The organism is Peptoniphilus grossensis ph5 (assembly GCF_000311825.1).
Taxonomy (GTDB): domain Bacteria; phylum Bacillota; class Clostridia; order Tissierellales; family Peptoniphilaceae; genus Peptoniphilus_A; species Peptoniphilus_A hominis.
This window is the reverse complement of record NZ_HE978566.1, coordinates 456,075-513,745: the sequence shown is the minus strand read 5'-3', so window position 1 is coordinate 513,745 and position 57,671 is coordinate 456,075. Positions and strand designations below refer to the sequence as shown.

Here is a 57,671-nt window from a genome sequence, read left to right as displayed (position 1 = left end):
AGCCTTTGTTGCAGCACCTTTTACATCTATAAACCCAATGCTTGCTTGTGGTTGGTTTGCAGGTCTTGTAGAAGCAAGCTTAAAAAAACCTACAGTTGAGGATGTAAATAATATTCCTGAAGATATTTTTAGTATAAAAGCTTGGATTCACAATAAATTTTTGAAGGCTCTTTTAGTGGTAATACTGGCAAATATTGGCTCATCAATTGGAACAATAATTGCTGGAAGTAAAATAATACAAAGTTTATTCTAAAGGCAAAAAAATTAAGGTAATGGAAAAATTTATCCATTACCTTTTTTATTTGCCTTAATTTTTCTTGAAGATTCTTTAATAATTCTAACTAAACCTTGAGATAAGACTATGCCTAGGGCAAGTGCAGATGTAGTTAATGTCGTTTTAATGACTTGTTCTCGCATTAAAATATAATTTGATTCGATGAAATAATACATAATGTAATACATTCCTGCTCCTGGTACAAGTGGTACTAGGCAAGGGAGTGTAAATACTGTGGCGGGCTTTTTAAATTTAATAGCAAAAGTTTCAGAAAAAATTCCAATGAGAAAAGATGAAATCAAATATGAAATCATATAGTTCTCACTAAAACTAAATAAATATTCGTAGATTATCCATATAAAACCGCTTAGGGCTGATGTAATGATCCTAACTTTTTTTGGAAGCTTAAAATAAATAGTAAAGCCATAGGTAGCAAAGGCTGATAAGAAAAATTGTGAGAGCATCTTCATATTATAAACCTCATAATTTTTAAACCAACGCCCACGCCAAAGGCAATGGCAAGTGCAATGAAGAAGGCTTTAATCATAGTAATGGCACCTGTTATAAATTCGCCGCTCATTATGTCTCTCACAGAGTTTGTTATGGCAACGCCAGGAACCAAAAGCATTATTACTCCGATGATTATGTTGTCAATGTTTGAGCCAAAACCAAAGTGTACACAGATAATTGCTAGGACTGATGTAATAAAGGCGCAAATAATATTATTTATGAAAAAAGAAAGTTTGAAGTAGCTAAGTTTTTCAAGAACTATGGGGATTAATATGCCAATAAGAAAACTAGCCAAGAAGTCCTTTAAGTCGCCACCAAATAAAAGTGTGAAGAAGGAGGAAGCAATGCCACCAGAAAAATATATTTTCTTTGGATTTTCTTCAGCTGCATCAATTTCAAAAAGTCTTTCATAGCCTTCCTTTATTGAAAGATCTCGTGAGACAAAATCTCTTGAAAAAGAATTTACACAGTCAATTTTATATAAATTTGTATCTGAAATTGTAATTTTTCTAAAATTGTTAAGAGTTTCTCCCTCAAACTCCATTGAAATAAAAATTGCAGAGGGTAGAGCGTAGGCTGAAACATTAGAAATATTAGAGACCGACTTACAAATCCTTTCGATTGTATCTTCTGCCCTATAAGATTCTGCTCCATTTTGAATTAATAAAGCGCCAGTGAATAAGGATAGATTCATTAAATCTTTAGCATCTTTTATATTGTTTAAAACTTTCGCCATTTTATCACCAAGCTAATTATACTATGGAGTTTTTTTATTCTCAATTGTAAATAGTAAATTGAATCTAATAATTTAATTTGTTATAATTACTTAGATAGGGGTGATTATATGGAAATGCCCATAGTTTCAATAATTGGCAGACCAAATGTAGGCAAATCTACTTTATTTAACAAAATAGTAGGAAGAAAAGTTTCTATAACTGAAGATACTCCAGGTGTAACTAGAGATAGAATATATCAACCTGCATCTTGGCTTAATTATAAATTTTTACTTGTGGATACAGGTGGACTTGATCTAAAGGACGAAGACATATTTATGTCTAGCATCAAGGCACAAATCGATATGGCACTAGAAACTTCTGATGTTGTAATATTTTTAGTAGATGGTGCTGAGGGTTTAAATCCAACAGATGTAGAAATTTCACAATTTCTCAGAAAAACCAAAACTAAAGTTGTTTTAGCTGTAAATAAATATGATTCAAAAATAACAAAGGAAAATATTTTTGATTTTTATGAATTAGGTTTAGGAAATCCCATTGGCATAAGTGCTGAACAAGGCACTGGTGTAGGTGACTTGCTTGACGAAGTTGTAAGTGGTTTTACACCAGTAGATGATATAGAAGATGATGATCTTATAAGGGTTACCTTAATAGGTAAACCTAATGTTGGCAAGTCCTCTCTTCTAAATTATTTAACTGGAGAAAACAGGTCTATAGTTACAGATATTCCCGGCACTACAAGAGATTCAATTGACTCTTTAATTAAATACAAGGACAATGAATATGTTTTTGTAGACACTGCTGGACTTAGAAAAAAGAAAAAAATTGTACCAGGTGTTGAGAGATATTCTGTAATAAGAACTCTTACTGCAATAGAAAGATCAAATGTCTGTGTACTTATGATTGATGCGCTAGAAGGTGTAACTGAACAGGATTCTAAAATTGTTGGATATGCTCATGACAATAATAAGGCAATTATTATTGCAGTAAATAAGTGGGATGCTCTTGAAAAAGAGACAAAGACTATGAAAAACTTTGAAAAGGAAATAAGAAATCAGCTTCCTTTTGTCTTATATGCTCCAATAATATTTATATCAGCTAAAACCGGTCAAAGAGTAAATGAATTTTTAGATTTAATTGAAGTGGTAAACAACAATTACAACCACAGAATTCAAACTGGTGTATTAAACGATATTTTAAATAGAGCAGTTCTTATGAACCAACCGCCATCAGATAAGGGCAAGAGAGGAAAGCTCTACTACGGTTCTCAAGTAAGTGTTAGACCACCAAAATTTTTACTTTCTGTTAATGATAAGGAATTATTCCACTTCTCCTATTTGAGATATATTGAAAATCAAATTAGAGAGACCTATTCCTTTGATGGCACTCCAATAATATTGGAGTTGAAAAACAGAGTTAATCCAAGAGCTGACAAAGGACCAAGAAGATGAATTATTTCTTAGTTTTAATTATATCTTATTTGATTGGCACAATTTCTGGTTCCTATATTATAGGAGAATTATTTTTAAATAAAGATATTAGAAAATATGGTTCAGGAAACGCTGGAACAACTAATGCCATGAGAGTTCTTGGCAAAAAAGCTGGTGTTACAACTTTTATTATTGATTTTTTTAAGGGAGTAGCAGTAACTTTTATAATTGGAAAATTTTTCGGGAGAAACCTTATTCCACTGGGAATACTTGGATCTGTAATTGGTCACGATTTCCCCTTCTACATGAATTTTAGAGGTGGAAAGGGAGTTGCTACAACTCTAGGCGCCTTAGCTCTTTTTAATTTTCCCCTTACCTTAATATGTTATATTGTATGGGTGCTTGGAACTCTTCTAACAAAAATAGTTTCTGTTGGTTCAATTTTATTTTTCATTTCAATTATTATTGTCTACACCTTTATGTCAGACCTTACTACTTATAATATTATTTTAATTGATATTATTGCTTTAATTGGAATAATAAGACATAAGGATAACATCAAGAGATTAATAGCCGGAAATGAAAATAAAATAGGAGGTAGGAAATGAATATCACACTATGTGGTGGTGGAAGCTGGGGTACTGCCATTGCTAGGCTTTTATCAAATAAAGGGCATAAGGTAAATTTTTATATTAGAAATAAATCTGTAATTGATGATATAAAGAAAAATAAAGAAAATTCAAAATATCTTCCAGGAGCAAAATTTAAAAATGAAATCAACCTTACTAATGATTTAGATAGTGTTCTTGAAGATATTGATGTTTTTGTTATTGCAGTGCCAACTTCTAGCACTAGAGAAATTTTAGAAAGAATTAAGGGCAAGATTTCAAAGGAGACAATTATTGTCAACTTATCAAAGGGATTTGAACTTGAAACTCTCGATAGAATTTCAGAAATTTCATCAGAAATTTTAAAGGACAATCCCTTTGTAGCTCTTTCTGGACCATCTCACGCTGAAGAAGTAGGAAAGGATATTCCAACAACTCTTGTAGCTTCTTCTCTAGATCCAAGGGCTGCAGTAACTATTCAACACGAATTTTCTACTTCAATTTTTAGAATTTACACAAATCCTGATTTAATCGGGGTTGAAATAGGTGGCGCTTTAAAAAATATTATTGCTCTTGCTGCAGGCATGAATGATGGTCTAGGTTATGGAGACAACTCAAAGGCAGCACTAATGACTCGTGGAATTTATGAAATGAGTAAACTAGGTATTGTCATGGGTGCAAACCCACACACCTTCAATGGACTATCTGGCATTGGTGACTTAATAGTAACTTGCACAAGTATGCACTCTAGAAATAGAAGAGCAGGAATATTAATTGGTCAAGGTAAATCAATGGAAGCAGCCTGCAAGGAAGTTGGTCAAGTAGTTGAGGGAGTTAAGACTGTTAAGTCTGCTTATAAACTTTCTCAACTTAAAAACATAGAAATGCCAATAACAAATGCACTTTACCAAGTTTTATATGAAGGTTACGATCCAAATAAAGCTGTGTATGATTTAATGACTAGAAAAAATAAGGACGAAATAGAGCAAATCTTCTTCGAATAATAACATATTGCAGGAGTTTGTGATATAATTATTTGATGAATAGGTGGTTTTTTGAACAGTTTTTTTAAAAAAAATAAATTTTTCAAGAGAAGGATGCTGGCTCTTTTAATTTTTTTAATTTTAATTGTATTTTTTGCAAAATTAATAAGAGGAAGTAGAGTAAATAATTATAAAACAATTTTTCCAACTTTGACCACTTTTGAAAAGGATATTGACACAAAAATTTACAATCTCTTTGATGAAAAAGCTTATTTTTCAAAAGGAGATGGGATTGTAGTATTTCATGCCAGTGAAGGACAAAAGGTGCCTGTAGGCTATGAAGTTGCAAATTTAAATTTAATGGAAGATGTATCCTCTTTAAAGGATGAACTAAATAAAGTTAAGGCAGCAATAAAGATAAAAAAGGGAATTGAACCCGTAGAAAAAGAAAATTCTTTGAGTTTTACAAAAAATCTTCAAGAACAAATAAAAAACAAAAATTATTCTGGGGTTTATTTTGATATAAATTCATCAGATGAAGCTTCTCAAGAAAACATTAATGAGGCTGAATTAAAGGAATATCTTGAACTATCAGAGGATACTCTTTTGCTTAAGAAAAGGGACTTAGAAGAAAAAATTTCTAAATTCAATTTTTCTTATCTTGCAGAATTTAGTGGTATAGTTACTTATAAAATTGATGGCAATGAGGATTATTTTAAAATTGACAATTTAGACAAGTTTACTTATAAATACTTAAATAAAAACTACAACTTTAAAAGTTTGGAAATGGAAACCAAGGTAAAAAATGGAGATCCGCTTTTTAAAATAGTAAATAATTTAAATTGGAAGGTTGCCTGCACTATTAACAATGTCTCACAAATTTCAAATTATAATATTGGGGATTCTGTTAAAATACAAATTCCAGAAATTGAAGACATTTATGGTATAGTGGAAAAAATAAATAAAGATAATAATCATGCCGTAATTATTGTTAGCCTAGATAGATATTTTGAAAATATGTATTCTAATAGGATACACGATGGCAAAATTATAGTAAATAAAACTAAGGGCTTTGAAATACCAAAGTCAACGCTTATAGAAAGAGATAATCTTACTGGAGTATATATACAGGAAATCAAGGGGCTTGTTAAATTTGTGCCAGTTGAAATAGTAAGTGAGACAAATGATTATGTCTTTATCAACAAGGGAAATAAAGAGTCTGTTATTAGCATTGGCGATAAAAGTTATAAAACTGTAACTGTTAACGACGCCATAGTAATAAATCCAAAAACTGTAGATGAGTCAAGAATCTTAAATTGAGGTGATATTTTGAATTTGGAAGACAATTTAAAAAAACTTTATGAAGATATAGAAATAGCAAAGGATAATTCTAATTTTAAAAGAGATGTCAAACTAATTGCTGTATCAAAGACCCATCCAGTAGAAATGATAAAGGTTTTTAACCAACTTGGTGTCATGGATTTTGGCGAAAATAAGGTTCAAGAACTTGTTTCAAAGATAGAAGATAAAGAAATTGAAGAAAAGTTAAAAAATAATAAAATAAATTTTCATTTGATTGGCAATTTACAGACTAATAAAGTAAAATATATTTATGACAAAGTAGAATTAATTCAATCTCTGGATAGAATAAAATTAGCTAAAGAAATTAATAAGAGAGCAGAAAAAGATGACATCAAAGTAAATTGTCTTGTGCAAATTAACATTGGCAATGAAGCGACTAAATCAGGAATAAAATATGAGGAAACTGAAGATTTTATTTATGAGCTTTTAGATTATAAAAATATTAATATTAAGGGGCTTATGGCTATTGCTCCAAATAGTCCTGATGAAACTTTGCTGAGAAAATTATTTGAGAAGATGAATATAATGTTTGAAAATATTGCATCAAAAAACTATGATGGACTTGAGATGAAATATTTATCAATGGGGATGAGCCATGATTTTAAATTGGCAATCCAAGAAGGATCCAATATGATCAGAGTTGGTTCTAAATTATTTGGAAATAGAAATTATAATTAGGAGGATATTATGGCAGAAAAAACTATGGACAAACTAAAGAAAATCTTTGGCTTTGCAGATGAATATGAATACGAAGATTTTGACGAAGATTTTGAAGATGATGTAAAGGAAGCAGAGGTTGTAGAACCTACTTATGCACCAAAGAACATCACTCATACTAAAGCTAAACCAAGAGTATCAACAAGCAATATGATAATTACAGTTCATGAACCACTTTCTTATGATGAATCACCACTTATAGTTGATGATTTAAGAGATTTCAAGGCTGTAGTTCTTAATTTTGAACAACTTGATGTTGATGTTAAGAGACAAATCTTTGATTTTGTAAGTGGAGCTCTTTATGCACTTGATGGAAAGATGCAAAAAGTTAACAAAGATATTTTTATCTTGGCACCAAACAATGTTGAAATTGATGGATTAAAAGAGCAACTTAAGAACAACGGAATGTTTCCTTGGTAAATTTAAACAGAATAGATTTAATTAATCATATTAATAGGCCTGAGGAAAGGACTACTATAAGGAAAGTTATTGACAAAATGGAATCTGTAATGAAAAGTCATATTACTGAATCAACAGATTTTTTAAATCCTCATGAGATTAATTTGTCTATTTCCATTTTAAATAGGTTTAAAGATGAAATCTCCTATGAAACCCATGGGGGATACAATGACAGTGAATCCTGCATCATTTATATTTATCCTAGTTATAAATGTGAAAATGATGCAGATGATATTGTCTTATTTAAATTTGAATCTAATGAAAAAATTAAACACGGCGATGTACTAGGATCTATTTTAGGCCTAAGTATAGACAGACAAAAAATAGGTGATATTTTAATTGGAGAAAAATTCACTTATTTTTTTGTTAAAAGAGAAATTGCAAACTTTGTAGAAATAAACCTCACAAAAATATCTAAATACAATATTGTCCTCAGTCGTGAAGATAAAATTTCTGATCTCCCAAAAAAGGAATTTGACTACAAAAAAATTGTTGTCTCTTCCTTTAGATTAGATAATTTAATCTCTAAGGTCTTTAATCTATCAAGATCAAAGGTTAAAAAGATGATAGATGGTGAACTTGTAAAAGTTAATTTTGCCAAGGAGACAAGAGCTCACTTTGAGCTTGAGGAAGGTGACTTGGTTTCCCTTAGAAAGTATGGAAGATTTAGAATTTTTGAAGTTGAAGGAAGCACTAAGAGGGGCAATTTTGTAGTTTTAGTGAGATTAAATAAGTAAGGAGATACTATGTTCGTTGCTATTTTTTGCATTATTTTAATAATTATAGATCAGTTTACAAAATATTTGGTGGTTGCAAATATTGCAAATGAAAATCCAATTGTACTAATTGACAACTTTTTGAAACTCTATTACATAGAGAATAGAGGTGCAGCCTTTGGAATTTTACAAGGATTTAGATCTCTATTTACAGTTATAACTGTCCTAGTTTTACTATTTTTAATTGTATTTTTAATTAGAAATTATAATAAGGTTCCCTTTATTTATTTAGTTAGTTTCAGTCTTCTTATTGGTGGGACTATTGGAAACTTCATAGACAGAATTAGACTTCACTATGTTGTTGACTTTATAAGTATGAGGTTCTTTGGCCATGATTTTGCAATTTTTAATTTTGCCGATATGTTTATTGTTCTTGGAACAATTTTAATTTCCATTGGAATAGTTCTTCACGACAATAAAAGGTGATTTATGTACAAAAACATTTTTCTAGTAACTACTCTTGATGTTGATACTAGACTTGATAAATTTTTAGATCAAAAACTTGAAATAAATAGGTCGCAAATAAAAAAACATATTGAAGCTGGAAATATTTTATTAAATGGAAAAATCGTAAAGGCAGGATATAGTTTAAGGGAAGGGGACACCATTACAGTTTCCTTTGACGATGAGGAGAAACTTCTTCCAGAAAATATAGATTTTAATATAATTTATGAGGACGAATATCTTGCTGTAATTTCAAAGCCCCAGGACTTAGTAGTCCATCCAGGTGCAGGAAATAAAAGTGGAACTCTTGTTAATGGTTTACTTTATAAATTTAAAAATCTATCTAACCCAATAGATGAAAATAGACCTGGCATTGTACATAGGCTTGATAAGGATACATCTGGTCTTATGATTATTGCAAAAAAAGACCAGGCTTATTATAAACTGGTAGATATGTTTAAAAATCGAGAAATCGAAAAACATTATTTGGCAATAGTTCATGGTAATATCTATGAGGACTTTGATGTAGATGCACCCATTGGAAGAGATCCCAATAATCGAATTAAAATGAAAGTTGTTGAAGAAAATTCTAAGCATGCCTCTACAAGCTTTCATGTTTTAAAAAACTTTGATAAATTTACTCTCTTAGATGTCAGGCTACATACTGGTAGAACTCACCAGATTAGAGTGCACTTATCCTATGTAAATCATCCCGTTGTTGGCGATGAGACCTACGGCATAAAAAACAAATATAAAATAAATAAACAGCTTTTACACGCTTATAAACTTAAATTTAATCACCCAATTACAGGTGAAGAACTTGAAATTGTTGATGAATTTCCAAAGAGGTTCAATGATTTTATGGCACTTTTTAGCAAGGAGAAATAATTTGAATAAATATGATGTAATAATAGTTGGCTCAGGCGCAAGTGGCGTCTTTGCCTCTTACGAATTTAAAAAGTTAAATTCCAATTTAAAGGTACTGGTAATAGACAAGGGCAATACAATTTATAAAAGGCAGTGTCCAATAAAAACTGGACAAGTTGAAAGCTGTATTGGCTGTAAACCTTGCAATATCATGAATGGTTATGGTGGAGCCGGTACTTTATCTGATGGAAAATATAATATTACAACAAATTTTGGCGGACAAATGCATGACTACCTTGGAAAAGAAGAGTCAATTGAACTAATGGAATATGTTGACTCCGTTCTATGCAAATTTGACGGTGGAAATTCAAAACTTTATGAAACAAGCGCATCAAATTTAAAAACTCTTGCCTTAAAACATGACCTACACTTGCTGGATGCCAAGGTTAGACATTTTGGCACAGATAGAAATGTGAAAATCCTAGAAAAAATTTATGAGTGGACTAAGGATAAAGTGGAAATAATTTTTAACACCACAATAGTTGATGTTGAAAAAAATGAAAATTTTAAACTTACTACTGACAAGGGTGAAACTTTTTACTGTGACAAATTAGTTCTTGCTTCAGGAAGAAGTGGCTCTAAATGGATTTCTGAAATTTGCAAAAAATTTAATATTAATTTATTTTCAAACCAAGTGGATATTGGTGTCAGGGTTGAACTACCTGCAGAGGTATTTAAACATATAACAGATGCAGTCTATGAGTCAAAAATAGTTTATCAAACTAAGGGTTACAACGACCTTGTAAGGACTTTTTGCATGAATCCTTATGGACAAGTAGTAGCTGAAAACACTAACGGCATTATAACTGTAAATGGGCATTCTTATGCTGACCCTAAACTTCAATCTGAGAACACAAACTTTGCTCTTTTAGTTAGCAATACTTTTACAGAACCCTTTAAAGATTCAAACGAATATGGCGAATCAATAGCAAAACTTAGCAATATGCTTGGAGGAGGAGTTCTACTACAAAGATTTGGAGATTTGGTTAAGGGAAGAAGATCTGATAAGAGAAGAATGCTTAAATGCTTTACTGAGCCAACCTTAAAGGCAACTCCAGGTGATTTGTCCCTTGTAATTCCTAAGAGACAACTTGACTCAATTATAGAGATGATTTATGCCTTAGATAAAATTGCACCAGGAACTGCAAATGACGATACACTTTTATATGGAGTTGAAGTTAAATTTTATAATTCAAGAGTTGAAACTGATTCAAATTTTGAAACTTCAGTTGACGGTCTCTTTGTAGTTGGCGATGGTGGAGGTGCCACTCATTCACTTTCACAAGCCTCTGCTTGCGGAGTCTATGTTGCTAGATATTTAAATAGTATTATGTCTTAAGAGTATGCCTATGCATACTCTTTTCTTGATAAATAGGCTGTTTTTCAGTTATAATATAAAGACACGAAATGAGGATGTAAATGGAAAATAAAGAACTAATTAACGATATAAATAACAATGTAAATGAGTACATTAGAGATATAAAAGAAAATATTGATGAAAAGAAAGCCCTAATCATTACTCATGGCTGCCAAATGAATGAGCACGATTCTGAAAAAATAACTTGGCTCCTTGAAAAAATGGGCTACAGCTTTGTAAATGAAGTTGATGATGCTGATTTAATAATTTTAAATACTTGTTCAGTAAGACATTCTGCAGAAGATAAGGTCTACGGTCAACTTGGAAATTTAAAAAATTTAAAGTCTAAGAAAAAAAATATAAAAGTTGCAGTTTGCGGCTGCATGATGCAAAGAGAAGAGTCAAGAAATTATGTTATAGAAAAATTTCCAAATGTGGATATTATTTTTGGAACAAATAATATTTGGAAACTGCCAGAGCTCTTAAAGTCATCCTATGAAGGCAAAAAACTTGCCATTGATATAGAAGAAAATCCACTTAGCATAGATAATACTCTAGGCGCAAATAGACTTTACAATTTTAAGTCCTATGTGAATATTATGTATGGCTGTAACAACTTCTGTTCCTATTGCATAGTTCCGTACACAAGGGGAAGAGAAACGAGCAGAAGACCTCATGATATAATTAGAGAAATTGAGGAGCTTGCAAAAAATGGAACTAAGGAAGTAACTCTCCTTGGTCAAAATGTAAATTCTTATGGAAAAACTTTTGACGATAAATATTCTTTTGCAAATCTTCTTGAAGAAATTAATGACATAAAGGGAATAGAGAGAATTAGGTTTATGACATCACATCCAAAGGATATTTCCGATGAATTAATTTATTCCTTTAAAAATTTAGATAAACTTTGCAATTTCTTACACCTTCCAGTTCAAGCTGGTTCATCAAGAGTTCTTAAGATGATGAACAGAAAATATACAAAAGAAGATTATCTAAGAAAGATAGATAAGGTAAAAAGTGTTAATCCAAACATGGCCCTTTCCACAGACATAATGGTTGGTTTTCCAGGTGAAAGTGAAGAAGATTTTCTTGACACCTTAGATTTAGTTAAAAAAGTTGAGTACGACACAGCCTTTACTTTTATTTATTCCATGAGGGAAAATACTCCTGCTGCAAGAATGGAACAAGTTCCTGATAAAGTTAAACATGAGAGGTTTGAGAGACTTTTAGATATTTTATATCCAATTCAAGAAAAGAAAAACAAAGCTTTTCTTGGAAGAGATGTAGATGTACTTGTTGAAGATTTCTCAAAAAAGGACGATAGTAATGTTAGTGGAAGAACTGATGAATTTAAACTAATAAATTTCAATGGAAATAAAAGCGATATCGGAAAAATTTTAAAAGTTAAGGTAACAGAAGCAAATAGTTTTTCTCTAGTAGGTGAAAGAATTGAATCGTGAAAAATTAACTCCTATGATGCAGCAATATCTTGCTGTAAAGGATGAGAATCCTGATGCAATTTTATTTTTTAGGCTTGGCGATTTCTATGAAATGTTCTTTGACGATGCCCTTCTTGCATCAAGAGAACTTGAAATAACTCTCACAAAAAGGGATGCAGGTCTTGAAGAAAAGGCTCCTATGTGTGGAGTTCCATATCATGTGGCATCAGGATATATTTCAAAATTAATAAATAAGGGCTATAAGGTTGCCATTTGCGACCAAATGGAAGACCCAAAATTTGCCAAGGGCATAGTTAAAAGAGAAGTAACTCAAATTATTACCCCGGGAACCTTTACGGACACTGAATATTTAAAGAGTGACTTGAATAATTACCTTCTTTCAATTTTTATTCACGGTTACTCCTTAAATTTAACCTATTCAGATTATTCAACAGGAGAAATTTATTTTACAGAAAAAACTTTTTTGTCAAAGTCCGAATTGTATAATTTCTTACAAGATGAAATCGACAGAATTAGTCCCAATGAAATTTTATTAAATGATGAAGTTACTTCAAAGTTTAAGGAGAAAATAAAAAGAGATAATATTTTTGTAAATCCTTATCTTTCAGATAATTTAAGGGAAATCAATTTATTTAAAGATCTTGGAGAATATTTTAGCGAAAATTTCAAAGAAAATTTAAAAAATTTCTTGTCATCAAATAATATTTCTGATTACACATCATTAAAAAAAATTTTGCAGTACTTGGTAGTTACTCAAAAAATTAATTTAAAGCACATAAATAATATTAAACTCTATAATAATTTTGATTATTTAATCTTAGACGAAAGCTCAAAGAGAACACTTGAAGTAGTAAAAGGACTTAATACTTTTAGCAAAAAGGGTTCCCTATTAGACGTACTTGACAAGTGCAGCACCTCTATGGGTTCTCGTAAGTTAAAAAAATGGGTGGAAAGTCCATTGGTGAATTTAAATAAAATTTATGAGAGACAAAATTTAATAGAAGCCTTTACGAGAGACTTGCTTCTTCAAGACAAATTAGAAAAAATCTTAAAAGAAGTCTATGACATTGAAAGGCTTGTAGTAAAAATTTCCAATGGAAGTGTAAATCCTCGTGAAGTTTATTCTCTTAAGAATACAATTATAAATTCTAAGAAAATAAAAGAAATTTTAGAAATTTACAAGAATGATTATTTAAATTCTTTGGCAAGAGAATTTATAGATTTAAGTGATATTTTTGAAAAAATAGATGCCCTTTTAATTGAAAATCCTCCTGTGGTAATAGAAGAAAACAGGATAATTAAAGAAGGATATTCTGAGGACTTAGATGAGCTCTTTAAAATAGCCACAGAAGGCAAGAACTGGTTACTGGATTTTGAAAACAAAGAAAGAGAAAGAACTGGTATCAAAAAATTAAAGGTTAAACACAATAAAATTCTTGGATATTTTATTGAAGTTACTAAATCTTTTTTAGATGAAGTTCCAGATGATTACATTAGAAAACAAACCCTAGTTGGCTCAGAAAGATTTTTCTCTGTTGAATTAAAGGACATGGAAGGAAAGCTCCTTGGATCTAAAGAGAGAGCATTGACATTACAAGCTGAAATATATAATGGTTTAAAGGACTATATAGCAGGAGAAATTTATAGGATACAAATTTTAGCAGACAAACTTTCGAATTTAGACTCAATTTTGTCTCTGGCAAAAGTTTCTAATTTAAACAATTATGTAAGACCAGACTTTAACCAAGATGGCTTTATTGAAATAAAAAATGGACGACATCCAATAGTGGAAACTTACCTGAAGGATGAATTTTTCGTTCCAAATGATACTTTTATTGACACTGATAAGCATATGATCCACATAATCACTGGTCCAAATATGGCAGGTAAGTCCACCTATATGAGACAAGTTGCCCTAATAACTATTATGGCTCATATAGGATCCTTTGTGCCTTGTGACAGTGCTAATATTTCACTTGTAGATAGAATATTTACGAGAATTGGTGCAAGCGACAATCTTTCCAAGGGTCAATCTACCTTTATGGTTGAGATGCAAGAAGTTGCCGATATTATTGACAATGCAACGGCAAAATCCTTGCTTATTTTAGATGAAGTGGGCAGGGGAACTAGCACCTTTGATGGACTTGCCATTGCAAATGCTATAATCGAATACATTGCAGAAAATATTAAAGCAAAAACCCTTTTTGCAACCCACTACCACGAACTTGTTCATCTTGAAGAAAAATATGATTCAGTAGAAAATTTAACTATTGCAGTTGATAGGCAAGATGAAGAAATAATTTTCTTAAGAAAAATAATAAAGGGTTTTACAAATAATTCCTATGGCATTGATGTTGCAAAGCTTGCAGGTATCGATGATACTATAATTAATAGAGCTAAAGAAGTATTATATGTAATTGAAAAAGAAAACGAAGATATAAGCATTGACTTAAATAAGGAATATATTAGAGAAGAAAACAACAATCCAGAAATAATGAACTTTATAGATAAGTTAAAGGAAATAAATATTCTCGAAATAAGTCCCATGGAAGCTTTTAATTTGTTAAATGAAATTGTAAATAAATCTAAGGAGTTACAATGATTAGACTTTTAGATGAAGCAACTATTTCAAAAATAGCTGCAGGAGAAATAATTGAAAATTCTGCATCAATAGTGAAGGAATTAGTTGAAAATTCTATTGATGCAGGTGCAGATGACATTCTCGTTGAGATAAGAGGAGATAGTACTGACTATATTAGGGTTTCAGACAATGGCTCTGGCTTTTCTGAAGATGACCTTGAAGTGGCATTTCTTCGCCACTCCACATCAAAGCTAGAGAAAATTGAAGACCTGGAAAAAATAAGGACACTAGGTTTTCGTGGAGAAGCTCTTGCAAGCATTTCAAATATTTCAAAAATCAAACTTATGACAAAGAGGGAAGAGGACCTTGCAGGTAATTCTCTCTTAATTGAAAATGGAAAAATTATAAAGAAAAATAAAGTTGGTATGCCCAAGGGCACGACCTTTGTCATAAGTGATGTCTTTTACAATACCCCAGTTAGAAAAAAATTTTTGCGAAAAGATTTGACTGAGATAAATAATATAATTGACATTGTACAAAAAATTGTCCTAAGTAACAATAATATAAAATTTACTCTTATAAGAGATGGAAAAATTATTTTAAATACAGGAAGCGACAAGGATCCCATTAATAGAATTTTTAGTATTTTAGGTTCAGAAATTGCATCTTCTTTAAATGAAGGATTTTTTGAATCAGAAAATTATAGGATTAGGGGGTTTTTCTCTGACAACAAACTCTTTAGGTCAAATAGAGACAGCCAATATATTTTTGTAAACGGAAGATTTATAAGAAACATTAACATATCAAGGGCAGTGGAAAAAAATTATCACTCTCTAATTCCGCTAAACAGATATCCTGTATTTGTATTGTACCTTGATATTGACCCAAAGCTAATTGATGTAAATATTCATCCAAAGAAAAATGAAATAAAAATTTCCAATGAAAATATTTTAAGAGCTCTTTTGGCTGAAGTTGTGGAAGAAGTAATTTTCCCAAATAGAAGCATTAGAGAAATTGAAATAGAAGATAAAAAGGAAAATGTAAGTGTCTTTGATATTTTTGAAGAAGATGAAACTAATGATAGTGTTGACCAAGAAAAAAATACAAATTTAAAAAGCCTTTGGGATATAGAAAAGGAAACAAGTGAGGATTATTCAGAGAAGACCTTTAATGAAGATTCTGTTTTATATAAAGACAGCTTAAAAGAAGATATAAAAGCAGAGGATGAAAGAATTTTCACTGAAGAACATGAAGATAAAAACTTTTTATTTAACAGCGAAAAAAGTCATATAGATGAAAAACTTTTAAATACAAGAATAGCAGGCGTTCTCTTTAAGACTTATATACTTTTAGAAAATCAAAGAGAGGGCATTACTTTTCTAGTAGATCAACACGCTGCCCACGAAAGAGTAAACTACGAGAAATTTTTGCACATGTATTTAAAGAGTGAGATCACTTCACAAATTTTGCTTAAGCCAGAGATAATTGAACTTAATCAAATGGAATACGACAAAATTTTAAATTATTTGGATCTTTTTACAAAGCTTGGTTTTAAAATTGAGGACTTTGGCGACAAATCTGTAGTTCTTAGAGAAGTGCCAATGATTTTTGGCTTGCCAACCTATGTAAATTTTATTAGGGATATAATTGATTCTCTAGACAAGGAGATTTCATCAAATTATGAGGCTGATTTATATAAAATAATGAAAAAGGCCTGCAAAGCATCAGTCAAGGCTGGAGATGACTTATCAGATATGGAAATCGAGTCACTTATTAGGGACTTAAAAAATTGTGAAAATCCATATACTTGTCCTCATGGCAGACCTACTGTTGTTGAAGTATCAAAACACACCATATCAAAATTATTTTTGAGGGAATAAATGGAAAATTTAATTATAATAACAGGACCAACGGGAATAGGGAAGACTGAACTTTCTCTTGAACTCGCAAAAAAATATAAGGGCGAGATAATTTCCAGTGACTCCATGCAAATTTATAAAAAATTAAATATTGGAACTGCAAAAATTGACTTAAATAAAACAAGTATCCTTCATCATATGGTTGATATAATAGAGCCTTCTGATAATTTTACTGTTGCTGATTTTAAAAATTCTGCAAAAAAAATTATTACTGACATAAATAATAGAGATGGACTTCCTTTTTTAGTTGGAGGAACGGGACTTTACATCAATTCTCTTGTCTATAATTTAGATTTTACTGAAACTGAACCCGATTATGAGTATAGAGATGAACTTAGAGAGATACTAGAGGAAGAGGGAAGCGAATTTTTATACGAAAAACTTCAAGATCAAGATAAGAATATGGCAGAAAAAATCCACAAAAACAACGGTCAGAGAATTATAAGAGCCTTAGAGATTTTAAAAAATGGCAATAAAAAAGGCGACAATTTTCGAGAAGAAAATAATGACTACAATTTAATTTACATCGGCCTTAATATGGATAGGGCTAAACTTTACCAAAAGATTAACCAAAGAGTAGATAAAATGATTGACTTAGGCCTTATAGATGAAGTGAAAAATCTTTTAGACGAAGGACTCGACAAAAACTCACAATCACTTAAGGCTATTGGATACAAAGAAGTGATTTCTTATTTAGATGGCAATATAGATTTTGATGAAATGGTGGACTTAATAAAGAAAAATTCAAGACACTATGCCAAGAGACAGCTTACTTGGTTTAGAAGAGATAAAAGAATTAAGTGGTTCGACAGAGAATCAGACACAATACTTTCTGATATAGAAAATTATATTGACAGTAGATTAGTTTAGGAGAAAAGATGACAATATACGACAAATTATTTAAAGAAGAATATAAAATTGATAAAAAAATAATTGATTTTGTAAATAAAAATGAAGAAAAACTAAAAAATAGATTTCAAGAATTTAGTGACATTGCACAGTATAATCAAGTTAAGATTTTAAAAGCTATGCAGGAAGAAGGTTTAAAATCTACAGATTTTAACTGGACTACAGGCTATGGCTATGGAGATATTGGAAGAGACAAGGTAGAAAGCATTTACACTAGAATTTTTAGGACAGAGGATAGCCTTGTGAGATCAAACATTGTATCAGGAACTCATGCAATAACACTTGCAATTAAATCTGTCTTAAAACCAGGAGATCACTTCTTATCTGTTACTTCTACGCCCTATGATACGTTGCAAAAAGTAATTGGATTAAGGGGAGACAGCCCTGACTCTTTAATAAAAACTGGCTATGAATACTCTGAAGTGCCCCTAATAGAAAATAAAATTGATGTAAAGAGCATCAAAAATTATATTAAAAAAAATACTTCTCTTGTTATTATGCAAAGGTCAACGGGCTATTCAAATCGGAGGGCCTTTACAATTTCTGAACTAAAAAAAGCAATTGATGAAGTGAAGAGGATAAATAAAAATATAAAAATTTTCGTGGACAATTGCTATGGAGAATTTACAGAACTTATTGAACCAAGTGAGCTTGGAATAGACATTATGGCAGGTTCACTTATAAAAAATCCTGGAGGAGGAATTTCCTACACGGGCGGCTATCTAGTAGGCAAGTCTGAACTTGTAGAAAGGGCGGCAAATATACTTACTGCACCAGGAATAGGAAAGGACTGCGGACTAACCTTTGGAATGACAAGACAAATCCTTCAAGGACTTTTTATGTCGCCAAAAATTGTTGAGGATGCAATAAGGGGTGCTATGCTTTTTTCAAAATGTTTTGAAGAATTGGGCTTTAAAACTATTCCATCAAGTGATGACCCAAGAAGCGATATTGTCACAGCAATTGAACTAAAAAAACCTGAAATTTTAGAAACATTTTGCAAATACATTCAATTTTCTTCTCCAGTTGACTCAGAATTCACTCCTATGCCTTGGGACATGCCAGGATATGATGATAAGGTAATAATGGCAGCAGGAGACTTCATAGAGGGCTCATCCATAGAACTTTCAGCAGATGGACCAATGAGAGAGCCTTATTATGTATATTTCCAAGGAGGACTTTCTTACTATCACATTAAATTCGCATTGATACATCTATTAAATGCACTTGATAAGGAAAATTTAGTTACAATACAAAAAGATTAAAATGTCTTATGTAAAAATAATACAAATAGAATCTTACAGACAAAATTACTAAAATTTGAATTCAAAATTAATTTTTTAAAAGAAAAAAATAGGGACGCATATACACATCCCTATAAAAAAATTATTATTTTCTATTTAAATAAAGTTTAAGATAAATACCCTTACTATCTATTAACAGTAAGGGTATTTTTTAGTTCATTTTTCTGTAAAGTCCAACAATTTTTCCCAATATATCGACTTTGTCAAAGTAGAAAGGCTCCATATTATCATTTTCAGGTTGAAGTCTATACCTATCCTTTTCTTTGTAAAAAGTTTTTATAGTTGCTTCATCTTCTATTAAGGCTAAAACTTTTTCTCCATTTCTAGCAGAATTTGTCTTTTCAATAATTACATAGTCTCCGTCATAAATTCCTGCATTAATCATACTTTCTCCCTTAACCTTTAAAATAAAAAGTTCTTTATTTGATACAAAATCAACAGGAAGGGGCATAGTATCTTCAATATTCTGAACAGCTAAAATAGGAGCACCAGCTGTAACTCTGCCAACAATTGGCACATCTACAGTTTTCTTTTTAAGCATTAGTATGTCATCATCTTGAGGAACAATTTCAAGGGCTCTAGTTTTTGAAGCATCTTTTCTAATATAATTTGTAGATTCTAATTTTTCAAGGGCATAGTAAACAGTTGAAGTTGACTTAATATTACAACCAGCACAAATTTCACGAACAGTAGGTGGGTAGGACTTAGATTCAATAAATCTTTTAATAAAAAACAAAATTTCAAGGTCTCTTTGGTTTAAATCTTCGTACATGGGTTTACCTCCTAATTTTTCTACATTAATAATATCATACTTAAACAAGTATTTCAAACGATAGTTTAAATAATTGTATAATTTCCTTGACATAATAGAACCTTAGTTGTAACATATGTTTAGAACTTATATTTGATACACTTGTTTACTACAAGCGTTTAAACTTTATTCGAACAAATTTACATGAGGTGATTTTATGAAGAGAATTATTATTAATAAGCCAAAAGTTTTTTTATTTTTATTTATTATTTTTATGTTTAATTCTGGATTAATCATTAAAAAAGATGAAACTATAAATCTTATGAGAGAGGAAGAAGCTATAATATATGTTTATACTGTAAAAAAGGGTGATACTTTGTGGTCGATTTCAAATAATTATGAATATAAGAATAAGATGAAATTTATTAATGATGTTGAAAAGTTAAATAATATTTCACCCTACGAGATTAAACCAGGTTATAAATTAGCTATACCAATATATGAAAACAAATAGATAAGGTTCATGCACACGCTTTTATTTGACTTATCCTTTTAAAAGATATACAATTATTTTAAGGCTTATGCCTAAAAATGATTGTAAAATTTGAAACATGAAAACTAAATAGGAGGTGTGTATGAATGGATTTTAATACTTTAATTATTGTCGTTATTATCGGTATTATTGGCATGGCTGTTGGCTATGCTATTCGAAAATATATTTCTGAAGGTAAACTCAAAAATGCTGAAGAATTATCAAAAAAGATGATTTACGATGCTGAAAATCAAGCTCAAACTCAAAAGAAAGTTTTACTCGTCGAAGCTAAAGAAGAGATTCAAAAACTAAGATCTGAGCAAGAAAAGGAAGCAAAAATTAGAAGAGCTGAAATCAAAGAAATGGAAGACCGTGTTATCTCTAAGGAAAAGCTTTTAGATAAAAAGTCTGCTCAAGTTGAACATAAGGACGAAAAACTTACTAAGAAATTAGAGGGTCTTAGAGAAAAGGAAGACCAAGTTGACGAACTTATTAAAAAGAGAGAAGAGGAACTTCAAAAAGTTGCTGGTCTTACCAAAGATGAAGGTAAAGAGATTTTGCTCAATGAATTGAAAAAAGAAATTACTAATGAATCAGCACTTATTATTAAAGAAAATGAAAATAGAATTAAAGAAGAATCCGGGAAATATGCAAGAAATGTAATTGCACAAGCTATTCAAAGATGTGCCGCTGACCAAGTTGCAGAATCTACTGTTGCTGTCGTAAATCTTCCAAATGATGAAATGAAGGGAAGAATTATAGGCAGGGAAGGTAGAAATATTAGGGCTATTGAATCAATAACTGGAGTAGATTTAATTATCGACGATACTCCTGAAGCTGTTGTGTTATCCTGCTTTGACCCAATCAGAAGGGAGATTGCAAGAGTTGCTTTAGAAAAACTTGTAAATGACGGCAGAATTCATCCGACTAAGATTGAAGAAACTGTTGAAAAGGCTAAAAATGAAGTTGAAACTATTATTAAGGAATCAGGTGAACAAGCAGCTTATGATGCTGGAGTTCACGGACTTCATCCAGAAATTATTAAATATTTAGGTAGACTTAAATATAGAACTAGTTATGGACAAAATAACCTTAAACATTCAGTTGAAGTTGCTGAAATTGCTGGAATATTAGCTGGAGAAATTGGTGCAGATGTTAAGCTTGCCAAGAGAGGCGGACTACTACATGATTTAGGTAAATCAGTGGATAGAAACCTTGATGCTCCACATGTTGACATTGGAGTGGAAATTGCAAGAAAATATCACGAATCTGAATTTGTAATTAACGCAATCCAATCACATCATGGTGATGTCGAACCAAATTGTGTTGAATCAGTTTTAGTTCAAGCAGCTGATGCTATTTCCGCAGCAAGACCTGGCGCAAGACGCGAAACTGTTGAATCTTATATTCAAAGGCTTGAAAAACTTGAAGAAATTGCCAATGAATTTGATGGTATTGAAAAGTCTTACGCTGTTCAAGCTGGTCGTGAAATTCGTATAATAGTAAAACCTGAAAAAATATCTGAAGCAGAAATTACTATTACTGCTAGAGATATTGTTAAGAGAATAGAGGCTGAACTAGATTTCCCTGGACAAATTAAAGTTAATGTTATAAGAGAAACTAGAGCAGTTGAATACGCTAAATAATTAAGAACCTGACTTGTGTCAGGTTTTTATTTTTGTAGGAGGTGATAGATTGATAAGTTCAAGTTTAGTTGATGATTTTTTAGATTATATGAAGTCAACTAAGGGCTCTTCCGATAACACAATTAAAGAATATTACTACGATTTAAGAGTCTTTGTTAGATTTATAAAAAGAAGAAAAAACTTAGTAGATGATTCCATTGATTTTAATGACATTCCCATTGAAGATATAAGTCCAGAAGTGCTAGAAAGTGTTACTAAACAAGATATATATGCCTATAATGCTTTTTTAGAGAGAGAAAGAAAGATTTCCAATAGATCGAAATTTAGAAAAATTTCATCAGTTAGAAGCTTTTATAATTATTTGTATGCTAAAATTGAGGTAATTAAGAAAAACCCAATTATTGATATAGATATGCCTAAAGTAGAAAAAACTCTCCCTGTATATCTAACTTTGGACCAAAGTTTAAACCTTTTAAAGACAATTGAGAAGGCAAAAATGAAGCCTGTTTATAAAAAAAGGGATTATGCAATTGTAACCTTATTTTTAAACTGTGGCATGAGACTTTCAGAGCTTGCTGGTATAAACATTTCTCATTTACAAGATGACAATACTCTTAAAGTAATAGGCAAGGGCAATAAAGAGAGAACTATCTATCTAAACGAAGCTTCTGTTTATGCTGTTAATGAATATTTAAAGCTTCGTCCTCAAATAAAAAATGACGCCTTATTTTTGTCCATGAGAGAGCAGAGAATGAGTAACAGGTCGATTCAGCACATGATTGAAAAACACATGAAAAACTCTGGACTTGATACAAACAAATATTCTGTCCACAAACTCAGACATACTGCTGCAACACTGCTTTATCAATATGGCAATGCTGACATAAGGTCTTTACAAGAGATATTGGGACACGAATCTGTTAATACTACAGAAATTTACACTCACGTAAACAAAAAGTCCCTTAAAAAAATGGTAGAATCAAATCCTCTTGCCAAAGTAAAAGAAGATGATTAATATTTAAAAACTTATAATAAAGGAGAAATTATGAAGAAATTTAAAAAACTTGCAATTGTTGGAATAATGTCTATGGTATTAAGTACATCTGTTTTTGCAGCTGGAAAATTGCCAAAGGATGCCCTTGATAAAAATGTAAATATTTATATCAACAACAATCTACAAAATATACCAGAAGACATGGGTAGGGCATACCTTGACAAAAACACTAATAGAGTAATGGTGCCTATTAGATATATATCTGAAAATTTAGGCGCTCAAATCAATTTTTATCAAAGAAAGGAAACTAACACTAGTGGAATTTTAATTGGTGCCATAGATGTCCTTGTAGAGCTTGATATTAATTCAACTAAGGCAAAACTAAACTTAGGAGGAGAAGATTCAGTTGTAAACTTAGATTCTCCAGCAATTTTATATGATGGCAGGACTTATGTGCCTATAAGATTTATTTCTGAAACTTTAGGTCTTAATGTTGATTGGAAAGATGATTCAGTTTATATTTCTGGTAAATTTAAAACTAAGGGCAAGAGATATAATTATGAAGAAGATAATAAGGAAGAAGAAATAAAGAAGGACAACAATAGTGATAAATATTTAGATCAATTTAATATTCCAAGAGAAAAAGTTCAGGAAGGAAAAGAATCAAATTCTATTTTCCAATAATTTTTAGTTGATTTATATGATATTTTAAAATAAAAGGCAAAGTTAATTTGTTTAAATCTTTAAAATATCAATTTTCTCTATTAAAATTTTTATTGATATAATAGGGTATTGGAAAATATTTGAATTAAGAGAGACAAAAATAGTCACAAAATAATAATTTTGTGACTATTTTTTATGTTTTCCATTTAAATTAGCTTTAAGTAAGTTATTTTATAAATTGTCACATTCTGGCAATAAATCAATACTTGTTGAACTATTTACATTAAACTTCAAGCAAAAATATTTTTTTACATAACCTTCAACCAAATTTTTTTATTTTGTTCTTCACATATTATTTTTAAATCAATCTTTAATTTATATTGCTCTCATTATTTTTATTTTATTTATCACACACATTGATATTATTTTAAATCGCTTTTAATAATAATCATCAAATAATATTATCCTTATTAAACTAATTAATTACGTTAAATTATTTTAAGCTCAAAAAACTTAATCAATTTAATAATTCTAATTTTTGTAGCAAATTATTTTTTTCTTAAATGATCTTATTTCTATACCACCTATAGAAATTTTTGTTTATGTCTAATTCTATATTGTTAATTGTTTTTAAAATTTTCATTAATTTATAACATACATATGTTCTAAACATATATTTGTATATACATCTAAATCTTTAACTATACTCCATCAATTAAATTCAAAAAAAATGTTATAATTATTTTCAGGTGATAAAATGTCATTAGACGGAACAGTAGTAAAAAACTTAGTTTATGAAATAAATAATCGCGTTATTGATGGAAGAATCGATAAAATTTACCAGAATAACAATGATCTTTTGATAAATATAAGAGCTAAAGGTCAAAGAGAAAGACTCTTTATATCCATTTCTGGAAGCCCTAGAATGTATTTTAGTGATGAAATCTTCGACAGCCCGCAAAATCCTCCAGCATTTTGCATGCTTTTAAGAAAACATCTTGAGAACAATCAGATTCTTGAAGTAAGTCAATATAAAATGGATAGAATTATAAAAATTCTGGTTAAATCTCGCGATGAGCTTGGCGAATATAGCAAGAAAGCTCTTATAATTGAGCTTATGGGCAAACATTCCAATGTAATACTTATTGATGATGATTCAAAAAAAATTATTGACTCATTAAAGAGAATTAATTTTAATTTATCTAGCGTGAGAGAAATTTTGCCAGGTCTTACTTATAATCCAGAAGATATTTCAGAAGGACTCGATCCTTGCCAAGTTGATTCTATAAGTGATTTGATTAAAAATTCAAAGGAAAATTTAAATATAAAATCTTTTTTCCTAAAAAATTTCACTGGCATAAGTTCACAGATGTGTAGCGAAATTGAATATAGGTCTAATATTGACTTTAAACGAAACCTGTCAGCCTTAACTGACTCTGAGATTATTGAGCTTGATAAAATATTTTCTGAAATTTTTAAAATTGTGAGAAAAAATGATTTTAGCCCAATAAAAATTTATAGAGAAGATTTATTTAAAGACTTCTATTCCATTGATTTGGAAAGCTTAAATGATAAGGAAAAAATAAAGGTTGAAAGCATTTCTTCCCTACTTGAAGAGTTCTATAATTATAAATTTTTAAGAGATAGTCTTGGTTCAAAGAGCAAAGATTTAAAAAAACTTGTAAAGAAAAATATAGAAAAACTAAACAGAAAACTTTCAAACCAAGCAAATGAATTAAATGTAGCTTTAAATAGAGAGAAATTTAAAGTTTATGCAGATTTAATATCTTCTAACTTTTATAAAATCGAAAAAGGTGCTGATTCAGTTACTGTTGAAAATTTCTATAATAATATGGACGAAATAAAAATTCCACTAGATTCAACTTTAGATGGACCATCTAATGCTGCTAAATATTATAAAAAGTACTCCAAACTAAAAAATGCGGCAACATTTTTGACTGAACAAATTGAAATTGGCAAATCAGAAATTTCTTATTTAGAATCAATTTTACTTAATATAGACTTTGCTGAAAGGCCAGATGAAATTGATGAAATCTATGAAGAATTGGAAAAAGAAGGATACTTAAAGAAGAAAAAGAAAAATAATAAAAAGAAAAAAGATTCTGATGAAAATTATATTACCATAAAAACTGAAGATGGCTTTGATATTTTTGTTGGCAAAAACAATAGACAAAACGACTACTTGACCCATAAAAAGGCGAAAAAAAATGATCTCTGGTTCCACGTTAAAGACGCACCAGGATCTCATGTAATCCTAAAAAATGACAAGAGAGATTTTACAAATAATTCTCTTTTAACGGCTGCAAAGCTTGCTGCTAAGTACAGCTCCCTTTCAAAGTCGCAAAACATTCCAGTGGACTATACCTTCAAAATGTATGTAAAGAGACATCCTGCAAAAAAGCCAGGGCTTGTTACTTACACAAATTACAAAACAATAAATATAAACATTTAAAAAAGAATAAGGTCGCCCTTATTCTTTTTCTTCGTCTTCATCTATAATATTTAATCTAGTTAAAACTAATTTATAGCCATCAGCTCCGTAATTTAGAGATCTATTAATTCTTGAAATAGTTGCTGTTGAAGCCCCAGTTTCACCTTCAATTTGATGATAAGTTTTATTTTTTACAAGTAATTTAACAACTTGTAATCTTTGAGCTATTGCTTGCAATTCCTTAACTGTGCAAATATCTTCAAAGAATCTATAACATTCCTCTAAATTTTCCAAAAGCAAAATAGCTTCAAATAAACCGTCTACTTCTTTGCTCTTTATTTTTGAGTCGTAAATCATTTTATCCTCCTGACTTTTAAGTAATAAAAAGTATTATATGAACAATTCATATTTTCACTAATATATTAACAATTTTACTTGCTAAAGTCAAGAAAAAATTACTGATTGTATACACTTACCTCGCTTATTCCCCTCTTATTTTTCACTTGGAAAGCTTTGTCACAAATTTGAGAAAGATAAGGATTGTGAGTGACCATAATTATCTGTCTGTCAAATAAGTTTGAGGATTTTTTAAGAAATTCTCCCAAATTAAAAACATAATCGTTGCTTACATGTTTTCCTGGTTCATCTAGTATTAGTGATCCAGATAATTTTGGCTGATTTAGCTGCAAAAAGGCAATGCGAAGGGCAAGGGAAATAATATCAACTACTCCACCACCTCTTGCAATTTCAGGCTTAGTTTTTACACTATAACCTTCAGGGTAATTGCTTTGCACAAAAAATTCAGCTACAGGAACAGACCTTGCTTCAGAAAGTTCAATTAAAAATTCAATATCCGTTTCAAAAATAAATTGTAGACATTTTGTCACAGTATCCTCAATTTGTCTTTTTGATTGTTCCCTAGCAAATTCAGAAGTCTTTTGAAATAAAAGGGAAACTTGTGTGAGAATATCGCTGTAGTCTTCCCTATCCTTTAAAATTTTTTCTGTTTTATCTAATTGTTCTGATAATATTTCTATTTTTCCCTCATCGCTTAAGATTTTGTTATTAAGTTGATTTAATTTTAAATCAAGTTCTTTTAAGTCCAAAAAATCACAACCTAGGCATTAAATTGTTGGCTTCATCAAAAAGTTTGTCAATTTCATTTTTTAAATTAGAAATTTCACTTTCAAGGTCTTCTGGCTTAATGCCAAGCTTTTCAATTTCAACAAGAATTTCTTTTTTTTGTGAGTTTAACTGTTCAAGTCTAGCTTCAGATTTATATTTCATACTTTTTAATCTGTCTAGTTGATCCTTTAAATTTTTTAAATTTTCTTCGTAATTCATTTAATCATTCCTCAAGTGGTACTTAATGTGTTCAATTGACTCGTCATCGATTTTACTGTAACAGAAAGGACAAACCCCCACATCAAGAATCGTCTTTTCATAAGATGCAGTGCAATCCCTTATATTTTCATCTAAATTTTTTAATTCATTATTTGTTTCAAAAATTTTAAGAGATAGGTCCTTAAAATTTTCTTTAATATCCCTTAGTTTTTTTAGATTCTTGGATTTATCGTCAATATTTTTTGAAATAAAATCAATTTTATCATTATTGCCAAAATTTTTTATGTAATTATTACCTAAAGCAAGCTTAGAATCGATATTATTTAAATCAGTTCTGTATCCATAAATTTTTGAATAAAAATCCATTTTACGTTCTAAATTTTCAGAAATCCTTTGAATTTCATCATTATTTTTATAGTTTTTTAAATCTTTCTTAACTTCTGAAAGTTCTTTAATATTTTTCTTGTATTTATCGTATAAACTTTCATAAATAAAGAGTCTATTTTTATTTTCAGTAATTTTTGAAACCCTTAAAGATAAGCCATCTAAAGATTTAAGTTTATTCAAATTATTTTTAATTAAATCAATCTCCCTATCAGTTTTTACGATTTTTTCTAAATAATTTTCAAAATTATTTTTCTTTAAAAGAGAATTTTCCAAATTAGGAATTACTATCTCTAGTTTATTTAAATTTTTAAACTTTTCAACTAAATTAGAAACTTCTTCTAGCTCAATTTTATTTTTATCGATATTTTCTTTTAATTTAAAACATAAATCGAGTCTGTCCTGTAAATCTTTTATTTTATTTCTTATTCTTGTAATTTTTTCGTACTTTTCTTTATAATCTTTTATATAAGAAAATTCATCTAATTGTTCCTTAAGGTCGTCCCTATTTTTTCTCAATTCAACAATTTCTTTGTTAGTTCTCTTATTATCCCTAACTACATTTCTAAGGGCATCATCTACATAATTGACGCCAATTAATCTTCCAATAGCAGAAGCCCTAAGTGATGCCTGTTCATTTAATAAAAAAGGGCCATCTAATTGCTCAGCTATATTTAAAATAGTTTTATTGTTTGAATTGTCCAAGGGAACCTTATACATATTAGTGACATCAGTGATTTCCTTTGGCACATCTATACCAAATCCTTCAAATCTCATTTCATTTCCTGAAGAATCTACAAGAAAGTATGAATTTTTCGATGGAGTTTTCGCTCTTTCAACTACAACACCATTGGAGAAAGTAACCTTTACTGAGACCTCCTTCTCCCCTTGTCTAATAAAATAATCGCCTTTAGGTTCATTGTAAAGAGCCCACTTTATTGCCCTTAAAATTGCAGTTTTTCCCACATCAGAATTGCCGAGGATTACATTTAGTCCTCGGTCAAATTCCATCTCAGTGTATTCATGGGATTGAAAATTATGAAGTTCAATTTTTTTTATATAAATCATAAATAACTAACTCCATTAATTTGAGCTTCTTCAACTCTCTTTAAAGCTTCTTTTTTTACTTCTTCAGAAATATTTTCGCTTTTAGAAATTTTTAAAAGCAAATCAAAAATATCTAAACTATTATAATTAGTGGTTGCATCAATACTTTCCTTAAATTCAGCAAGCTTTATTCCCTTAAATTGATGCCTTTCCATTTCAGACCTATCTAAAACTTCTTCGCCTGGCTTAGCACATTTTAAAAATCTGTCTTCAATTTTTATATCATCAGCTAAGCTTATGATATTTACCTTTGGTTTTCTATTGATTTCAGCTTTTGAATTTGAAATTCTTATTAAAGCACCAGGGTTCACAAAATATTTATTGTCTAGCTCAACTGTTTTGAAGCCAAAATGATAGTGTCCACCAAGAGTTATATCTGCTTTAGTGCTTCTTATGTCCTCTATTAAAGTATGTGAAACCTCTTTTAAAAAAGGTTTGTCAATTAAAAACCCATGGGTCATGTGGATTGAGTACTTGCAAGTATTATCCACTTCATCTAAAATATAATTTTCCCTATTGGAAGCTTCGTCCATGGAATACACATAGGGTGAACCAGTAAGCTGTAGTCTAATATCCTTTTCTAAAATGATTTTTTTGTAATTGACTAAGTTCATGACACCTAAATTACAAAGAAGACCAAGCATAGTTCTATCAAGAGTATCAGGATTGTGACCAAAAATATCGTGATTGCCACTAATAATATAAATTGGTACTCCAAAACTTTGAAAAATTTTTGCAAAATCAGAGACTATGCTTACAGAGACATCAGGTCTATCAAAGAGATCTCCTCCGTGAAGGACGTAGTCAATTTTTTCTTCTTTAATAATACTTGCTACCTCTCTTAATTTTTCCTTTAAAGTCTCCTGGTAATCATCAAGTCTATTTTGTGGGCTTGTGCCTCTTATGTGAGTGTCTGTTAAATAGAGTAATTTCAAAAAATCACAACCTATTTATCTTCTAAAAAATTTTCTGATTTTGCATCTGTATTTTCAGCTTCGATTTCATCTTCTGGGATTAAATTATAATGAAGTCTAACTTTATGTTCAATTTCCTTTAAAAGTTCAGGATTTCCTTCTAAAAATTCTTTTGCATTTTCCCTTCCTTGACCAAGCCTTTCTTCACCATAAGAATACCAAGCACCAGCTTTTTTTACAATATCTGCTTCAGAAGCTACATCGAGAATATTACCAACGCTAGAAATACCCTTTCCATACATAATGTCAAATTCAGCTTGTTTAAAAGGTGGAGCAATTTTGTTTTTAACAACTTTAACTCTAACTCTGTTGCCTATCATTTCATCGCCCTTTTTTATGATTTCTGTCCTTCTAATGTCAAGCCTTACTGAAGAATAAAATTTAAGAGCTCTTCCTCCAGTAGTTGTTTCAGGATTTCCAAACATAATTCCAACTTTTTCTCTAAGTTGATTTATGAAAACAACTGTACACTTTGATTTATTTATAGCACCAGTAAGTTTTCTAAGAGCTTGTGACATAAGTCTTGCTTGAAGACCAATTTGAGCTGCACCCATTTCCCCATCGATTTCTGCCTTTGGAACAAGTGCTGCTACTGAGTCAATTATAATTAAATCTACAGCATTAGATCTAACTAAAGCCTCTGTTATTTCAAGAGCTTGTTCGCCAGTGTCCGGTTGAGAAATAATCAAGTTTTCTATGTCAACTCCAAGATTTTTTGCATATCCTGGGTCAAGAGCGTGTTCTGCGTCTACAAAAGCACCAGTTCCACCCATTTTTTGAGCTTCTGCTAACATATGAAGAGCTAATGTAGTCTTTCCTGAAGATTCTGGTCCATAAATTTCAATAATTCTACCCTTAGGTATTCCACCAATTCCAAGAGCAATATCTAGTGCAAGTGAGCCTGTAGGAATTGAATCAATATCAAGCTTAACATCGTCTCCTAAAACCATTACTGATCCTTCACCATATTGCTTTTCAATTTTTGACAAAACATTGTGAAGGGCTTCTTGTTTTTCTTTGCTTAAATTACTATCTTTCATAATTACTCCTTAAAATTTTTTCTAAGTACAAAAAGTATTTGAGATAATACTCTGTTGACAGTGCTTCTTCTTATTTTATTTCTATCTCCGCTAAAGAAATAGTGCTTAGTATAATAATTGTCATCTGAAAAATAAATGCAAGTGAAGACATTTCCCACTTCAGTTTCAGATGAATTAGGTCCAGCTTCTCCAGTTGTAGAAACTCCAATATTAGCATTGGATCTTTCCTTAACGCCCTTCGCCATTTCAAAAGCTGTATTCTCGCTAATGGCTCCAAAATCATTTAAAGTATTCTTTGAAACCTTTAAATTTTTATTTTTTGAATCATTGGAATATGTGACAAAGGAAGTTTCCATAACCTTTGATGCTCCACAAATATCTGTAATTGCAGAGCTAAGCATTCCACCAGTTATGGATTCGGCAAAGGAAATTTTTAAATTATTATTTTTCAAAATTCTCACAATTTCTCCTGCCACATCATCATTATTTTCAGAATAGACATGAGTGTCAAATTCAGCATATAGAGACTTTACAACTTTTTCAATAGAAAATTGCAATTCATCTTTTTTAGTGTTCTTACCAATAATTTTAACTTCAGTATAAGTTCCATGAGCAAAAGTATTTATACTCACAGAATCATCGTCAAAGGACATCTTTCTAATTCTATCTTCTATAATTGATTCTCCAAGACCTATAATGTCTATGGATTTTACCATTATATTTTCCTCAGTAAAGGATTTATTGGCAAAATAATAGTCCAGCATTGGCTCCATTTCATTTGGAGGTCCTGGAAGAAGAATTATTCTCTTTCCTTTAAATTCAATTGACTCACCAAGGGCTACTCCCCACTTGTTTTCAATCTTTTCTGAGCCTTCTATTAACATAACCTGCTTTAAATTATTTGGAGTCATGGTTCTGCCAAGTCTTGTAAATCTATCAATCATCTTTTCCTTTTCAGCTTGGTCAAGATAAATTTTTCTATTTAAAAACTTAGCCACAGCATCTCTAGTTATGTCGTCATTAGTGGGTCCAAGCCCACCACTTATTATGATTAAATCAGATGATTTTGTAGAGTATTCTAATTCCTTGACTATTTCATCTAAGTCATCATCTACAGAAACATGCCTAGTTACATCTATTCCCATGTCAGTTAACTTTTCAGAAATGTATTTTGAATTTGTATTAGTAATTGAGCCGATTAAAATTTCTTTTCCAACTGTCAAAATGCTCGCTTTCATAAATCTCCTTAAATGTTTTCTAAATCAAGAACTTTTTTATTTTTTATTAAATAATCTGCACCTGAAATTACAGTAAACACAACAGCTAAATAAAATATTGCCATGCCAATAGGTCTAAATTTTTCTATTCCAGTTAACAGTAAAATATTTGATATTAACTGTGTAACAGTCTTAAATTTACCAAGAGGACTTGCTGCTATTGTAATATTTTCAGAAGCCGCAATAATTCTAAATCCAGTAATAGTAAATTCTCTTGATATGATAATAATTACAGCCCAGGCTGGCATTTCACCAGTGCTTACTAACATAATCATAGCTGAGCATACTAAAATTTTATCGGCAAGGGGATCAGCAAATTTTCCAAAATTAGTAACTAAATTGTCCTTTCTTGCAAGATAACCATCTAAAAAGTCTGTAAAAGAAGCAATGGCAAAAATAAGTGTTGCAACTATTCTCGAATTATTAAAATCTAAATACATGCATAAGACAAAGATTGGAACCATTAAAGTTCTCATGAGAGTCAATTTATTTGGAGTATTCATATAGCTTCACCTACTAAATCATAATCTAAAGTATCAATAACTTTAACCTTAACAAAATCTCCTATTTCTAAATTCCTATTAGACTCAACATAGATAACTCCATCAATTTCTGGAGCATCCATATATGTTCTTCCTACATAATTATTTTCGTCAATCTTTTCTTCTATTAAGACTTCTAAAGATTTATCTAAATTTTTTGAAAGGATTTCATTAGAAATATCGTTTTGTATTTCCATAATTTCATCTTTCCGTCTCTTTTTAACTTCATCAGGAATTTGATTATCTAAAAGATCCGCCTTCGTTCCCTCTTCTCTGGAATATTCAAAAACTCCAAGCTTGTCGAATTTAATTTCTTCTATAAAGTCTACAAGTTCTTTAAAGTCTTCTTGACTTTCTCCAGGAAAACCAACAATAAAGGTTGTTCTAATTACAATTTCTGGAATAGATGCTCGTAAATTCTTTAGAGTCTTTAAAATATGGTCCTTGCTGGTTTTTCTGTTCATACTCTTTAAAACATTGTCAGAAATGTGTTGAAGAGGCATATCAACATATTTCACTAATTTTTCATTAGTTCTAAATTCTTCTATTAGTTCATCAGTAAAATGGTCAGGATATAAATATAAAACGCGAATCCACTTTAAACCTTCTATTTTTGAAATTTCTTTAATTAATTTAGCCAAAGAATATTTTGAGTACAAATCAATTCCATAATCAGTAGTATTTTGTGCGATTAAAATAATTTCCCTTGCGCCTTTACTTACTAGGTATTGGACTTCAGAATATATATCTTCAATTTTTCTTGATCTATTTTTACCTCTAAGTGAAGGAATAATACAGTAAGAACAGTTATTATTACAACCTTCTGAGATTTTTACAAATTCAGTGGTCTTAACATCTTCTTTTTTTATTCCCTCAATATAAGCTGAATTTAAATTGTCAGTTTTTACAAATAAATCTCCAGACATACTTCTGTCTAAGAGCTCGTTTATATAATTTATATTTCCTGTGCCGATGATTCCATCAATTTCAGGAATTTCCTTTAAAAGTTCCTCAGGATATCTTTGGGCAAGGCAACCTGATAGAAGAACTTTTTTACATCTTCCCTCATTCTTATATTCAACTGACTCTAAAATTGTGTCAATTGACTCTTCCTTGGCTGCATCGATAAATCCACAAGTGTTTACAATTAAAATATCTGCATCACTTGCATCATCTACCATCCTATATCTATCTTTATTTAAAAGTGAGTACATCATAGATGAGTCGACTTCATTTTTTGAGCAACCCAAGGTAACTATATGCACATTATTCATCTTCATCACCTAAAATTATATCTATTTCTTCCTTGGTTTTTAAAAGTTTTCTAGGCTTGGAACCTTCATGAGGTCCAATGATGCCCATTTCTTCCATTTGATCTACTATTCTTCCAGCTCTTGAATAGCCAACCTTTAATTTTCTTTGAATATAAGAAATAGAAGCTTGTTCATCATTAACTACTAGTTCAACTGCCTCTTTAAAAAGTGGATCCTTTTCATCATCAACTTTAATTTTCTTGTCTTCTATTGCCTTTTCTATTTTTGATTCAAGGTTAGTTTTTATTTCATTATTATTTTTTACAAAGTCAACTACTCTTTCCACTTCGCTGTCACTAATTAGTGCACCCTGTATCCTTTTTGGTTTTGGATATTTACTTGGATAGAATAACATGTCGCCCTTGCCAAGAAGTTTTTCTGCACCACCCATGTCAAGAATAGTCCTTGAGTCCACAGAAGAGGCTACAGCGAAAGCAATTCTTGAAGGTATGTTAGCCTTAATAGTTCCTGTAATAACATCAACAGAAGGCCTTTGCGTTGCTAGGATTAAGTGCATTCCAGCAGCTCTTGCCTTTTGTGCAAGCCTTGCTATATATTCTTCTATTTCCTTTGATGCAACCATCATAAGGTCTGCAAGTTCGTCAACAATAATTAAAATCTTAGGAAGTTTTTCATCTTCTCTTCCCTCTTCAATCATCTTCTTGTTGTAGCCTTTAAGATCTCTAACATGATTTTCTGCAAAGGCAAGGTATCTTTTTTCCATTTCATCAACAGCCCAGTTAAGTGCAAAAGCTGCCTTCTTAGGATTTGTTACTACATCAATTAAAAGATGTGGAATGCCATTATAGACGCTAAGCTCAACTACCTTAGGGTCAATTAGCATCAACTTTACATCCTTTGGTGATGATTTATAAATCACGCTAGTAATTATAGAATTAATACAAACTGATTTACCAGAGCCTGTCGCTCCTGCTATTAGTAAATGCGGCATATCTTCCATACCAGAAATTAAAATATTTCCTTCAACATCTTTTCCAAGAGCTAATGGTAAATCAGACTTAATAGTTTTAAATTCATTGGAATCAATTAACTCTTTAAGTCCAACTGCATCCTTTTCGTTGTTTGGAACTTCAATACCCACAACAGTTTTGCCAGGTATTGGAGCTTCTATACGAAGATCGGAACTGGCAAGAGCCATGGCAATATTGTCACTAAGTCCAACAATTCTAGATAGTTTTATGCCGGGTGCTGGTTTTAACTCATAGGATGTAATGACAGGTCCACGATTTATGGCAACAACTTTAGACTCAATTCCAAAGTTCCGCATAGTATTTTCTATGATTCTTCCCTTTTCCATCACTTCATCTTTGGAAAATCCGCCCTTTGATTTGAGTCTATCTAAAAGAGCTGTATCTGGATAAGTGTAAGAGTATTCTTCTTTATTTTTATTTTCAATATCATCTTTTATTGTATCAAGGACTTCTTCGTCGTCTATTTCAATATCTTCAATATTCTTATCTACTGACTTATCCTTCTTGTCAATAAGATCAATATCCTTAGACTTTTCTTCTTCAATCTTTTCCAAATTATTATCGTCAGAATAATCTTTTATAACTAAATTTTCTCCAAAGTCTTCACCTTCGACTATTTTTTCTTCTTTAGCTTTTTTTAACTCTAATTTTTCTTTCTTTAGATTTTCTCTTTCAATTTTCTTCTTTTCTTTTTCATCTTGCTTTAATTTTTTTTCAGCTTTCTTTACTTCATGGGCTTTCTTTTTGTCTTCAAAATATTCGCCAAGATCTTCAGTAAACATGATTATTTGGTCGATGTTAACTTTTAGCATGAAATAAATTGATGCCACAATTATTAGTCCAAGAACTAAATAAGTTCCAAGAGATCCTAAAAGTTTATAAGAGAAAAATCCAAAGATGGCGCCAATTATACCGCCACTTCTTGTAATGTCCATATACTCTGTTGACTTAATTATTCTTTCGATTAAAGTCATGTCCATTTCCTTAGAACCATCGAGAAATACTAAAATGCAGAAAAATATTACAAGAGAGCAGATTATATATCTTCTCATATGGAATTTCGTAGCTTGAATGTTATATAGAATTCCCCAAAAAATAAGTAGAAGTGGAATTATAAAGTTACCTGAGCCTGAAATAATAGAAAATAATTTATAAATTAATGTGCCAATTATTCCCATTCTCTGACTGTATAGAGAAATAAAAAATACTATACCTATTACAACTAAAAATAGACCCATTATTTCTTTGCCAGAAGATGTTTCAGAACTTGTCCTTCTTCTTTTGCTAACATTTTTTTTATTTGAATTTTTTTTATTGTTTTTTTATTTTTTATCAAGAGATAGCACCTCAATAATATTATAACAATTTGTTGTCTTAAAGACCAGTGTGACCAAAGCCTCCATCGCTTCTTTCAGTTTCACTTATCTCTTCAACTTCAACAATTTCTGGAGTTTCTATTTTCATAAAAACAATTTGTGCAATTCTTTCTCCATCTTTAATGACAACTTCATCCTTGCTCATATTTATAAGAATTACCTTTAACTCTCCCCTGTAATCAGAATCAATTGTTCCTATTCCATTAGGTAGACCTAGACCTTTTTTTAATGCAAGACCAGATCTAGCTCTAACTTGCGCTTCATATCCCTTGTCAAATTCTAAAAATAATCCAGTTGGAACTAAAACTCTATCAAGTGATTTTAAAACTAAATCTTCATCAAGATTAGCCCTAAGATCCATTCCTGAGGAGCCTTCTGTTTCATATTTAGGAAGTGGATGCTTGCTTTTGTTAATAATTTTTAATTTCATAAATTCCCCTTTAAAAAATCGCATTAAAATAAATCTTAATGCGACTAAAATTTTATTTACTTATCTTGTTCTTTCTTATTATCTTCTCTCTTTAAAAGAGCTTTTCTTGAAAGTGAAATTTTACCAGTATCATCAGAAATATCAATAACTTTAACTTCTACTGTATCGCCAACTTTTAGAACATCATCAACACTATTTGTTCTTTCGTGAGCAATTTCTGAAATGTGAAGAAGTCCCTCAGTTCCCTTTTTAAGTTCAACAAATGCACCAAACTTAACAATTTTCTTTACTTTACCAGTGTAAACTTCTCCAACTTCAATTTCTTTTACTATGTCTTCAATTATAGCAATTGCTTCCTTAGCTCTTTCATCACTTTCTGAAAGAATAGAAATTCTTCCGTCATCATCAATATCGATTTTAACGCCAGTTTGTTCAATAATTTTATTAATTATCTTTCCACCAGCGCCAATTACTTCGCCAATTCTTTCAGGGTCAATAGAAATCATGTGGATTATTGGAGCGTACTTAGAAAGTTCAGCTCTTGGCTTTTCAATAGTAGTTGCTAGGTGATCTAAAATTTCAAATCTCGCAACCTTTGCTCTTTCAAGGGCAACTTCAAGGATTTCTTTTTTAATTCCTTCAACTTTAATATCCATTTGAATAGCAGTTATACCTTCTCTAGTACCTGCTACTTTAAAGTCCATATCTCCAAAGTGATCTTCAAGACCTTGAATGTCAGTTAAAATTTTTATTACGCCATTTTCTTCAATAAGACCCATAGCAATACCAGCTACTGGTGCCTTAATTGGCACACCTGCGTCCATTAATGCAAGTGTAGATCCACAAATAGATGCTTGAGAAGATGATCCATTAGAGGATAATACTTCAGATACAACTCTAATTGTGTATGGGAAAGTTTCGCTATCAGGTATTACTGGAAAAAGGGCTCTTTCAGCTAAAGCACCGTGACCAATTTCACGTCTTCCTGGTGATCTTGATGGTTTAGTATCTCCTACACAAAATCCTGGGAAATTGTAATGGTGAATATATCTCTTTGGCTTGTCATCTCCAAGTCCATCAATTACTTGTTCTTGTGAAATTGCGCCTAGAGTTGCAATAGAAAGTACTTGAGTTTGTCCTCTAGTAAATAGTCCTGAACCATGAGTTCTTGGAAGAACCCCTACTTCAGAAGAAAGTGGTCTAATTTCTGTAAGCTTTCTATCGTCAGGTCTTCTTTCATCTTCAAGAATGCCACGTCTAACTTCAGTTACTTCTATTTCTTCTAAGGCAGCTTCAATATCCTTTGCATTTTCTTCCATTAGGTCTTTAAAATGTTCTCTAATGTCTTCCTTTGCTGCTTCAGTTTTTTCAACTCTTACAATTTTATCTTTTTGTCTAATTGCATCAACTAATAAGTCTTTGCCATATTCTTTAACTTTAGAAACAATTTCTTCGTCAGCTTTAAATACTTCATAGGCTGCCTTTTCTTTTCCAACATCTGAAGTTATTTCATTGATGAATTTGCAAATTTCTTTGATAACTTCATGTCCTTGTAAAATTGCTTCAAGCATTTCTGCTTCACTTACTTCTTGTGCTCCTGCTTCAACCATCATAATGGCAGATTCAGTTCCAGCAAGTGATAAGTTAATTCTAGATTTATTTCTCTCTTCTTCATTAGGGTTTATGATATATTTTCCATCAATAAATCCAACTTCAACAGAACCAGTAGGTCCATCAAAAGGAATGTCAGAAATAGAAAGAGCAATAGAAGAACCAATCATGGCAACAATTTCTGGTGAATGATCTTGGTCAACACATAATACAGTTGCAACAATTTGCACATCATTTCTATATCCTTCAGGGAAAAGAGGTCTAAGAGGTCTGTCAATTAATCTAGCAGAAAGTGTAGCCTTTTCGCTTGGTCTTCCTTCCCTTTTAATAAATCCACCAGGAATTTTTCCAACGGCATACATCTTTTCTTCGTAATCAACACTTAGAGGAAAAAAGTCGATTCCCTCTCTTGGTTTAGATGAAGCTGTTGCTGTCACTAGGACAACAGTATCTCCATATTGTACTAAACAAGCACCATTAGCTTGTTCTGCAACTTTTCCAATTGTAACTTTTAACTGGGAACCTGCGAGATCCATAGTATAAGTTTTTTCCATTATTTCCTCCTTTTAATAAGAAAGAGCGGAATTACCGCTCCTATTATCCTCTTATTTGTAGTTTTTTAATAAGTGTACGATATCTTTCTATATCAGTATTTTTTAAATATCTTAATAAGTTTCTTCTCTTACCTACCATTTTAAGAAGTCCCCTTCTTGAGTGGTGGTCTTTCTTGTGAACTCTCAAGTGTTCGTTTAAATCGTTAATTCTTCTAGTAAGAATTGCAATTTGTACTTCTGGTGAACCTGTGTCACCTTCGTGAGTTTTAAATTCGTCAATAATAATTTTTTTAATATTTGGTTCTAACATATTTTCCTCCTAAATTTTTAATTCAGCTAACCAAAGTAGGCGTCGAGGAGCGACCAACTGTGAATAGCTATTTAACCTTTTATATATTACCACGAAATGTCATAAATGTAAAGTTATCTATTCCTTGTAACTAAAACATCTTTTGCAATTTGGTCAAATAATTCTTCTAGACTATTAAACTTTAATTCAGGTCTAACAAAATCTAAAAGTTCAAGCTCTACAATCTCTCCATATATATCTTCATTAAAGTCCAAGATGTGTGCCTCAATTTTTATGCCATCATGTTCAACTGTTGGATTAGTTCCAATATTAGTAGATGCCCTATATTTTTTGCCCTTAATTATAATATCTGTGTCATAGACTCCAAATTTTGGAATAACAAAATTATCAATTAGTTCAAGGTTGGCTGTTGGATAGCCCATTTTCTTTCCCAAACCCTTGGCGTGAATAATTTTCCCAATGAGTTTATAGGGTCTTGACAACAAAAAATTCGCATCTTTTATATTTCCATCTTCAATTAAATTTCTAATTAAGGAAGAAGAAATTTTTTCGTCATTATAAGAAATTTGCTCAATTACTTCAACAGATTCAAATAAATTTTTATTTTCCTTTAAAAACTTTACATCACCAGATTTTTTATATCCGTAGGTGTAATCATAACCCACTACTACTCCCCTTATTTTTAAATTTTTTGCTAAAAAATCATCTAAAAACTTAATTGGACTGTAGGACATAAACTCTCTCGTAAAATTAATCAGGTAAATTATATCTACGCCTAAATTTTCTAAAATTTCAAATTTTGTCTTATTAGTTGTTATAATATCTTTTTTCCCAACTTTTACAAGATTATCTGTGTGCTCGTTAAAAAGCAAAAGACTTGACTTAATATTTAATTTTTTTGCATTTTCAATTGCCTTACTTATTAATTCAATATGACCCCTGTGGACGCCGTCAAAATTTCCCAGGGCTATAACTGATTCTTCCTCTGCCTCATAATTTAAGTCAATTTCAATTATTTTCATAAATCACCTATTAAATTCTTCTTCATCTTGAGAAAAAATTCTCCATCTTTTTTTCTTATTTCTCCAATACCCAAAAATTTATCATCTGAATAAACTCTATAATTTTCATCAGAAAAATTTTCCTTTAATTTATAAAACTGTCCCATAATAAATTTGTCACAAAAGCTCTTTGGAATATCAATTCTCTTAAAATCCATTAGAGCTAAATCCATGGGTAAAATTTTTTCTTTTATTTCATCTAGGCTTGATTTCTCAAAATCAGAAACTTTTATTGCATCTTCAATTTTAAAAGACCCAGTCCTAATTCTTCTAAGCTCAGTTAAGCTAGCAAAAGTTCCTAAAGATTTACCTATATCATAGGCTAGTGATCTTATATATGTGCCCTTTGACACGTGAACTAAAATAGTAAATTCATCTTTTTCATTAAAGTCTAAGAGTTCATTTTTATAAATTTCCACATCTCTTTTTTTGATTTCAACGTCTTTACCTTCTCTTGCATATTCATAAAGTTTTTTTCCCTTAACTTTTAGGGCAGAATAAATTGGAGGTTTCTGAGAGATTTTACCAGTGAATTTAATTAAAGCATCTTTAATTTCTTCTTCAGTAAAAATTACATCTTCTTCCTCCAAAATTTTTCCAGTTATGTCATAGGTGTCGGTCAAAATTCCAAGTCTTACTTTTGCTTCATATACTTTGTCACTTGATAAAATATAATCACTTGTCTTTGTGCCCTTGCCTATGGAAATCACAAGCACACCTGTAGCCATTGGATCAAGTGTGCCTGTGTGACCTACTTTTTTTATTCCCAATTTTTTTCTAACTTTATAAACTAAATCGTGAGAAGTAATTCCCTTTTCTTTGTCAAAAATTAAAAGTCCGTCCATCATAGTTGTTCTTCAGCTACTTTTACCACATCTTCTTTAGCCTTATTTAAATCAGTATGATTTATTGTGCCACCAGAAGCTCTTACATGACCTCCGCCATTAAATTTTGATGCAACTTTTGTGCAATCAATATCTGACTTTGATCTAAGAGAAAGTCTTATACAGTCGTCTTTTTCCTTTAGTAATACCGCAAGCTCCACTGTGTCAATATCTCTTACAAATTCAACTATGCCATCGGCATCAGATTTTTCTGCCTTTGATTTTTCCATGTCTTCTTTAGTGACTAATACTACAGCAATTTTATTGTCATGAAAATACTCTATTGAATTCATGGCTCTAATTAATAGATCTGTCTTTTCTCTAGACCTGCTTTGATAAACATTTACTGTAACTTCATCAATATCAATATCATATTTAAATAAATTTGATGCAGTTAAAAAAGTATCTGAGGATACAGAGCTATATTTAAAGGAACCTGTGTCAGTGGAAAGTCCAGTGAATAATGACGTTGCGATTTCTTTATTGAGTTCTAAACTCAAAGTTTCAAAAATTCTTGCAAGGACTTCACAAGTCGCTGGAGATTTTGAGTCAACAATATTTAAATCAGCGTAATTGGTGTTGCTAAAATGATGGTCAATATTTACAGTTTTCTTTGATGCTTCAAAGATTTTTTTTATATTATCGCCCATTCTATTTTCATCAGATGCGTCTAGAGCAATAAATAAATCAAAATTATTATTTATTTTATCAGGAGCCTTAGCAAAGGATAAATTTGGCAAAAATTTAAAGGATTGTGGAATCTTATCATCTAAAACAAAAACAACATTTTTGCCAAGTTTATTTAGTATGCCCACCATAGCTGTAACTGAACCTAAATTATCTCCATCTGGATTTAAGTGAGATGCAACTGCAATAATTTCACTTTCGTCAATTAGTTTTTTTAATTCAGAGGAAAGTTCCACTAGATTACTCATTTCCACGATTTACCTCATCAATTAATTTGTCAAGTTCAAGAGCTCTCTCTATGGAATCGTCTTTTATAAAGATAAGTTCAGGCATTGCTCTAAGTTTAACTCTTTTAGACAATTCCTTTTTTATATATCCCTTTGCAGAATTTAATCCTTCCACGGCTTCATCTCTGTCAAAGTCATTTCCAAGCACAGACACATAAACCTTGGCAAAGGATAAGTCATTAGTAACTTCAACATGAGAAATGCTCGTAATGGATGGAATTCTAGGATCTTTTAGCTCATTTTGGACAATATTTGAAATTGTTCTTTTTACTTCTTCAGATATTCTATTAATTCTCTTATTGTTCATTATGCTCTCTTAACTTCCTTTAGTATATATGACTCAAGAAGGTCTCCTTCTTTGATGTCGTTAAAACCATCTATAACAAGTCCGCCTTCAAAACCAGTGGCAAGTTCCTTTGTATCGTCTTTAAATCTCTTTAGTGAAGCTATGTCTCCTTCATGAATTACGACATCGTCTCTAAGAACTTTTACTTTAGAATTTCTTAAGATTTTACCATTTAAAACATATACTCCTGCAACCATTTGATTATTAGGAAGTTTAAAGGTTTGTCTGATTTCACATCTACCAAGAATTTCTTCAACAATATCTGGATCTAACATACCCTTAGCAGCTTGTTCAATATCATTTATGATTTCATAAATTACTCTGTAAGTTCTAATTTCAACATCTTCAGCCTTAGCAAGTTCAATTGCATTAATATTTGGTCTAACATTAAATCCAATTACTATTGCATTAGATGCAGAAGCAAGGGTTACGTCAGATTCATTAATTCCGCCAACTCCAGAGTGAATTATTGAGATTTTAACTTCATCAGTAGACAGTTTTAGAAGTGATTGATTTAAAGCTTCAACAGAACCCTTAACATCAGCTTTTACAACTATGTTTAATTCCTTTACATCTTCTTCGGAAATTTTTTCAAATAAATTGTCGAGACTAATCTTTGTAGTTTGGCTAAGTCTTTTTTCTCTAGTGATTTCTGCATTTTTATCAGCAATGGCCTTTGCAGTTTTGTCATCATTAACTGCATAAATTGTATCGCCTGCGTTAGGAACTTCGTTAAGACCAAGAACTACAACTGGCATTGATGGACCAGCCTTTTTAACTTGCTTGCCCTTATCGTCTTTCATAGCCCTAATTCTTCCTGAACATACTCCAGAAACTATTGAATCACCAAATCTTAAAGTACCATTCTTAATGAGAATAGTTGCCATAGGACCCTTTGCCTTATCAAGGTTTGCTTCAATAATAGTTCCAATAGCACGTCTGTTAGGATTTGCCTTAAGCTCTCTCATTTCGGCAACTAGAAGAATCATTTCAAGAAGCTCATCTATTCCTTCTCCAGTTTTTGAAGAAACACCTACAACAATTGTGTCTCCTCCCCACTCTTCAGCTAGCAAGTTTTCATTCATAAGCTCTTGCTTTACCCTTTCAGTGTTAGCTTCTGGCTTATCAATCTTTGTTATAGCAACAATAATAGGCACTTCAGCAGATCTTGCGTGAGAAATTGCTTCAATTGTTTGTGGCATTACACCATCATCTGCGGCTACAACAAGCACAGCAATATCCGTAGTTTGAGCTCCTCTAAGTCTCATAGAAGTAAAGGCTTCGTGACCAGGAGTATCAAGGAAAGTAATTTTCTTTCCAGCTAAATTAACTGTGTAAGCTCCTATGTGTTGAGTAATTCCACCAGCTTCTGATTGTGTTACATGAGTCTTCTTGATTGAATCAAGAAGAGAAGTCTTGCCGTGGTCAACGTGGCCCATTACTGTAACTACAGGTGGTCTAGTCTTTAAGTCTCTTTCTTTATCTTTTTTTAGAAGACCATATTCTTCTTCAATTGATTCGTCTAGTTTTGGCTCCTCAATGTCTATTTCAATACCTAATTCATCAGCTAATAAAATACAAGTGTCTTCATCAATGCTTTGATTTTGATTAGCCATAACTCCAAGGCCTATTAATTTTGTTATTACTGTAGATACAGATACTCCAAGTTGATCTGCAAAATCTTTAACTGTAATTGGTGCAATCACTGTTATAGGATCATCTCCTCTATTTTCTTCCTCTTTTTTGTGTCTTGATTTAACTTTTTTCTTTGGTTTTTTCTTAGTTAAATCTCTGTTGTAGGAGTTGTTATTTTCCCTTTTATTATCTTTTTTGTTTTTAAATCTGTTTTTTCTATTGTTGTTAAAATCCTCATCTTCAAAAGATTCTTCTTTTTTGTTGTTGTGATTTTTATTGTGTTTATGATTTTCTGTTTTTCTTTCATCAAAAAATTTCTTATCAGAATCTTCTTGAGGTTTTTTATATTTAGAAGTTTTAACTCTATTAGGTTTATCTTGCTTTTCTTTTTTATTTTTTGCAACTTCACTTTTTGCTTTTACATCTCTACTATTTTTAGAATTATCATTCTTTACAGGAGATTCATTCTTAGAAGAACTTTTTTTGTATAATTTTCTTATTCTTTCTTCATCAGCACTTTCTAAAGTTGACATATGGTTTTTTACTGGTATTTCCATTTCATTTAATTTTAAAATTAATTCTTTACTTGTAATACCAATTTCCTTTGCCAACGCGTGCACTCTAATTTTTGACAAATTGAACACCTCCTCAAAAGAAGCTTAATCCACAGAATTCATTAGTTTCTCATATATTTCCTCACTAATTTCTGTCGTAAATGCCCTATTTAGGGCCTTTGACTTTATCGCTTTTTCCAAACAACTCTTGTCATTACATAAATAAGCTCCTCTACCATTTGCCTTTCCCGTTTTATCAATAAAGATTTCATCTTCCTTATTTTTAACAACTCTGATCAAATTTTTTTTGGTTTTTGTTCCCTACAACCTATACAAGTACGCATAGGTATTTTCCTAATTTTAGTCATTTTTTACTCCGTTAAATTAAGAATTTTTTAATCTTCCTTTTCTTCTTCAGCTTCTTCAGATTCTTCACTATTATCTCTTGAAGATTCTACTTCTAAATCATCCTTCGCATCAATATCTAAATCATTATCTTGAGAAACTTCTTCTCTTTTAACTTCATCAGAGTTCTCTAAAGTTATATCATCTTCAGCTTCAAGATCATCAGACAAATCTTTCTTTGCACTTTCAAATTCTTCAGCTAATTCTTCTTCAGTAATTCCCCTATCTTCAAGATAAGCTTCAAACTGTTCCTTAGACTTAATATCAATTTTCCATCCTGTTAGCTTTGCTGCAAGTCTAACATTTTGTCCCTCTTTACCTATTGCAAGAGACAATTGATAATCTGGCACTATAGCCAAAGCAGATTTTTCAGCTTCATTTACAAAAACTTTTTCTACCTTAGATGGACTTAGTGAGTTTGCAATAAATTTGTCCATTTCCTTTTCGTAAATAACAATGTCAATTTTTTCATTGTGTATTTCATCTACAATTGCATTTACTCTTTGACCCTTGTATCCAACACAAGCACCCAGTGGATCCACTTCAGGATCTCTTGAAAATACAGCAATCTTTGTCCTTGATCCAGCTTCTCTAGAAATAGAATAAATTTCAACAATTCCTTCACTTACTTCAGGCACTTCTAATTCAAAGAGTCTCTTTATTAAATCAGGGTGTGACCTTGAAAGGACAATTTGTGGACCCTTTGTAGACTTTTCAACAGATAAAATTAACATCTTGTATCTGTCGCCATGTTCGTATCTTTCATTACTTATTTGCTCGCTATAAGGCAAAATTGCTTCAGTAGTTCCTAAATCAACATATACATTATTGTAGGCCTTTCTTTGAACTACTCCTGTAATGATTTCCTTTTCTCTTTCAACATATTCGTCAAAAACAATATCTCTTTCAGCGTCTTTTATTCTTTGAATAACAACTTGTTTAGCTGTTTGAGCAGCAATTCTTCCAAAGTTTTTCGGATGTATTTCTAAATTATAAACATCTCCAACCTCATAGCTTGGGTCAATTTTTTTTGCCTCTTCAAGGGATATTTGAAGTTGATCATCTTCTACTTCATCAACAACATCCTTAGATGCAAAAAGTTTTATCTCTCCAGTTTCTCTATTCATATTAACAATAACATTTTGAGATGTACCATAATTCTTTCTATAACTGGAAACTAAAGCTGATTCCAAAGCCTCGAAGACAATTTCTTTTGAAATCCCTTTTTCTTTTTCGATTTCATTCAAAGCGTCTATAAACTCTTGGTTCATTTATTCCTCCATTAAAATTTAATAGTTTGTTTCATAGATGAAATTGATTTAATTGGAATTTTTAATTCTTCGCCATCAATGTTACAATAAACAAATTCATCATCATATTTGTCTAAAACAAAACTAAATTCTTTTTTCCCGTCAATTGGTGCATAAAGTTTAAGGTCAACTTCCTTGCCAACATTTCTTCTATAGTCATCTTTTGTTTTTAAAGGTCTATCAAGTCCTGGCGAAGAAATCTCAAGATAATAAGGATTTTTTAAAATGTCAAGATCGTCTAACTTTTTCTCTAAATTTCTACTCATTTCTGTGCAGTCATCAAGATCAATTCCTTCTTTTTTATAAATAAAAATCGAAAGAAGATCGTGCTTTGATCCATTTTGAAATTCTATGTCTACAACTTCGTAGCCAAGTTCTTCTGCTACCTCTTCAGCTAGTGGGTAAATCTCTTTTCTTAATTCTTTTTTATTCACTTAACACCTCACTACTAAAAAACAAAGAGTGGGCTAACCCACTCTTTACACTAAAATATCTTTCTTATTAAATTATAACATAAATTAGTAGAATTACAACTTATAACAAAAATTAGTTAATTTATAAATTTTAAAAATTAAATAGAGAAATTTGATTTGTCTCATCAAGATCAATTAACATTCCATTTTTTTGTAAAATTGTAATTACAGAGTTTCCGGCCTTAGTTCTCCTAGAAAAGTCTTCTATAGATAAAAATTCTGACTTCACAGCCTCTTCCTCAATGCTATTAGCACAGTTCTCACCAATGCCTGGTATTGCCCTTAGTGGCATTCTTATCTTTTTATCTTCTATAGTAAACTTAGATGCCTTTGATTTATATAGATCAGCTGGCAAAAATTCAAAGCCTCTTGCATACATTTCAAGAGCAACTTCAGACACTCTTATTTCTCCCTTGTCCTTTGCAGTTGGGTTTTGAATTTCTCTTAAAATTTTTATTCTATTTTTTAAAAAGCTTGGGCCTTCAATAATATTTTCTCCATTAAAGTCATTTAATTTAATAGTGAAATAGGTTGCATAAAAGGCTAGTGGATAATTTAATTTATAGTAAGCTATTCTAAAGGAGAGCATTACATAAGCAACAGCATGTGCCTTAGGGAACATATACTTGATTTTTTTACAAGAATCAATATACCATTCAGGTAAATCTAAATTCTTCATTATATTTTCTTGTTCTTCAGTAAGCCCCTTTCCCTTTCTAACTTTTTCCATGGTGTCAAAGGCCATTTTATTTTCTGCACCTGCATTTATTAGATAAACCATAATGTCTTCTCTTGTTGCAATAACATCTTTAAGTTCTGCCCTTCCTGAGTCAACAAGCTCTTGGGCATTTGAAATCCACACATCAGTGCCATGTGATAGCCCAGAAATTCTTACTAAGTCAGCAAAATTCTTTGGCTTTGTTTCCTTTAGCATAGAAATTACAAAAGATGTACCAAATTCTGGTATGCCAAGAGTTCCTGTTTCGCAAGAAAAAATTTCTTCATCCATGTTAAAAATTTCTGCACTATTAAATATTGATAGAGTTTTTTCATCGTCTAGTCTAATTTTATTTGAATCAAGTCCAGTGAAGTCTTCTAACATTTTAATAATAGTTGGACCATCGTGACCAAGTATATCTAGCTTTAAAATCTTTCCGTGAATAAAGTTGTAGTCAAAGTGAGTTGTTATTACTCCTGATGTTGAATCATCTGCTGGATACTGAATTGGGGTAAAATCAAAAATACTTTTGCTCTTAGGCACAATCATAACGCCGCCTGGATGTTGTCCACTAGTTCTTTTTCCATCAGTGATTTCCTTTGCCAGTCTATCTATTTCAACAGGAGAAATATTTTTGCCTTCAAAATATTTTTTTACATAGCCATAGGCAGTTTTCTCAGCAATTTTTCCAATAGTTCCTGCCCTAAATACATAACCTTCACCAAATAATTCTTCTGTATATTTATGTGCTTGTGGTTGGTATTCTCCTGCAAAGTTTAAATCAATATCAGGTTCCTTGTCTCCATAAAAGCCTAAAAAAACTTCGAAAGGAATGTTGTGTCCATCTTTTCTCATTGGACTTCCACATTCAGGACAAACTTTATCGGGCATGTCAACACCAGAACCATAGGTTAAATCTTTTGTAAACTCTGAGTGTTTACAATTTGGACAGATATAATGTGGTGGAAGAGGATTTACTTCTGTTATGCCAGACATTGTTGCAACAAAAGATGAACCGACAGAACCCCTGGAGCCAACTAAAAATCCGTCATCATTTGATTTTTTTACAAGTTTTTGAGCAATTATATAAAGAACTGAGTATCCGTTAGAGATTATAGATTTTAATTCTTTCTCTAATCTCTCTTTAACGATCTCCGGGAGCTTATCACCATAAATTTCGTGAGCCTTCTTATAAGTCATTTCTCTTAGACTTTCATCTGAACCTTCTATTACTGGTGGATATTTGCCATCTGGAATTGGCTTTATAGCTTTTATCTCATTCTTTAATTTATTTGTATTTGTAACTACAACTTCATAAGCTTTTTCTTGACCAAGATAAGAAAATTCATCAAGCATTTCTTCTGTAGTTTTAAAATAAAATTTTTGCTCTCTGCTAGCTCTTGGGTCAGGTCTACCTGGCTTTCCATTTAAAACAATTCGCCTTAAAATATCCTCTGACTCTTCAAGGTAATAAGTGTCTGAATCAGCAATAACTGGAATTTCTAATTTTTCTCCAAGCCACAAGATTTTTTTATTTATTTCTCTAATGTCTTCTATAGTGAATTTTCCATCTTCAATTGCCATTATATTATCGCTTGCTGGTTGAATCTCCAAGAAGTCATAGTATTTTGCAATTTCTATTAGTTCTTCATCAGGGCACATTCTGTAAACTGCATCGAAAAGAGGAGAACTGGCATTGCCTGAGCCCACTAAAATTCCTTCCCTATATTTATCCAATAGACTTCGAGGAACTTTTGCAGTAAAATTATAAAATTGCATATGAGATGCAGATATCAGTTTGTATAAATTTTTTAGCCCAACTTCATCCTTAGCTATTAATAAGAGTGAACTTTCAAACAAACGTTTAGAATCTATGTTTATAGTTTCTTGGTTTAAATTGTCAAAATTAAATTCTTTTTCTTTTTTAAATCTTTCAATTAATTTTATAAACATTGCAGCAGTAGCTTCAGCATCATTTACTGCTCTGTGAGCTCCAACAAGTGAAACCCCAAGATTTTTACATAGAGTTCCCAAGTTAAACCTCTTCATGTCAGTCATAAGAGCTCTTGCCAAGACTAGGGTGTCTAAGATTGGGTGCTTAAATTCTAAATTATTATTTGCATATTCCCTTCTTATAAAGGAAATATCAAATTTTGCATTATGGGCAACTAAGACAGAGTCCTTTGCAAATTCATAAAATTTTGGAATGACTTCTTCGATTGTAGGTTCATTTTCTACTTTTGCATTGCTAATGCCAGTTAGTTCAACTACAACTTGTGGAATTTCTCTTTCAGGATTAATTAATTGCGAAAATCGATCTACAATTTCTCCATCAACAATTTTTACTGCACCAATTTCTGTAATTTTATCATTTCTAGAAGATAGTCCAGTAGTTTCTATATCGAAGACGACATAGGATTCATAATTTTTATTAGGATCATAATTTGTGACGATTTTTTCTTTGTCGTCAACAAAGTTTATATCTGTGCCATATAAAATTTTAAGACCAGTAGCATCTCCTGCTTCCATTGCTTCTGGAAATCCCTGAACATCATTTGTATCAGCTATAGCTAGTGCATCGTGACCCCATAGTTTTGCCCTTTTTGCAAAATCAGTAAAGGAAGTTACACCAGACATTTGTGACATCTTTGAGTGAATCCTAAATTCCGTTCTCTTTTCCTTGGAGTAATCCATGCGAATTACTTTGTCTCTTTTTTCAATGTATCTTATCATAAGAGTCTCACATTTTGAAAAACTATCATAATTTACGTTTCCAGTTATTAAAACATGATCGCCTCTTTTGAAACTTTCCATAAATTCTTCAAGCTTTTCTGGTTTTAAAAATATTTTGGCAAGTGTTGAAGAAGTATAGTCTGTTACAGATAGGGAAACTAAAAAATTCCCAGATTTTATTTCTCGACAATCAATGTTAAAGATATCAACTTCCGCAGTGACTTTTTGAGAATTGACATTTATATCAATAAGCCTTTGAGTATTATCAATATCTTTTTTTCCATAAGAATTTACTTTTTTTGCTTTGTTTTCCTTTATTTTATTTTCTGCCTTCGTTTTAATTTCCAATTCATGCTTTGCAGATATCACTTCTTCTGCCTCGTCAATCTGTGAAATAAAGGACTCAATATTGTCATCTTCTACTATTTCTTTTACAAAGTCAAAGTCGATTTTATAGGAGCCAAACACTTTGAGTTCCTCTTCCAAGTATTGGCCAAATCCATTTTTTGTTAGAGTGTAATAAGCTTCTTCACTTGGAAGTTTTATTTCAATTTTATTTTTTTCTTTTTTGATTTCAATTTCTTCAATCCAAATTTTTGAAGATGGATTGTACTTCAAAATTTCCGCACAAATTAAATCATCTTCACTTTTATAGAGAGAAGATGACTTGAATTCAATATAAATTTTATATTCTTCTAAATTTTTTGAAAAAATCTCTTTAATTTTTTTCTTTAAATTTGTATCTAAATCTTCTTTAGAAGTTATTACAAAAAATACCTCGCCACTATTCTTATTCCTCTTAATGGAATCTATGGAAATATCATCTGAAACTTCTAAAGATGTGATTTCTAATTTTTTAAAAATATCTTTTAATAAAAGCAAATTCTCACCCGATTTTTTCTATTTCTGATAAAAGTTCACTTAAAAGTTTTTCTTCAGGAACTTTTTTTACGATTTCGCCCTTTTTAAAAATAAGTCCATTTCCATTTCCACAGGCAATTCCAATGTCTGCTTCCTTTGCTTCACCTGGACCATTTACTGCGCAGCCCATTATTGCTACTTTTAAATTCTTATCCATTGCATATAGTCTGTCTTCAACATTTTTTACAATTTCAATTAAGTCTACCTTGGTCCTTGCACAAGTTGGACAAGAAATTAAATCTATTCCTTCCCTTCTGAGATCTAGTGCCTTTAAAATGTCTTTACCAGCTATAACTTCATCTAAGGGATCAGATGTTAGAGAAACTCTTATTGTGTCGCCAATTCCTTCAGATAAAAGAGTCCCGATTCCAATTGCTGACTTAACAATTCCCTTCTTTGGTGTACCTGCTTCAGTGACACCAAGATGAAGTGGATAATTCGACATCTCAGAAAATTTTCTATAACTTTCTATAGTCAAGTTTACACTAGAAGCCTTAAGAGAGACAGCAATATCATAAAAATTATTTTTTTCAAGAATTTCAACTTCTTCCATGGCACTAAGACATATTGAAGATGCATTTACCCCCTTAAACTTATCTAAAAACTCCTCTTTTATAGAACCAGAATTCACGCCAACTCTTATGGGGATGTTATAAAACTTACAAGCTTCTATTACTTCTTTTATCTTCCATGATTCGCCAATGTTTCCTGGATTTAATCTTATGGCATCACTTTCGTTTTCAGCAGCAGCTAGAGCCAGTTTATAATCAAATTGAATGTCAGAAATTATTGGAATTTTTATCTCCTTTTTTATCTCTCTAAGTGCAACTGCATCATCTAAATCATTTACAGCCACTCTAATAATGTCGCAACCAGCCTCTTCCAATTTTTTTATTTGCGAAACAGTGGATTTTACATCTTTCGTATTGGTGTTAGTCATTGATTGGATTGAAATAAAAGAATCTCCTCCAACTGGCACCTTGCCAACATAAATTTTCTTTGTCTCTTTTCTCTTTATCATTTACTAAACAACCTTCCAATATCATTAAATATAGTTACATAAATCATTAAGCTAAATAAAATACTAATTCCAATTAGTGAAAGACCTTGTTCAAATTTTTCATTTATAGGCTTGCCTCTTAGAGCTTCAATTAACAAAAATAAAAATTTTCCTCCATCAAGAGCTGGAATTGGAAGTAAATTAAATACGCCGAGATTGACAGAAATTAGAGCCAAAATCTGTAAAAAATTAAAAAAACCCTTAGATGATTCTGAGCCAATCATTTGTACAACTCCAACAGGTCCAGATAGATATTCTATTTTAAAAGAACCATCAAAAATCATTTTTAAGCTCTTTAAAATCATAAGGGACATTTCACCTGTCCTCTTGGCACCAAGTTCTATGGACTTAAAAAAAGAGTTCTTAAGCTTAGATGTAATTCCAATTAAATACATTTTATTTTCTTCTGAATATCTTGGCTTTAAATTAATATCTAAGTTTTCGCCATTCCTATTAATTTTTAGATTAATTTCTTCATCTTTTTTATCACTAATTAAAGAATTAATCTCGTAAATATCTTTAGTTTTAATTTTATCTATTTCTATTATTTTATCTCCAGCTTTTAATCCAGCAATTTCTGCTGGAGAATCCTTAATTACCATATCAATTTCATTTGAACCATATCCAACTATGGAAAAAATTATGGTAAAGGCAAGAAAAGCTAAAATAAAATTCATAAAAGCACCGGCAAGAACAACTGCCATTCTCTTTAAAATTGGTGCATTGTTAAAGGATCTGGGGTCGTGAGAGCTTTCCTCTTCCCCTTCCATTGCAACATAACCACCAATGGGTAGTGCTCTAAGACTGTAAGAAGTCTCACCCTTTTGTTTTTGTATAAGTTTTGGTCCCATGCCTATGGAAAATTCATTAACTTTTATTCCTGATAGTTTTGCCACTGTGAAGTGCCCAAATTCATGAAGCATTACAACTAATAGAAAAACTACTAGAGAACTAATTAAAGTGATCATCTGTCCTCCTTAAATAAAATTGTACAAGATATAAATAAAGGGACTGATAAAAATTAAACTGTCAAACCTATCCAAAATACCACCATGTCCAGGAAGAATTTGTGCGTAGTCCTTTATCTCTGTGTATCTTTTTATCTTAGACGCAAATAAATCGCCAAATTGACCAGAAATAGAAGATAAAAATATAATAAATACTACAAGAGCATTAATATCATAAATTGCATTGTTCTTATTGAGCATTACAAAATAAATACTTGTAATGACAAGGGCAAAAAAAGTTCCCCCAATTGCACCTTCAATAGATTTATTTGGGCTTACCCTTTCAATTAACTTGTGCTTTCCAAAAGTTGATCCCATGAAGTAGGCAAAGGTATCTGTTGAAAAAGAAATAATAAAGCCAGCTATGATTAAGTAAATATCGTCAATACTTCCAAGCAAATTAAGCAAAAATATTACATAAAAATAAGTAAATGTTGTATAAGCATAGTTGCTCAATTCATAATCATCTAAATGAACAAAAAGGCATGAGTTTACAACAAAAAATAAGACAAGAGAGAAAATTAAGTTTTTATCAAAAAAAGAGCATAAAAAAGTTATAAGAGCTCCAAAAAACAAGATTGGTAAAAATAATTTTATGCCTTTTTTGTAAAGAGCATTGTACATTTCTCTTACAGCTTCAAGACTAATAATAAAAAAAGAAATTTTAATTGCCTTTAGCCCCAAATAAAAAATTAGAATTATTAATAAAATACCAACTGCACCAGTGGTAACTCTCTTTTGTAGATCTGTCAAAATTAAAGTCCTCCATACCTTCTATTTCGTTTTTGAAAATCATATATAGCCTTGTAAAAATCATTTTCGTGAAAATCTGGCCACAAAATATTTGAAAAATAAAATTCACTATAGGCTAATTGGTAAAGTAAAAAATTAGAAACTCTAAGCTCTCCACTTGGTCTAATTAAAAGATCTAGGTCATCTTGTCCTGCGGTATATAAATACTTTTTAAAGCTTTCTGTGTCAATGTCATCAAGGGAAATTTTCCCATCAATTACGTCTTTACAAATATTTTTACTAGCTCTAACTATTTCACTTTGACCGCCATAATTTAGCCCAATATTTAATATCATTTTATCATTTGATTTTGTTTCCTGCAACGCATCTTCAATTAGTTTGACAATTGGTTCTGGAAAGGCTTTGTAGTCACCTAGGACTTTAATCCTTACATTATTTTTCTTAATTTTTTCCAACTGGCTTTTTATGTAAAAGGCTAATAAATCCATTAGCTTTGAAATTTCCTCTTCTGGTCTCTTCCAATTTTCTGTTGAAAAAGCATAGAGGGTTAAGGATTTAATATTTATTTTATAAGCTGCTTCAACAATTTCAATAACTCTTTTAGTACCTTCTTTATGACCAAAAGTTCTCGGCATATTCCTATTTTTTGCCCATCTTCCATTTCCGTCCATTATTATTCCAACGTGTTTTGGAATATTATTTAAGTCTAATTCTTCGTAATAATTCATAAAACTCCTTAAAAAAAGAGCCTTAGAATAATCTAAGGCTAAAAATTAAATTTCCATAAGTTCTTTTTCTTTATTTTCTGCTACTTTGTCAACTTCTTTAATGTATTTATCTGTCAATTTTTGAATGTCTTCTTCATAGGAAGCTTTATCATCTTCAGAAATTTCTTTAGCTTTTTCAGCTTTTTTAATATCTTCCATAGCATCTCTTCTCACATTTCTAATAGAAATTTTTGCCTCTTCAGCATACTTTCCAACTAGCTTAGTAAGATCTCTTCTTCTTTCTTCTGTAAGTTGAGGAATAGCTAATCTAATAATTTTTCCATCATTGGAAGGAGTTATTCCTAAATCAGATTTTAATATTGCCTTTTCAATATCTGGGATTAAATTTGCATCCCAAGGTTGAATTGTAAGAAGTCTTGGCTCTGGAGCAGAAAGACTAGCAACTTGATTAATTGGAGTTTTTTGTCCATAATAATCAACATGAATTTTGTCAAGTAAAGTAGTATTAGCACGACCTGCTCTTATAGACTGAAGTGATTCAGTAAGTGAGTCTACAGTTTTATTCATTCTAGACTCAGTATTCTTTTTTAGATCAGATATCATAATATCCTCCTATTTAACGCTTGTACCAATATCTTCGCCACACACAACTTTAAACATTGCATCTTCTTCATCTATTCCAAATACTCTTAAAGGAATACTGTTGTCCATGCAAAGAGTAGTTGCTGTGCCATCCATAATCTTTAAGTTTTTATTTAAGATTTCTCTATAACTTAAATTGTCATATTTTTTTGCATTTTCATTAATATTAGGGTCAGAATCATAAATTCCATCTGTTCCCTTTTTAGCTAGTAATATAACATCAGCATCAATTTCTGCAGCCCTAAGTGCAGCAGCAGTGTCAGTTGAAAAGTATGGATTTCCAACTCCAGCTGAAAATATTACAACGCGACCTTTTTCTAAATGTCTAATAGCACGCCTTCTAATATAAGGTTCAGCAACTTGCCTCATATCGATAGCAGTTTGCACACGAGTAATAACGCCTAATTTTTCAAAAGAGTCCTGCAATGCTAAAGCGTTCATTACAGTACCTAACATACCCATATAATCAGATGTAGCACGATCAATATTATTTTCGTCGCGTCCTCTCCAAAAGTTTCCGCCACCTACAACAATACCAATCTCAACACCTAAGTCATAAATTTTCTTTACTTGCTTTGCAATTAAATTGACATAATTAATGTCAATGCCAACGGAATTGGAGCCAGCCAAGGCTTCTCCGCTGAGTTTTAAAACAATTCTCTTATATTTTGGCATTTACTCCTCCAATTTGTTAACCTATTTGTTTTGCTACTTCTTCAGCAAAGTCTTCTTCTCTCTTTTCAAGACCTTCGCCAACTTCAAATCTAACAAATCTTCTGATTTTAATGTTTTCACCAATTTTTGCAATTAAATCATTTAAAATATCTTGAATTTTTTTGTCTGGATCCTTAATGAAATCTTGGTCTAGTAGACAAATTTCTTCATAGAATTTTTCAAGTCTGCCTTCAACCATTTTTTCAATAATGTGTTCAGGTTTATTTTCTCCCCTAGCTTGTTCAGTAAGAACTTTTCTTTCATGTTCTACTTCTTCAGCTGGAACTTCTTCACGGCTTACGTATTTTGGAGCAACTGCTGCAACTTGCATTGCAATATCTCTTACAAAAGATTTAAACTCTTCATTTTTAGCAACGAAATCTGTTTCAGAGTTAACTTCAACAAGAACTCCAATTCTTCCACCGTGGATGTAAGAATCAACAAGACCTTCAGATGCAATTCTTGAAGACTTCTTAGCTACAGATGCAAGACCCTTTTCTCTTAGAAAGTCTATTGCCTTGTCCATATCACCATTTGTTTCTGTTAAAGCCTTCTTGCAGTCCATCATGCCTGCTCCAGATTTTTCTCTCAATTCTTTAACTAATGCTGCTGTAATAGCCATTTTAATTCACTCCTTATTTATTTTAAAAAAAGAGAGTTTTAAAGGATTACTTTAGAACTCTCGAAATATCTTTACTCTTCTATAGTTGACTTTTCTTCCTCAACAGTTTCTTCAACTTCTTCAATTTCTACAGAAACTTCTTGAGCGGATTCATCATAATCGTTGTCGCTATCTTCAATTTGACTACCTTGTTTTCCTTCGATAACTGCATTTGCAATAGTTTCAGTAATAAGTTTTACCGCTCTAATTGCATCATCGTTTCCTGGAATTGGAATATCAACTTCTTCAGGATCACAATTTGTATCAACGATACCGATAACTGGAATTCCTAGAATGTGAGCTTCTTTAACTGCAATTCTTTCTTTTTTAGGGTCAACAACAAATAAAGCTTGAGGCATTCCCTTCATTTCTTTAATTCCACCAAGGAATTTTTCAAGTTTTTCTCTTTCATGTAATAATTGAGCAACTTCTTTTTTAGGAAGAACATCAAAAGTACCATTTTCTTCCATTTCGAATAACTTGTAAAGTCTTTCGATTCTCTTGTTAATAGTTTTGTAGTTAGTTAAAAGACCACCTAACCATCTTTGGTTAATGTATGGCATTCCACATTTTGTAGCTTCTTTTTCTATTGCATCTTGAGCTTGCTTTTTTGTACCAACAAATAGAATTTCACCATTGTTTGCTGCAATCTCTCTTACAAAGTCATAAGCTTCTTCTACTTTTTTTACAGTTTTTTGAAGATCAATTATATAAATACCGTTTCTTTCGGTAAATATAAATCTCTTCATCTTAGGGTTCCATCTTCTAGTTTGGTGTCCAAAGTGAACACCAGCTTCTAATAAGTTTTTCATTGAAATTACTGACATTTAAGCCACCTCCGTGTTTTTTTCCTCCATTTTTATCATCTATCAAAGGGACCAAATTGGCAACTCCTTTAATATCAAAAAATGTGTGTATTACTTACCGCATAAAAGTATAACATAGCCAGTTAAAATTATCAATAATTTGTTTGTATTGTATTCATTTTTATTTAGACCTATCTAGATAATTGTTTTGAATGAAAAATTATTGCAGAAAATTTTGGC

53 protein-coding genes and 1 pseudogene (1 of these 54 only partly in view) are annotated in these 57,671 nt (G+C 31.1%); 21 read left to right on the top strand and 33 right to left on the bottom strand.

Translation table 11 applies throughout. The features are described from left to right. Positions 1-253 carry the final stretch of a TraB/GumN family protein gene (locus HGPG_RS02380; protein ID WP_019124456.1) on the top strand. 899 nt of this gene lie to the left of the window's left edge, so 253 of the gene's 1,152 nt are visible here — the last part of the coding sequence; the start codon falls outside the window, past its left edge; its stop codon occupies positions 251-253. A 29-nt stretch (positions 254-282) separates the two neighbouring features. Here the strand turns inward: HGPG_RS02380 and HGPG_RS02375 are convergent, their stop codons facing one another. Next, positions 283-744: a threonine/serine exporter family protein gene (locus tag HGPG_RS02375; RefSeq protein WP_019124455.1), complete on the bottom strand. Its 462-nt coding sequence runs from the start codon at positions 742-744 to the stop codon at positions 283-285. After that, positions 741-1,520, bottom strand: a complete 780-nt coding sequence (locus tag HGPG_RS02370) for a threonine/serine exporter family protein (RefSeq protein ID WP_019124454.1) — start codon at positions 1,518-1,520, stop codon at positions 741-743. Before HGPG_RS02370 ends, HGPG_RS02375 begins: the two co-directional genes overlap by 4 nt. A gap of 108 nt (positions 1,521-1,628) precedes the next feature. Here HGPG_RS02370 and der point away from each other — a divergent pair, with 108 nt between their 5' ends. From der to HGPG_RS02295, 15 genes are all read left to right on the top strand, one after another. Further along, positions 1,629-2,969 carry a ribosome biogenesis GTPase Der gene (gene der / locus HGPG_RS02365; protein ID WP_019124453.1) on the top strand — a complete coding sequence of 447 codons (1,341 nt, stop codon included), beginning with the start codon at positions 1,629-1,631 and terminating at the stop codon, positions 2,967-2,969. Beyond that, entirely contained in the window at positions 2,966-3,556 is a 591-nt protein-coding gene (plsY, locus tag HGPG_RS02360; protein WP_019124452.1) for a glycerol-3-phosphate 1-O-acyltransferase PlsY, read from the top strand. Before der ends, plsY begins: the two co-directional genes overlap by 4 nt. Further along, positions 3,553-4,560 carry an NAD(P)H-dependent glycerol-3-phosphate dehydrogenase gene (locus HGPG_RS02355; protein ID WP_019124451.1) on the top strand — a complete coding sequence of 336 codons (1,008 nt, stop codon included), beginning with the start codon at positions 3,553-3,555 and terminating at the stop codon, positions 4,558-4,560. The genes plsY and HGPG_RS02355 overlap by 4 nt, the downstream gene beginning before the upstream one ends. 51 nt (positions 4,561-4,611) lie before the next feature. Then, positions 4,612-5,859 carry a biotin/lipoyl attachment domain-containing protein gene (locus HGPG_RS02350; RefSeq protein ID WP_019124450.1) on the top strand — a complete coding sequence of 416 codons (1,248 nt, stop codon included), beginning with the start codon at positions 4,612-4,614 and terminating at the stop codon, positions 5,857-5,859. 9 nt (positions 5,860-5,868) lie between these two features. Next, the gene (locus tag HGPG_RS02345; protein ID WP_019124449.1) at positions 5,869-6,579 is read left to right on the top strand and encodes a YggS family pyridoxal phosphate-dependent enzyme; all 711 of its coding nucleotides are present in this window, start codon (positions 5,869-5,871) and stop codon (positions 6,577-6,579) included. A 9-nt stretch (positions 6,580-6,588) separates the two neighbouring features. Further along, positions 6,589-7,038 carry a cell division protein SepF gene (locus HGPG_RS02340; protein WP_019124448.1) on the top strand — a complete coding sequence of 150 codons (450 nt, stop codon included), beginning with the start codon at positions 6,589-6,591 and terminating at the stop codon, positions 7,036-7,038. 77 nt (positions 7,039-7,115) lie between these two features. Beyond that, complete coding sequence (locus tag HGPG_RS02335) at positions 7,116-7,814, top strand: YlmH family RNA-binding protein (RefSeq protein ID WP_245543875.1); 699 nt, start codon at positions 7,116-7,118, stop codon at positions 7,812-7,814. A gap of 9 nt (positions 7,815-7,823) precedes the next feature. Then, the gene (lspA, locus tag HGPG_RS02330) at positions 7,824-8,279 is read left to right on the top strand and encodes a signal peptidase II (RefSeq protein ID WP_019124446.1); all 456 of its coding nucleotides are present in this window, start codon (positions 7,824-7,826) and stop codon (positions 8,277-8,279) included. 3 nt (positions 8,280-8,282) lie between these two features. Then, on the top strand, positions 8,283-9,185 hold the full coding sequence (locus HGPG_RS02325) for an RluA family pseudouridine synthase (RefSeq protein WP_019124445.1): 903 nt from the start codon (positions 8,283-8,285) through the stop codon (positions 9,183-9,185). A gap of 1 nt (position 9,186) precedes the next feature. Next, positions 9,187-10,563, top strand: coding sequence for an NAD(P)/FAD-dependent oxidoreductase (locus tag HGPG_RS02320; protein ID WP_036731387.1), 1,377 nt, complete (start codon positions 9,187-9,189; stop codon positions 10,561-10,563). A gap of 80 nt (positions 10,564-10,643) precedes the next feature. Then, the gene (gene miaB, locus HGPG_RS02315) at positions 10,644-12,041 is read left to right on the top strand and encodes a tRNA (N6-isopentenyl adenosine(37)-C2)-methylthiotransferase MiaB (RefSeq protein ID WP_019124443.1); all 1,398 of its coding nucleotides are present in this window, start codon (positions 10,644-10,646) and stop codon (positions 12,039-12,041) included. After that, positions 12,022-14,643, top strand: a complete 2,622-nt coding sequence (mutS, locus tag HGPG_RS02310) for a DNA mismatch repair protein MutS (RefSeq protein ID WP_425357395.1) — start codon at positions 12,022-12,024, stop codon at positions 14,641-14,643. Before miaB ends, mutS begins: the two co-directional genes overlap by 20 nt. Continuing rightward, positions 14,640-16,502: a DNA mismatch repair endonuclease MutL gene (mutL, locus tag HGPG_RS02305; protein WP_019124441.1), complete on the top strand. Its 1,863-nt coding sequence runs from the start codon at positions 14,640-14,642 to the stop codon at positions 16,500-16,502. The genes mutS and mutL overlap by 4 nt, the downstream gene beginning before the upstream one ends. Continuing rightward, complete coding sequence (miaA, locus tag HGPG_RS02300; protein ID WP_019124440.1) at positions 16,503-17,411, top strand: tRNA (adenosine(37)-N6)-dimethylallyltransferase MiaA; 909 nt, start codon at positions 16,503-16,505, stop codon at positions 17,409-17,411. Between the two features lie 8 nt (positions 17,412-17,419). Then, the gene (locus tag HGPG_RS02295; RefSeq protein WP_019124439.1) at positions 17,420-18,715 is read left to right on the top strand and encodes a methionine gamma-lyase family protein; all 1,296 of its coding nucleotides are present in this window, start codon (positions 17,420-17,422) and stop codon (positions 18,713-18,715) included. 190 nt (positions 18,716-18,905) lie between these two features. Here the strand turns inward: HGPG_RS02295 and lexA are convergent, their stop codons facing one another. Then, positions 18,906-19,526 carry a transcriptional repressor LexA gene (gene lexA / locus HGPG_RS02290; RefSeq protein WP_019124438.1) on the bottom strand — a complete coding sequence of 207 codons (621 nt, stop codon included), beginning with the start codon at positions 19,524-19,526 and terminating at the stop codon, positions 18,906-18,908. Between the two features lie 196 nt (positions 19,527-19,722). Here lexA and HGPG_RS02285 point away from each other — a divergent pair, with 196 nt between their 5' ends. From HGPG_RS02285 to HGPG_RS02265, 5 genes are all read left to right on the top strand, one after another. Next, positions 19,723-20,019, top strand: coding sequence for a LysM peptidoglycan-binding domain-containing protein (locus HGPG_RS02285; protein WP_019124437.1), 297 nt, complete (start codon positions 19,723-19,725; stop codon positions 20,017-20,019). 125 nt (positions 20,020-20,144) lie between these two features. Continuing rightward, complete coding sequence (rny, locus tag HGPG_RS02280) at positions 20,145-21,683, top strand: ribonuclease Y (protein ID WP_019124436.1); 1,539 nt, start codon at positions 20,145-20,147, stop codon at positions 21,681-21,683. A 49-nt stretch (positions 21,684-21,732) separates the two neighbouring features. Further along, positions 21,733-22,698, top strand: a complete 966-nt coding sequence (locus tag HGPG_RS02275) for a tyrosine recombinase XerC (protein ID WP_019124435.1) — start codon at positions 21,733-21,735, stop codon at positions 22,696-22,698. Positions 22,699-22,728: 30 nt separating this feature from the next. Further along, positions 22,729-23,361 (top strand): copper amine oxidase N-terminal domain-containing protein, encoded by a 633-nt coding sequence (locus tag HGPG_RS02270; RefSeq protein ID WP_019124434.1) that lies wholly within the window; start codon positions 22,729-22,731, stop codon positions 23,359-23,361. A 736-nt stretch (positions 23,362-24,097) separates the two neighbouring features. Continuing rightward, positions 24,098-25,813 (top strand): Rqc2 family fibronectin-binding protein, encoded by a 1,716-nt coding sequence (locus HGPG_RS02265; RefSeq protein WP_019124433.1) that lies wholly within the window; start codon positions 24,098-24,100, stop codon positions 25,811-25,813. Positions 25,814-25,831: 18 nt separating this feature from the next. On the opposite strand, the gene HGPG_RS02260 is transcribed toward HGPG_RS02265, so the two are convergent. From HGPG_RS02260 to rpsB, 30 genes and pseudogenes are all read right to left on the bottom strand, one after another. Next, the gene (locus tag HGPG_RS02260) at positions 25,832-26,149 is read right to left on the bottom strand and encodes a YerC/YecD family TrpR-related protein (protein ID WP_019124432.1); all 318 of its coding nucleotides are present in this window, start codon (positions 26,147-26,149) and stop codon (positions 25,832-25,834) included. A gap of 98 nt (positions 26,150-26,247) precedes the next feature. Further along, positions 26,248-26,898 (bottom strand): OLD family protein, encoded by a 651-nt coding sequence (locus tag HGPG_RS02255; protein ID WP_019124431.1) that lies wholly within the window; start codon positions 26,896-26,898, stop codon positions 26,248-26,250. A gap of 4 nt (positions 26,899-26,902) precedes the next feature. Continuing rightward, positions 26,903-27,136, bottom strand: coding sequence for a hypothetical protein (locus HGPG_RS02250; protein WP_019124430.1), 234 nt, complete (start codon positions 27,134-27,136; stop codon positions 26,903-26,905). Further along, positions 27,137-28,588 (bottom strand): AAA family ATPase, encoded by a 1,452-nt coding sequence (locus HGPG_RS02245; RefSeq protein WP_019124429.1) that lies wholly within the window; start codon positions 28,586-28,588, stop codon positions 27,137-27,139. After that, positions 28,585-29,562 (bottom strand): metallophosphoesterase family protein, encoded by a 978-nt coding sequence (locus HGPG_RS02240; RefSeq protein ID WP_019124428.1) that lies wholly within the window; start codon positions 29,560-29,562, stop codon positions 28,585-28,587. Before HGPG_RS02240 ends, HGPG_RS02245 begins: the two co-directional genes overlap by 4 nt. A gap of 11 nt (positions 29,563-29,573) precedes the next feature. Then, the gene (gene recA, locus HGPG_RS02235) at positions 29,574-30,641 is read right to left on the bottom strand and encodes a recombinase RecA (protein WP_019124427.1); all 1,068 of its coding nucleotides are present in this window, start codon (positions 30,639-30,641) and stop codon (positions 29,574-29,576) included. Between the two features lie 2 nt (positions 30,642-30,643). Further along, a complete protein-coding gene (locus HGPG_RS02230; protein ID WP_019124426.1) occupies positions 30,644-31,879 on the bottom strand; it encodes a competence/damage-inducible protein A in 1,236 nt (411 codons plus the stop codon). Between the two features lie 8 nt (positions 31,880-31,887). Further along, a complete protein-coding gene (pgsA, locus tag HGPG_RS02225) occupies positions 31,888-32,421 on the bottom strand; it encodes a CDP-diacylglycerol--glycerol-3-phosphate 3-phosphatidyltransferase (protein ID WP_019124425.1) in 534 nt (177 codons plus the stop codon). Further along, on the bottom strand, positions 32,418-33,734 hold the full coding sequence (rimO, locus tag HGPG_RS02220) for a 30S ribosomal protein S12 methylthiotransferase RimO (protein ID WP_019124424.1): 1,317 nt from the start codon (positions 33,732-33,734) through the stop codon (positions 32,418-32,420). Before rimO ends, pgsA begins: the two co-directional genes overlap by 4 nt. After that, positions 33,727-36,003: an FtsK/SpoIIIE family DNA translocase gene (locus tag HGPG_RS02215; protein ID WP_019124423.1), complete on the bottom strand. Its 2,277-nt coding sequence runs from the start codon at positions 36,001-36,003 to the stop codon at positions 33,727-33,729. Before HGPG_RS02215 ends, rimO begins: the two co-directional genes overlap by 8 nt. A gap of 136 nt (positions 36,004-36,139) precedes the next feature. Next, positions 36,140-36,571 (bottom strand): dUTP diphosphatase, encoded by a 432-nt coding sequence (dut, locus tag HGPG_RS02210; protein WP_019124421.1) that lies wholly within the window; start codon positions 36,569-36,571, stop codon positions 36,140-36,142. A 56-nt stretch (positions 36,572-36,627) separates the two neighbouring features. After that, a complete protein-coding gene (locus HGPG_RS02205) occupies positions 36,628-38,736 on the bottom strand; it encodes a polyribonucleotide nucleotidyltransferase (protein ID WP_019124420.1) in 2,109 nt (702 codons plus the stop codon). A 43-nt stretch (positions 38,737-38,779) separates the two neighbouring features. Beyond that, positions 38,780-39,046 (bottom strand): 30S ribosomal protein S15, encoded by a 267-nt coding sequence (gene rpsO, locus HGPG_RS02200; RefSeq protein WP_019124419.1) that lies wholly within the window; start codon positions 39,044-39,046, stop codon positions 38,780-38,782. A gap of 113 nt (positions 39,047-39,159) precedes the next feature. Next, positions 39,160-40,068: a bifunctional riboflavin kinase/FAD synthetase gene (locus HGPG_RS02195; protein WP_019124418.1), complete on the bottom strand. Its 909-nt coding sequence runs from the start codon at positions 40,066-40,068 to the stop codon at positions 39,160-39,162. Next, positions 40,065-40,955, bottom strand: coding sequence for a tRNA pseudouridine(55) synthase TruB (gene truB, locus HGPG_RS02190; protein ID WP_019124417.1), 891 nt, complete (start codon positions 40,953-40,955; stop codon positions 40,065-40,067). The genes HGPG_RS02195 and truB overlap by 4 nt, the downstream gene beginning before the upstream one ends. Next, a complete protein-coding gene (locus HGPG_RS02185) occupies positions 40,952-41,926 on the bottom strand; it encodes a DHH family phosphoesterase (RefSeq protein ID WP_036731382.1) in 975 nt (324 codons plus the stop codon). The genes truB and HGPG_RS02185 overlap by 4 nt, the downstream gene beginning before the upstream one ends. Beyond that, the gene (rbfA, locus tag HGPG_RS02180) at positions 41,919-42,272 is read right to left on the bottom strand and encodes a 30S ribosome-binding factor RbfA (protein WP_019124415.1); all 354 of its coding nucleotides are present in this window, start codon (positions 42,270-42,272) and stop codon (positions 41,919-41,921) included. Before rbfA ends, HGPG_RS02185 begins: the two co-directional genes overlap by 8 nt. Next, positions 42,272-44,581 carry a translation initiation factor IF-2 gene (gene infB / locus HGPG_RS02175; protein ID WP_019124414.1) on the bottom strand — a complete coding sequence of 770 codons (2,310 nt, stop codon included), beginning with the start codon at positions 44,579-44,581 and terminating at the stop codon, positions 42,272-42,274. Before infB ends, rbfA begins: the two co-directional genes overlap by 1 nt. 24 nt (positions 44,582-44,605) lie before the next feature. Continuing rightward, a pseudogene (gene rnpM / locus HGPG_RS02170) lies at positions 44,606-44,868 on the bottom strand (RNase P modulator RnpM). A gap of 27 nt (positions 44,869-44,895) precedes the next feature. Continuing rightward, positions 44,896-46,176: a transcription termination factor NusA gene (gene nusA / locus HGPG_RS02165; protein WP_019124412.1), complete on the bottom strand. Its 1,281-nt coding sequence runs from the start codon at positions 46,174-46,176 to the stop codon at positions 44,896-44,898. Between the two features lie 11 nt (positions 46,177-46,187). Then, positions 46,188-46,649 carry a ribosome maturation factor RimP gene (locus HGPG_RS02160; RefSeq protein WP_019124411.1) on the bottom strand — a complete coding sequence of 154 codons (462 nt, stop codon included), beginning with the start codon at positions 46,647-46,649 and terminating at the stop codon, positions 46,188-46,190. A 130-nt stretch (positions 46,650-46,779) separates the two neighbouring features. Further along, on the bottom strand, positions 46,780-51,021 hold the full coding sequence (locus tag HGPG_RS02155) for a PolC-type DNA polymerase III (protein ID WP_019124410.1): 4,242 nt from the start codon (positions 51,019-51,021) through the stop codon (positions 46,780-46,782). 4 nt (positions 51,022-51,025) lie between these two features. Beyond that, positions 51,026-52,081 carry a flavodoxin-dependent (E)-4-hydroxy-3-methylbut-2-enyl-diphosphate synthase gene (gene ispG / locus HGPG_RS02150; protein WP_019124409.1) on the bottom strand — a complete coding sequence of 352 codons (1,056 nt, stop codon included), beginning with the start codon at positions 52,079-52,081 and terminating at the stop codon, positions 51,026-51,028. Beyond that, positions 52,078-53,088 carry an RIP metalloprotease RseP gene (gene rseP, locus HGPG_RS02145; protein WP_019124408.1) on the bottom strand — a complete coding sequence of 337 codons (1,011 nt, stop codon included), beginning with the start codon at positions 53,086-53,088 and terminating at the stop codon, positions 52,078-52,080. The genes ispG and rseP overlap by 4 nt, the downstream gene beginning before the upstream one ends. Positions 53,089-53,097: 9 nt before the next feature. After that, the gene (locus HGPG_RS02140; protein WP_019124407.1) at positions 53,098-53,880 is read right to left on the bottom strand and encodes a phosphatidate cytidylyltransferase; all 783 of its coding nucleotides are present in this window, start codon (positions 53,878-53,880) and stop codon (positions 53,098-53,100) included. A gap of 2 nt (positions 53,881-53,882) precedes the next feature. Beyond that, complete coding sequence (locus HGPG_RS02135; RefSeq protein WP_019124406.1) at positions 53,883-54,608, bottom strand: undecaprenyl pyrophosphate synthase; 726 nt, start codon at positions 54,606-54,608, stop codon at positions 53,883-53,885. 45 nt (positions 54,609-54,653) lie between these two features. Beyond that, positions 54,654-55,211 (bottom strand): ribosome recycling factor, encoded by a 558-nt coding sequence (gene frr / locus HGPG_RS02130; RefSeq protein ID WP_019124405.1) that lies wholly within the window; start codon positions 55,209-55,211, stop codon positions 54,654-54,656. 9 nt (positions 55,212-55,220) lie between these two features. Then, positions 55,221-55,925 carry a UMP kinase gene (gene pyrH / locus HGPG_RS02125; protein WP_019124404.1) on the bottom strand — a complete coding sequence of 235 codons (705 nt, stop codon included), beginning with the start codon at positions 55,923-55,925 and terminating at the stop codon, positions 55,221-55,223. Between the two features lie 16 nt (positions 55,926-55,941). After that, a complete protein-coding gene (tsf, locus tag HGPG_RS02120; RefSeq protein WP_019124403.1) occupies positions 55,942-56,586 on the bottom strand; it encodes a translation elongation factor Ts in 645 nt (214 codons plus the stop codon). A 71-nt stretch (positions 56,587-56,657) separates the two neighbouring features. Further along, positions 56,658-57,452, bottom strand: coding sequence for a 30S ribosomal protein S2 (gene rpsB, locus HGPG_RS02115; RefSeq protein ID WP_019124402.1), 795 nt, complete (start codon positions 57,450-57,452; stop codon positions 56,658-56,660). Positions 57,453-57,671: the final 219 nt, after the last annotated feature.

What these genes read in the sequence shown, in the direction of transcription:
- HGPG_RS02340 (WP_019124448.1), top strand. Translation starts at nt 6,589, where the DNA reads ATGGCAGAAAAAACTATGGACAAACTAAAGAAAATCTTTGGCTTTGCA.
- miaA (WP_019124440.1), top strand. Translation starts at nt 16,503, where the DNA reads ATGGAAAATTTAATTATAATAACAGGACCAACGGGAATAGGGAAGACT.
- plsY (WP_019124452.1), top strand. Translation starts at nt 2,966, where the DNA reads ATGAATTATTTCTTAGTTTTAATTATATCTTATTTGATTGGCACAATT.
- frr (WP_019124405.1), bottom strand. Translation starts at nt 55,211, where the DNA reads ATGATATCTGATCTAAAAAAGAATACTGAGTCTAGAATGAATAAAACT.
- HGPG_RS02185 (WP_036731382.1), bottom strand. Translation starts at nt 41,926, where the DNA reads ATGAGTAATCTAGTGGAACTTTCCTCTGAATTAAAAAAACTAATTGAC.
- HGPG_RS02375 (WP_019124455.1), bottom strand. Translation starts at nt 744, where the DNA reads ATGAAGATGCTCTCACAATTTTTCTTATCAGCCTTTGCTACCTATGGC.
- tsf (WP_019124403.1), bottom strand. Translation starts at nt 56,586, where the DNA reads ATGGCTATTACAGCAGCATTAGTTAAAGAATTGAGAGAAAAATCTGGA.
- HGPG_RS02230 (WP_019124426.1), bottom strand. Translation starts at nt 31,879, where the DNA reads ATGAAAGCGAGCATTTTGACAGTTGGAAAAGAAATTTTAATCGGCTCA.
- HGPG_RS02205 (WP_019124420.1), bottom strand. Translation starts at nt 38,736, where the DNA reads ATGGAAAAAACTTATACTATGGATCTCGCAGGTTCCCAGTTAAAAGTT.
- ispG (WP_019124409.1), bottom strand. Translation starts at nt 52,081, where the DNA reads ATGATAAAGAGAAAAGAGACAAAGAAAATTTATGTTGGCAAGGTGCCA.
- HGPG_RS02370 (WP_019124454.1), bottom strand. Translation starts at nt 1,520, where the DNA reads ATGGCGAAAGTTTTAAACAATATAAAAGATGCTAAAGATTTAATGAAT.
- HGPG_RS02250 (WP_019124430.1), bottom strand. Translation starts at nt 27,136, where the DNA reads ATGAATTACGAAGAAAATTTAAAAAATTTAAAGGATCAACTAGACAGA.
- rny (WP_019124436.1), top strand. Translation starts at nt 20,145, where the DNA reads ATGGATTTTAATACTTTAATTATTGTCGTTATTATCGGTATTATTGGC.
- nusA (WP_019124412.1), bottom strand. Translation starts at nt 46,176, where the DNA reads ATGAACCAAGAGTTTATAGACGCTTTGAATGAAATCGAAAAAGAAAAA.
- HGPG_RS02265 (WP_019124433.1), top strand. Translation starts at nt 24,098, where the DNA reads ATGTCATTAGACGGAACAGTAGTAAAAAACTTAGTTTATGAAATAAAT.
- pyrH (WP_019124404.1), bottom strand. Translation starts at nt 55,925, where the DNA reads ATGCCAAAATATAAGAGAATTGTTTTAAAACTCAGCGGAGAAGCCTTG.
- truB (WP_019124417.1), bottom strand. Translation starts at nt 40,955, where the DNA reads ATGATGGACGGACTTTTAATTTTTGACAAAGAAAAGGGAATTACTTCT.
- HGPG_RS02195 (WP_019124418.1), bottom strand. Translation starts at nt 40,068, where the DNA reads ATGAAAATAATTGAAATTGACTTAAATTATGAGGCAGAGGAAGAATCA.
- lspA (WP_019124446.1), top strand. Translation starts at nt 7,824, where the DNA reads ATGTTCGTTGCTATTTTTTGCATTATTTTAATAATTATAGATCAGTTT.
- lexA (WP_019124438.1), bottom strand. Translation starts at nt 19,526, where the DNA reads ATGTACGAAGATTTAAACCAAAGAGACCTTGAAATTTTGTTTTTTATT.
- rpsB (WP_019124402.1), bottom strand. Translation starts at nt 57,452, where the DNA reads ATGTCAGTAATTTCAATGAAAAACTTATTAGAAGCTGGTGTTCACTTT.
- HGPG_RS02325 (WP_019124445.1), top strand. Translation starts at nt 8,283, where the DNA reads ATGTACAAAAACATTTTTCTAGTAACTACTCTTGATGTTGATACTAGA.
- recA (WP_019124427.1), bottom strand. Translation starts at nt 30,641, where the DNA reads ATGAAAGATAGTAATTTAAGCAAAGAAAAACAAGAAGCCCTTCACAAT.
- HGPG_RS02245 (WP_019124429.1), bottom strand. Translation starts at nt 28,588, where the DNA reads ATGATTTATATAAAAAAAATTGAACTTCATAATTTTCAATCCCATGAA.
- HGPG_RS02270 (WP_019124434.1), top strand. Translation starts at nt 22,729, where the DNA reads ATGAAGAAATTTAAAAAACTTGCAATTGTTGGAATAATGTCTATGGTA.
- HGPG_RS02260 (WP_019124432.1), bottom strand. Translation starts at nt 26,149, where the DNA reads ATGATTTACGACTCAAAAATAAAGAGCAAAGAAGTAGACGGTTTATTT.
- rimO (WP_019124424.1), bottom strand. Translation starts at nt 33,734, where the DNA reads ATGAATAATGTGCATATAGTTACCTTGGGTTGCTCAAAAAATGAAGTC.
- HGPG_RS02215 (WP_019124423.1), bottom strand. Translation starts at nt 36,003, where the DNA reads ATGGGTCTATTTTTAGTTGTAATAGGTATAGTATTTTTTATTTCTCTA.
- HGPG_RS02295 (WP_019124439.1), top strand. Translation starts at nt 17,420, where the DNA reads ATGACAATATACGACAAATTATTTAAAGAAGAATATAAAATTGATAAA.
- HGPG_RS02355 (WP_019124451.1), top strand. Translation starts at nt 3,553, where the DNA reads ATGAATATCACACTATGTGGTGGTGGAAGCTGGGGTACTGCCATTGCT.
- HGPG_RS02135 (WP_019124406.1), bottom strand. Translation starts at nt 54,608, where the DNA reads ATGAATTATTACGAAGAATTAGACTTAAATAATATTCCAAAACACGTT.
- rbfA (WP_019124415.1), bottom strand. Translation starts at nt 42,272, where the DNA reads ATGAACAATAAGAGAATTAATAGAATATCTGAAGAAGTAAAAAGAACA.
- pgsA (WP_019124425.1), bottom strand. Translation starts at nt 32,421, where the DNA reads ATGAATACTCCAAATAAATTGACTCTCATGAGAACTTTAATGGTTCCA.
- rpsO (WP_019124419.1), bottom strand. Translation starts at nt 39,046, where the DNA reads ATGTTAGAACCAAATATTAAAAAAATTATTATTGACGAATTTAAAACT.
- der (WP_019124453.1), top strand. Translation starts at nt 1,629, where the DNA reads ATGGAAATGCCCATAGTTTCAATAATTGGCAGACCAAATGTAGGCAAA.
- HGPG_RS02285 (WP_019124437.1), top strand. Translation starts at nt 19,723, where the DNA reads ATGAAGAGAATTATTATTAATAAGCCAAAAGTTTTTTTATTTTTATTT.
- miaB (WP_019124443.1), top strand. Translation starts at nt 10,644, where the DNA reads ATGGAAAATAAAGAACTAATTAACGATATAAATAACAATGTAAATGAG.
- dut (WP_019124421.1), bottom strand. Translation starts at nt 36,571, where the DNA reads ATGAAATTAAAAATTATTAACAAAAGCAAGCATCCACTTCCTAAATAT.
- mutL (WP_019124441.1), top strand. Translation starts at nt 14,640, where the DNA reads ATGATTAGACTTTTAGATGAAGCAACTATTTCAAAAATAGCTGCAGGA.
- rseP (WP_019124408.1), bottom strand. Translation starts at nt 53,088, where the DNA reads ATGATCACTTTAATTAGTTCTCTAGTAGTTTTTCTATTAGTTGTAATG.
- HGPG_RS02335 (WP_245543875.1), top strand. Translation starts at nt 7,116, where the DNA reads ATGGAATCTGTAATGAAAAGTCATATTACTGAATCAACAGATTTTTTA.